The organism is Streptomyces sp. NBC_00390, from assembly GCF_036057275.1.
Classification (GTDB): domain Bacteria; phylum Actinomycetota; class Actinomycetes; order Streptomycetales; family Streptomycetaceae; genus Streptomyces.
This window is the reverse complement of sequence record NZ_CP107945.1, coordinates 7,095,575-7,153,245: the sequence shown is the minus strand read 5'-3', so window position 1 is coordinate 7,153,245 and position 57,671 is coordinate 7,095,575. Positions and strand designations below refer to the sequence as shown.

The following is a 57,671-nucleotide window of genomic DNA, read 5'->3' as shown; positions in this document are numbered from 1 at the left end:
GGGGCCGGTCTCGCCGTAGCGCTGAGCGCGTGCGGCGACGCGGACGACTCGGGCCGGTCCGTGTCGCAGCAGCAGGCGGGCGGGCCGTCGATCGGCAGTGCGGCCGGCAAGGAGCTGGCCAGGACCGCCGACATTCCCGAGGGCGGCGGGAAGGTCATCGGCGACGTGGTGGTCACGCAGCCGCGTGCGGGCGAGTTCAAGGCGTTCTCGTCCAAGTGCACGCATCAGGGCTGCGCGGTCAAGGACATCGCCGGCGGCACCATCAACTGTCCGTGCCACAACAGCCGGTTCGACATGGCGGACGGCAGCGTGAAGGCGGGTCCCGCCACCTCACCGCTGCCGCCCGCCGCGATCAAGGTCCAGGGCGACTCGATCACCCTCGCGTGACGCGAAGCCGGCCGGGTCAGGCCCGCGCGGCCCGGCGCGGCCGCTTCCAGCAGGCGAGCACCTCGTCGCTGGTGGCGATCGTGGCGACCAGGGCCAGCGTGTTGCGGATCATCGCGGGGGTGTACTCGGCCGGTACGCCCGCGATGGCGTCGGCGACGACGACCGCGGTGTAGCCGAGATTGACCGCGTCGAAGACGGCGTTGGGAATGGCCACGTTCGCCGAGACTCCGGTGACGACGAGGGTGCGGCAGCCGAGGTTGCGCAGCAGCGGGTCGACGTCCGTGCCGGCCAGCGGCGAGAGACCGTGCAGCCTGCGTACGACGAGGTCCTCGTCGGCGACCTCGATCGGCGGCGCGACGCGCACCGCCGTGGATCCGCTGTGCTGCTGGACCGGCAGACGCGCGGCGGCGCGGAAGAGCCGGGCGTTGTGGCTGGCGCCCCGCCCGTCCGGACGCCGTTCGGCGACGGCATGCATCACCTGGACGCCGGCTTCATGTGCCGTTGCCACCAGCCGGGCGACATTGCGCAGGGCACCCGAGGAGCGGGCCGCCTCGGCCAGTTCGGGCAGGGCGCTGTCCGTGCCCACGACGCCCTGCTGGCACTCGACGGTGAGCAGGACGGTGCTGGACGCCTCCAGCTGTTCCGCGAGTTGTTCGATGGATGGCAAGGTTCCCCCTGTACGGATGGGCCGCGGGTCCTGAGCCGGACGTTCTGCGGCGGGACCGGGCGCGCGAGAGTAGCCTCCGTTGCGCTGTGCCGGAAGAGGCCCCATGATTTCTGACACCCAGTCAGCTGCCATAGGGGGCTACAGATGGCCGTCACACAACGCCGGGGCCGCCGGATCATGATGTCACCCGGAGAGCTCGACGCATTTCTGACCGAGAAGCGCACCTGCCGGGTGGCCACCGTCTCCGCCGGCGGGCAGCCGCACGTCGGCGCCCTGTGGTTCGCCTGGGACGGCGACTCGCTGTGGCTCTACTCCATCACGCGCAGCCGCCGCTGGGCCCAGCTGCGCCGCGATCCGCGGATCGCGGTCGTGGTCGACGACGGCGAGGAGTACGGGGAACTGCGCGGCGCCGAACTGTCGGGGGCCGTGGTGTTCGTCGGCGAGTCCCCGCGCACCGGTGAGGCCTGCCCCGAACTGGCCGAACCGGAGCGGCTGTTCGCACGGAAGTACTTCGGCATGGACGAGATGCCGCACGACGGCCGGCACGCCTGGCTGCGGCTGACCCCGGGGTCCGTGGCTTCGTGGGACTTCCGGAAGCTGCCGGCCCCCTGAATCGCCGGCGCTCCCGCGGGCCGGAGCCGGGTGCCCCACGTGAGGCGAAGGCCCGCCCACTGGTGGACGCCGGTGCCACCGCAGCTGACCTGATGTCAGCTGTCCTCTTGCCGGCCGACTCCGCGCCGTCGTCTTGTCAGCTGACCCGGTATCAGCTGTCCCCCGCGCACGCGGCCCGCCGCAGCGCGTCGGCAGCCGCCCTGATCGACGGCCTGCGGTCGGCGTCCGTGCGCCACACGGCGTACACATGCCGGCGCATGTGCTGGCGTACGGGTACGAGCGCGACGCCGTCCGGGACGGGACCGCGACCGAGCCGTGGCGCGACGCAGACACCGAGTCCGGCGGCGATGAGCGCGAGCTGGGTGTGGTGCTCCCCCGCCAGATGCGTGATGCGCGGCTCGAAGCCCTTGGAGCGCAGGGTGAACACCAGCCAGTCGTGACAGAACTCGCCCTCGGGCCAGGAGACCCACTCGTCGTCGGCGAACTCCTCGAGGTCCACCGCCGGCCGCCCGGCCAGCGGGTGATCGAGGGGCATGGCCACATCGGGCACGTCGTCGAGCAGATGCGCCTGCGTGAGGCCGCCGGGCACCGGCAGCCGCTTGTTGCTCCAGTCGAGCACGACGGCGAGGTCGAGGTCACCCCTGAAGACCTCCCGGATGCCGCGCTCGGGCTCCAGTTCCAGGGACTGCACCCGCAGATCGGGATGAGACCGGCGCAGTTCGGAGATCGCCGACGGGAACAGGCCGCGCGCGGCGGTCGGGAAGGCCCCGATCCTGACCTCTCCGACCACCTGTCCCCGCTGGGCCTCGATGTCGGACTGCGCGAGCTCGACCTGCGACAGGATCCGCGCGGCATGGTCGGCGAGCAGCTGACCGGCGTCGGTGAGGCGTACCCCCCGGCCGTTCTTGGCCAGCAGCTGCTGGCCGACCTCCCGCTCCAGCTTCGCCAGTTGCTGCGAGACCGCCGAGGTCGTGACATGCAGTCCGTCGGCGGCCGCGCTCACCGAGCCGTGCCGCGCGAGTGCGTCGAGTGTGCGCAGGCGCTCCAGATTCAACATGTAAGCAATACTAATCGAACGGCTCAAACATTTCTCGCTTGTGCTACGAGGTTGATGCCTGGATCGTAGAGGTCATGAGCATCGCAACTCCTCCCCGGGGCGCACCCGCCCGCATCCGTACCACCCCGACCGACTCCACTCGGGCCGCTTCCTGCCCGGACGTACCCGCCCGGCACCGGCGGGGCGTCGACTGGCGTATCCGCTTCGCGGTGCTCTCGCTCGTCTGGGGCTTCAGCTTTCTGCTCATCAAGGTGGGGACCGGCGCCTTCGCCCCCTTCCAGGTGACCCTCGGCCGGCTCTTCTTCGGCACCGCGGTCCTGGCCGTCGCGATCGCGGTACGCCGGGACCGGCTGCCGCGGGGTCTGCGCACCTGGGCCCATCTGGCGGTCGCGGCATTCCTGCTCAACGCCCTGCCGTTCTCGCTGTTCGCCTACGCGGAGCTGACGATCCCCTCGACGCTCGCCGGTATCTGCAACGCCACCTCACCGCTGTGGGGCATGGCCCTGTCGCTCGTGGCGCTCTCCGAGGACCGGCCGACCAGGCGCCGGGTCGCAGGGCTCGGCATCGGGTTCCTCGGTGTGCTCACCGTGCTCGGGGCCTGGCAGGGTTTCTCCGGCCTGGACGGGCGCGGGACGTCGATGGCGCTGCTCGCCTCGCTCAGCTACCCGGTCGGCTGGATCTACGTCCGCCGCACACTGGCCGGGACCGGGTACTCGAACCTGTCGCTGACCGGCACCCAGCTGGGTCTCGCGATGGTCCAACTCGCGATCGTGACCCCGTTGTTCACCTCGTTCCCGGGCTCTTTCCCCGTCGTGCCGCTGCTCGCGGTGGTCGCGCTCGGCGCGCTGGGGACAGGACTCGCGCTGCTGATGCAGTACGGCCTGGTCGTCGAGGTCGGCCCGACGACCGCGCAGATGGTCACGTACTTCATCCCGGTCATCGCCACGGCGGCCGGGGTCGCGCTCCTCGACGAGCCGCTCAGCTGGAACACGCCGGTCGGCGCGCTGATCGTGCTGGCGGGCGCGGCACTCACGCAGAGCCGGGCAAGGGCCGCCCGGCCGGTGCGGACGGCGCCCGCCGGCGGCGGTGAGGGATCGGGCAGCGGTCAGCCGTGACTGCGCACCGGCATCGGGCCGACCGCCGAGGCCACGGCCGCGGCGAGCGGCTCGATGTCGGCCTCGGTCAGAGCGGAGACCGTCAGCCGTACGGCCGGGGGTGCGGAGATCCGGAACCGCGCCCCGGGAGCGACCGCCCACCCCGCGTGCAGCAGCCGCGCCACCGCGCCGGTCTCGTCGGGAACGGGCACCCAGACGTTCATCCCGCTGCGCCCGTGGGCCGGAACGTCCCGCCGCGCGAGGGCCTCGACGAGTGCGTCGCGCCGGTCCGCATAGGCGCGGGCGACGGCGAGCGGATCGACCGCACCCGACGCCCAGAGCTCGGCGACCGCCCGCTGGAGCAGCCTGCTGACCCAGCCGGGGCCGAGGCTCTGCCGCCCGAGCACCCGGTCGACGGTCACGGCGTCACCGGTGAGCACGGCCACACGCAGATCAGGGCCGTACGCCTTGGCGGTGGACCGTACGAACGCCCAGTGATCACTCACCCCGGCGAGCGGATGCAGCGGCTGGTCGACGATGGCGTGGCCGTGGTCGTCCTCGATGAGCAGCGTGCCCGGGAACCGGGCGAGGACGTCACGCAGGTGGCGGGCGCGCTCCCGGCCGACGACCGCGCCGGTCGGGTTCTGCGCCCGGTCCGTGACCACGATCGCGCGGGCTCCGGCCGCCAGCGCCCGCTCCACCTCACCGGGCAGCGGGCCGTCGTCGTCGAGCGCCACCGGCAGGGCTCTGAGACCGAGGGCCGGCACGAGGTCGAGCACGCTCCCCCACCCCGGATCCTCCACGGCGACCGCGTCGCCGGGCTTGAGATGCGCGGCCAGTACGCGCTCGATGGCGTCGAGGGACCCGGAGGTGGCGGCGAGCGGCCCGGGCGGTACGCCGTCGGCGTCCATGGCCTCCCGGGCCAGCCGGGCGAACGCGGGGTCGAGGGGCGACCGTCCGTACAGAACGGGCGACTCGGCGTTGTGCCGGGCCGCCGCGGCGAACGCGTCGTGCAGCGGCGGCAGCAGGGCCGTGTCCGGGTTTCCCTCGCCGAGATTCCGTACGCCCGGCGGCGCGTCGACCCTGATGGAGCCGCGCGCGGTACTGGCCGGGCGGGGGCGGATGCGACTGCCCCTGCGGCCGGCAGTCTCGATGACTCCGCGCTCGCGCAGCGTGCGGTAGGCGGCGGCGACGGTGTTCGGGTTCACGCCGAGGTCCAGTGCCAACTCCCTCATGGGTGGAAGCAGTTGGCCCGGTTCGAGGTCTCCCGAGCCGACGCCGCGCTCGACGCTCGCGGCAATCTCCGCTGCGCGGCGCCCGATAATCCGATACTCTCCTAGCACAAACTAGATTATGCACTAGTGCAATGGAGTTTGCAATGTCCTACGAGCCGACCGCCCGCACGGTCCCCACCCGCGCCAGGGAACGCGCGTCGTACGACCGGGAGCTCGTGCACGCGATACTCGACGAGGCCTACGTCTGCCATCTCGGCTTCGTACGGGACGGGGCTCCGGTCGTGCTGCCGACGCTCTTCGCCCGGGTCGGCGAGACGCTGTACGTCCACGGCTCGACGGGCTCCCGCCCCTTGCGCATGACGGGGGAGGCGGATCCGGGGCTGCCGGTCTGCCTGACGGTGACCCACGTCGACGGCCTGGTGCTCGCGCGCTCCGCGTTCCACCACTCGCTCAACTACCGCTCGGTGGTGGTCCACGGCACGGCGCACCAGGTCACCGACCCGCACGAGAAGCGGGCGGCTCTGGACGCCCTGGTCGACCACGCGATCCCCGGCCGCTCCGCCGACTCCCGCCCGGCGAACACCAAGGAACTGGCGGCAACGGCGGTCATCCGCCTGGACCTCACCGAGGTCTCGGCCAAGACCCGCACCGGCGGCCCGAACGACGACCCCTCGGACCTGTCGCTCCCGCACTGGGCGGGGGTCGTCCCGGTCGCCCCGGCCTACGGCCCGGCCGTCCCCTCGGCGGACCTCCCGGCCACGACGGCGGTACCCGCGTACGTGACGTCCCGCGCGTAACCGCCGTCCGGCCCTGCCCCCGGCCGGGCCGGGCCGCCGCGAGGGTGGCGCGGGAAGATCCGCCGGGACGGCTCGGGTTTCCTGCGGACTCGCGGCCCGCAGACCGGGGTCCCGCAGCAGGGGTCGCTGAGGCCTCCCGCAGTCCCGCACCACGCATGCGGACACGGTCGGGGACCGAGCCGCCCCGCCCGGGTACAGCGCGCCCGAAGGACGCGGGTCCGCGGCGCTACGCCGGCACGAGCGCGCGCCGTCGCAGCGCCGCGCCCCTGGCCTCTGCCACCGCGAGACCCGTAACCGCCGACAGCAACAGCAACGTCCCCGCCACCGTCGCCGCCGTCAGGCTCTCGTCCAGGACCGTCACCGCGATCAGTGCCGCGCTCACCGGCTCCAGAAGCATGATCACCGAAACGGTCGCCGCGCGGACCACGGCCGCGCCCGCGAAGTACAGGGCGTACGCCAGCGCCGTCGGCACGGCGGCCACGTACACCAGCAGCCACACCACGCGCGCCGGATCAGCCGTGTGGGGCAGCAGCCCCTCGCCGACCGCCATCGGCAGCAGCCCGACCGATCCGATCGCGAACGCCCACGCCGTCGTCGACAGCGAGTCGCCGCCACCCCCCTCGCGCCCCAGCCACCGGGTCAGCAACGTGATCGCCGAGTACCCGGCCGCCGACAGCACCGCGAGCGCGACGCCGACCGGCCGCACCGTGGCACCGTCACTGCCGAGCACCAGCACACCGAGGCCGGCGAGCGCGCCTGCGACGGCGAGGGTGCCGCCGCGCCCGAGCCGCTCACCCATGGACAGGCGCGCGCCGAGGGCGATGAGCACAGGGCCCGTGCCCAGCGTGACGACGGTGCCGACCGCGAGCCCGGTCGCCTCGACCGCAGCGAAGTACGCACTCTGGAAGACGGTGAGCCCCACTCCCGTGGCGGCGATACGCACCAGCCGGCGGCGCCGCGGCTCCGCCGCGACCGCTGTCGCGGCTCTGGCACGGGAGCGTCGCCGTACCGCAAGCACCGCGAGCAGCAGCGCCAGACCGCCCACGCAGCGCCAGAACGACAGCGCGAGCGGTCCGAGGTCGCTCACCGCGAAGACGAGGGAGGCGGCCGCGCCCGCGGTCCCCCACGCGACTCCGGCCAGGATCAGATAGACGAGACTCCGGCCGACAGGCATGGCGGCAGCAGGAGATGAAGAATGAATCGACACGTGACTTCTCCGTGTGAAGAACTGAAGGGCTGGTCGCTCGGCTCCGTCACGCGGGCAGCGACAAACCGCTCGGGGACACCCCGAGCCAGGTCTTCGTCACAGATGGGCCGCCCGCGCTAAGCGGCAGGCGGCGGAAGTACGGTCTTGTGCATGATCGGCACCCTATGCCGTGGGCTGTCGGGCCGCCAACTCGGCCCCCGGGCGCACGCCGTCGCCGACGCTCTCGTGCGCACCGCCCGCAGCCGGCGGCCCACCCGAGGCAACCGGCCCGGACGGCGCCTTCGGTGCCTGCGACTGCGCGATGAAGGCACCGGCCAGCACCAGCGCACCTCCCACGATCTGCGGTGCCGACAGGTGCTCACCCAGCAGCACCCACGCCAGCACGGTCGCCACGACCGCCTCGAGACAGGCCACCACTCCCGCGATCTGCGGTGAGAGCTTGCGCACCGAGACGACCCCGGTGACATAGGCAAGCACGGTCGCGACGAGCACGACCCAGCCGAGGAGCAGCGCCGCGGGGACCTCCGTCCCGCTCATGTCCGCACTGCCGCCCAGCAGCGCCCAGTCCATGGACCACGGCCGGGCCACGAGCGTGAGGACCGCGGCGCCGACGAGAAGTCCGTACGCGATGACCCCGAGCGGGTCGGCCGCGTCGTCGCCGCCCGTGCCGTGGTCGGCCAGGACGAAGTAGCTGACCTGGCAGCACGCGGCCCCCAGCGCCAGCAGCAACCCGAGCGCGTCGAAGCCGAGTCCCGACCAGACCTGGACGACGCAGGCGAGACCGGCGACGGCGAGTGCCACGCCGACCGCCGCGGCCCGGGTGACGGGCCGGCGCTGGACGAAACGGATCCAGCCGAGGAGCAGCGCCGGGCCGAGGTATTCGATGAGCAGCGCGACGCCGACAGGAATCCGGGAGATCGCGGCGAAGTAGCAGGCCTGGACGCCGGCCACGGCCAGCAGGCCGAACCCGGCCAGCAGCGCGGGCTTGCGCACCACCAGCGCCCGGTGGCGCCAGGCCACGGGCAGCATGATGAGAGCGGAGCCGGCCACTCGCAGCCAGACGACATGCAGCGGGTCGAGCCCCGCTTCGATCAGCGGCTTGGCCGCGACACCTGATCCACCGAACGCGAACGCCGAGCCAAGGGCGAGTCCCAGGCCGGCGCTCCTTCCCTGAGACGCACGCATTGGCACATCATGTCAGGCCGAGTCAGGACCGTCACCCGGGTGACACATGTCGAGACCTGCCCGATATCCGCTCTGCCAGCAGGTTCGTGTCGACCCCGGCCCGCCGCAGCACTTCGACCGCCCGGCACCGGGGGTCCACGGCGATGCAGGCGAGCACATCCGTGCCCCTCACACGCGCATCGCCGCGCAGCCCGGCCCGGGCGAACGCACCCTCCATGGCGGCCACCGCCGACGGCGACCAGCCCGACCCCGAATCCACCCCCGGACGGGCCGGACTCCCTGCCGCACTTCGCCCCTCCCGCAGTACCGGAACCGGACCGGAGTCCTCGACCGAGCTCTGCCAGCGCAGCCCGTAGCCGATGCTGCGCTGCACGAGGTAGCCGAGCACGCGCGCGATCCGGGAAGCGTCTCCGACGGCGGCCCGCACCTCGGGGTCCGACTCCATCAGGGAGTGGAGCAGATGGGCCGTGTCGATCTGCCGGTCGCCGTCCCTGAGCGCCCGTCTGCGCGCACCGGCGACCACCGAGGCCAACTCCTCGGTGAGTACGCCTTCGACGGCTGCACGGAGAGGGGTGGTCTGGGCAGGCACCCGCGGGACCGGACTTTGCACAGGTCCCACCTCATCAGTTCGCGGCCGCTCCGGCGTCCCCGCGGGGAATCATTTCCGCCTCCCACCGAGGTTGCGGACGCGCAGCCGGCCCGTCCACCTTACGGATGAGATCGGGACATGTTCCCCCTCCGGGGCGCGCCGCCTTGCCGTATCTCCGCGCGGCGCAATCTGACTGTTCATCAGTATTGAATGTTCCGGCACCTGCAGCTACGTTCCGCGACACCGAAACCCGACCCGAAGGGGTGGTCGCATGGCCGAAGTCAGCGCAGAGGCACGTATCGAGGCGCCCGCCGGGAAGGTCTGGGCCCAGCTGACGGACTTCGACTCGTACGGCCGGTGGAATGCGACCCACACCAGCTTCCCCCAGGGCGGTCCGGACATCCTGGCGGCGGGCTCCACGTTCGCGGAGAACATGAAACTGATGGGCTTTCCCGCCGAAGTGACATGGACCATCGAGGAGTTGGAAGCGGAACGGGTGTTCGCCATCAAGGGCAAGGGCCCGATGTCCGTCAACGTCGGCACCCGGTACGTCCTCACCCCGGACGGGGACGCCACCACAGTGCGCATCGACGGGGAGTTCACCGGCGCCGCGGTGTCGCTGATGGCCGGCAAACTCAAGGATTCGGCAACCGCGGCGCTCAACGAGTCGCTGCGCAAGCTCGGCGGCCTGGTGACCTGACCACGCACAGGAGCAGGGGCCCGCACGGGACCCCTGCTCCTGTCAGAGCCGGCTCGGCGCTCGTCCCGGACGGCTCAGTGCTCGTCGGCGAGGATCAGATACAGCTTCTTGCGTGCTTCGTTGATGACGCCCACGGCCTTCTGCCGCTGCTCGGCGCTACCGGTCTTCCAGACCTGGCCGAACGCCTCCATCAGACCGAATCCGGCCTGCCGGATCTCGTTGACCGTGTCCCAGTCGACGCCGCGCCCGGCCTCTTCCCAGGGAGCCTCCGGCCCCGACTGGGCCTCGGTGCGCCCGGCATCGGTGAGCGTGAACAGCTTCTTGCCGCCCTCACTCTCGCTGACGATCAGCCCCTCGTCCTCGAGCAGCTGAAGCGTCGGATAGACCGAGCCGGGACTGGGCTTCCAGGCCCCGCCGCTGCGCTCGCCGATCTCCTGGATCATCTCGTAGCCGTGCATCGGGCGGTCCTTGAGCAGGGCAAGGATCGAGGCACGCACATCACCGCGCCGCGCGCGCCCCCGGCCGCCGCCGCGACCGCGCCCGCCCCCGAAAGGTCCGCCGAAAGGTGGCCCCCAGGGCCCGAACGCCGCACGTCGCGCCTCGTACTCACCGTGACCTTGATGGCCGGGCCCGCAGTGCCCATGACCCCGACCGTGTTCGTGTCCATGTGAACGCATCGCTACGCTCCCTCCATCGTTGATCTGTCGCGATGCGTCAACGATATATCGGAATGTGTCGCCTGACAAGACTCGATCGGTCCAACGACCTCGAATTGGCCTTGGCCTGCGGCTTTGCCGGACCTCTACGGTCACTGCATGCGGATTCGAATCGTCGACGCCTTCACCGACCGCCCCTTCACGGGCAACCCCGCCGGAGTCCTGCTGCTGGACTCCGACGGCTTCCCGGACGACTCCTGGCTCCAGCACGTGGCGACCGAGGTGAATCTCTCGGAGACCGCGTTCTGCCACCCGCTGCCCGCCCACGGCGAGGCGGACTGGGCGCTGCGCTGGTTCACCCCGGCCACCGAGGTCGACATGTGCGGCCATGCCACGCTCGCCGCCGCCCATGTCCTGCACACCACGGGCACCGCGAGCGGCACGGTCCGCTTCGCGGCGCGCTGCGGCATCCTCACCGCCACCGCCCACCCGGACGGAACGATCACCCTCGACTTCCCCACGTCGCCGCTCACCGCCGTCGAGATCCCCGAGGGCCTTGCCGAGGCCCTCGGCGCGAAGGCGGTGTCCGTCCACGACACCGGCGTGCACATCGGCGACCTGCTGGTCGAGGTGGCCGACGAGCGGACCGTACGGGGTCTGAGGCCCGACTTCGCCGGGCTCATGGCGCTGTCCGAGCGCGGCATCATCGCCACAGCCGCGGCCGCGGACCCCTCGGCCGGTTACGACTTCGTCTCGCGCGGCTTCTTCCCCCGGGTGGGCATCGACGAGGACCCGGTCACCGGCAGTGCGCACACGGCTCTTGCGCCGTACTGGTCCGACCGGCTCGGACGCGACGAGCTGACCGGTCTGCAGGCCTCGGCCCGCTCCGGCCTGGTCCACACCGCCCTGCGCGGCGATCGCACACTGCTCACCGGCCGGGCCGTGACCGTGATCGACGGCGAGCTGCTCACGGCACCCTGACCGGTGCTGCCCACGTAAGCGTGAGGGGCGTACGGCCGCGGCCGTACGCCCCTCGTCCTGCTCATCACGCCGCTCTCATGGCGTGGGCAGCCACCCCACCTTCCCGACCAGCAGCCCGTAACCGACGAAGGCCACGATGTCGAGCAGCGCATGCGCGGCGACCAGCGGCCCGACCCGCCCCCAGCGCCGGTACAGCAGGACGAAGACGGCGCCCATCACCATGTTGCCGACGAAGCCGCCGATGCCCTGGTAAAGGTGGTACGAGCCGCGCAGCACCGAACTCGCGGCCAGTGACCCCATCGGCGACCACCCCAACTGGTCCAGCCTGCGCAGCAGATACCCGACGACGATCACCTCCTCCACGACGGAGTTCTGGATCGCCGAGAGGATCAGCACCGGGTACTTCCACCACACATCGGGCAGCGACTCCGGCACCACGGTGAGATTGGCCCCCGACGCCCGGACCACGAGATAGAACACGAGCCCCACGCTGCCGATCCCCGCGGCGACCAGCGTGCCCCGCCCGAGGTCCTGCCAGGGCCTGCTGCGGTCGAAGCCGATCGTCCGCATCCCGCCGGCCCGTTCCCGGTACAGAAGGTGCGCCACCAGCGCGACCGGAACGAGGGCCGTGGTGATCCCGAAGAGCTGCCAGGCGAGATCCAGCCAGGGCCGCCCGGGGGCGAACGAGCTGTTGAGGTTTGCCGCCTGCTCTTTCAGACCACCCGGTTTCGTCACCGAGCCGACAAAGCTGATCAGCGACGACATCGCACTCGCCCCGAGCGAGAGTGCGAGGACGAGCGCGGTCTCGGACCTCAGGATCCTTCGCGACATACCCTCCTGAGGGAGAGAACCAGCCACGCCACCTGCCTCCGCCTGCACCACTGCCTCCAGTTGAGTAATCCCGCCTCATGCTCATCTTCGCCCCGCTAGGGTCTCGAAAGCAGTTACGAAGATCGCGCACAACGAGCCGGGGGACACACGTCACGCGATGACGCTGGTCCCCTTTTTCTTGCACGTCGCACGTCGCACATCGCACAAGGAGGGGCACCACCGCATGGGACGTCAAAGCTTGCCCGACGACGGAGCGACGGACTCAGGCAGGTCCCGCCGGCCGCACGCGCGCCGGCGCTCGGTCGCCCTCGCCGCGATGCTCGTCCTCGCCGTGGCAGCGGGGACGGGGGTCGCGGCGCAGACCGGCCTGCTGTCCTTCACCGGCTCCTGCGAGGACACTGCCGTCGAGCTGGACCTGGTCGCCTCCCCGGACATCGCACCCGCCGTGCGCGAGATCGCCGACCGCGCCCGTGAGGACCGGGTCACCTCGGACGGTCAGTGCATGGACGTGCAGGTCAGCGCCCGCGAGAACCATCAGGTGGCGCAGGAACTGGCGACGGGCGGCAACGACCGCGGCTACGAGGTGTGGCTGCCCGACTCGGCGATCTGGGCGGAGCGCGCCCAGGGCACGGGCGGCGGCGTCCCGCTCACCGCCGCCGGCAATGTCGCGGCCTCCCCTGTCGCTCTCGCAACGCTTCCGTCGGCCGGAAGCAGGCTGGGCTGGCCGGCCAGGACGTACACCTGGGCACAGCTGACGGCGTCGGCCACCGCCACGGACGATTTCCGCCTCGGCGCCGCCGATCCGGCCCGCAGCGCCACGGGTCTGCTGGCCCTCACCAGTGTCGCGCGCTCGGCGAAAGCAGCCGGCTCGAAGGGGGACACGACCGTGGCGGCCACGGCCAGGCTGCTGTCCCGCCGGGTGTCGGCGACGGACGCGCGCGCCGCGCGCACGCTCGCCGGGGCCGACTCCGGCGTGTCAGCCGGCGACCCGACACGCAACCAGGCCGTCTTCCTCTCCGAGCAGGCGGCCTTCGCCTTCAACTCGGACGCCGACGTGGCGGCGCCGAAGCTCGCGCTCTTCTACCCGACGGATGTCGCGCCGCTGCTCGACTACCCGTACCACCTGGTCGACGAGTCACGCCTGAGCACCGACGAGAGCCGGGCGGCGACACGCTTCATGGCGCTGCTGGCGGAGCCGGAGTCACGCCGCACACTCGACAGGAGCGGCTTCCGGGCGGCGGACGCCACGGCCGGCCCGCGGGTCGTGGGTACGGCGGGCGGGCGGCCACCACAGCGGTACGCGGCCGCGGGCCGGTCGGAGCCGCTCTCACCGGACGTCCTGGAGGAGACGCTCGGCATGTGGACGATCACCGTGCAGAGCGCCCGGCTGACCGCGGTCGTCGACATCACGGGCTCGATGCAGACCCCGGTGCCCGGCCGTGGCGGCAGGACCCGGCTGGACGTCACCGAGGCATCCCTGCGCCGGACCATGGACCGGTTCTCCCCCGACGACGAACTCGGGCTGTGGGAGTTCGCGACCGGCCTGGACGGAGGGCAGGACTTCCGCGAGCTGGTGTCGACTCGCCCGCTGGGCCCGGCAGGCAAGGGAGGCGGAGCCCAGCGGGCGCGGCTGTCCAAGGCCTTCGACGAGCTGAAGACCGTGCCCAACGGAGCGACCGGCCTGTACGACACCACGCTCGCGCTGTACGAGAAGGCCCGGGCCGGCTATGTACCGGGCAAGCTCAACGCACTTGTCGTGATCACCGACGGCACCAACGACGACCGGTTCAGCATCTCCCGCAGCGCGCTGATCTCCGGGCTGAAGAAGCTCGGTGATCCCAAGCACCCGCTGCCGGTGATCGCCATCGCCGTCGGGACGGAGACCGATCTGCAGGAGATCGAGCAGATCGCCGAGGCGACCGGCGGCGCGGGCCACCAGGTCGCCGACCCCTCGGAGATCCAGGGTGTGATCCTCGAGGCGATCGTGGAGATCGGCCGGCGGGCCCCCGCGGATCAGGACTGAGGCCCCGGGAAGCCCACCGGCCAGGTGTGCACGGGCTCCCCTTCGTGCATGAGCTCGACATAGCGACGGGTGGTGGCCGCGAGCGCCGCGTCCCGTTCCAGTCCGGCCTCCAGCGCCCGGTGGTACGTCTCGGCCTGCCACGATGCTCCGTTCACCCGGCGCCGGCACCTCTCCTCGATCACGCCCAGATACAGATCGCGGTCGGCGGGCTCGATGTGCCATGCGTCGAGCCCGGCCGCCGCCAGTGGCAGCAGCTCGTCGCGGATCAGTTTCACGGCGGGCACCGTGGTCATACCGCCACCCCGGCCGGGCCGCGGCCAGACGAGCTCGGCGTCGATGCCGTGACGGCACGCGGTGTCGAAGTTCTCGGCGGCGGTGGTGAACGGCAGCCGTGTCCACACCGGGCGCGACTCCTCGGCGAGGGCCCGCACCAGCCCGTAGTAGAACGCGACGTTGGCCATGACGTCGGTCACCGTAGGACCGGCGGGCAGGACACGGTTCTCCACCCGCAGGTGGGCGACCCCGTCGACGACGCCGTACACCGGCCTGTTCCAGCGGTAGACCGTGCCGTTGTGCAGGACGAGCTCCTGCAGCCTCGGTGTGCCGCCGTCGTCGAGGACCCTCAGCGGATCCTCGTCGTCACAGATCGGCAGCAGGGGCGGGTAGTAGCGCAGATTCTCCTCGAAGAGGTCGAAGGCCGAGGTGATCCAGCGCTCGCCGAACCAGGTACGCGGGCGCACTCCCTGCGCCTGAAGCTCGGGCGGGCGGGTGTCGGTGGACTGCTGGAACAGCGGCGGGCGGGACTCGCGCCACACCTCCTTGCCGAACAGGAAGGGCGAGTTGGCACCGATCGCCACCTGCACCGCGGCCACCGCCTGCGCGGCGTTCCACACATCGGCGAAGCGTCCCGGTGTCACCTGGAGGTGCAGCTGGACCGAGGTGCAGGCGGCTTCGGGGGCGATGGAGGCCGACGTGCAGGTGAGGTGTTCCACGCCGGATATGTCGAGACTGAAGTCCTCGCCCCGTGCGGCGACGATCTGGTCGTTGAGCAGCATGTAACGGTCGACGTCGGAGAGGTTCGCGGTGACCAGGTCATGCTGGCGCAGCGTCGGCAGAATTCCGATCATCACAATTCCGGTGCCGGCTTCCTGTGCCTTGCGGTGCGCATACCCCAGACCGGTGCGCAGCTCTTCGGCGAGCTGATCGAGCACACGTCCGCCCAATCGGTGCGGCACGATGTTCACTTCCAGATTGAACATTCCCAGTTCGGTCTGGAAATCAGGACTCGCTATGCGCTCCAGCACCTCCGCATTCATCATGCGTGGCATGCCGTCGGCACCCGCGAGATTCAGCTCTATCTCGAGCCCCATCAGATTCTTGGGCCGATCGAACCTCTTCTCTGCCAGGAGTCGCTCCAGCCCCGCCAGGCACTGCTGCAACTTCCGCCGGTATCTCTGCCGATCGGACAGGTCGAACCCGCCTGCCACGACCTTCTCCCCCATCGAAGCGTCCCTCCTCGAGTGGGCAGCCACGCAGCATCGGCCGCTCGTGTACGGACGATAATGCCCAGACTCTCTGATCCATAACGCCCGCACGGCCGCCCCGTGGCCGATAGTCTGGGACTTGGCGGTCAGTGGGCACATTCCCGCGGCATGGCGCAGGCGTCACTTTCCGCCACCCGGCACCCGGCGTACCACCGATCAGTTTCGGCCTACCGCTCCTTCGGTGAATCCGCAGGCCGCAGCTCCGCGTTCGTTTAAATCAGCATGAATTGCGGCAGAAGAAGGACCGATAGTGACCTTGCCGGTAATACGGGCGACGGCTAGCGGAAACACTGCCTGAACACGTGTCGTATAAACTCCGTGGACGAGGCAGAGAGTTGGCGCCCGGTGGCCTTCCGGCCTTCCTCTGGCCCCGCACGCGACAGTGCCGTCCGCACCTGCCCCGCTTCACCCTGTCTCTTGAGTGAGAGGCGACCCACCATGCCGCTGCATGTTCCCCCGGCTCCCGCGCCTGCCCTGCGCAGCGTCCTCGCGGCTCTCCATTCCCCCACAGCCGTCAGCGAGGCCCGCACCCCGGCCCTGAGGTCCGTCCAGGGACCCCTGTGCCCCGAACTTCCGCTCCCGGTCCATGTGCTGGACCAGATCGTCCCGAGCGGCCACACCCCCTACACCCGCCTCGCCGGCTGGCGCTTCCTGATCCGCAGCGGCGACCGTGCCGTGGCGGCCGCGGACACGATGCTGACGGCGGACGGCTGGACCTTCTCGCACTTCTTCGAGGGTCCGTACCTGAGCTCAACGGAACGGGCCCTGCGCCAGGCAGAGTCGCTGGCCACCGACTTCCAGCCACGTCTGCTGTCCATCCCGGAGCTCTACATGCTCACGCTCTGGCTGCACGGCAACACTGACAGTGACGCATCGGCCGGCACACCGCTGCCCACGGACGTGCTGGTGCCACTGGCACCGGCTCCGCCGGGTATCGCCGCGCACCTGCCGCACCGTGTCGCGGATCTGCTCCCGGTGATGACCATGAGGCTGACTCCCGCACCGCTGCTCGGCTCTCCCGCCTGACAGCCGGCAGGCCACCCGCCTTCGCGCCCCGCAACCATCCGGTCGCGGGGCGCAGGCATGACCACCCGGACTAGCCCGGCCGGGCCATCCGGAACCACCCGAAAGGACAGCCCAGTTGAGCTGAACCGTCCGCGTGGGTGATACGTCATTAAGCAGTAAGGAACTGCTGCCGCGAAATCCCTGCGGAATTACTCCCGTGGGGCAACACTGGGATCGGACCGACAGATACGGGGGGCGGCGATGAACAGCTCATCAAGCCGCAGGACACTCGACACAACGCAGCGAAAGAACCCACCCATGTGCCAGCACCAGCCACCCTGCCCCACCTCCGACTCCGCCGACCGGGAGGCGGCCCGCCTCGTGGCGCACCACCCCGAGCAGGGTTGGAGCCTGCTGTGCAACGGTGTCCTGCTCTTCGAGGACACCGGTGAGCTGCTGCCGGACGGACAGATCATCGCGCCGCACCGGCCGCGGCAGGCCATGACCGCCGCCTAACGCGGCCGGACACGACAGGGGCCGGCCCGGAGGTTTCCCTCCGCACCGGCCCCGATGCATGTGCACCCGCTCAGGCGGGGTCTGCCTCAGTTGTCGTACTCGTCCAGCGGCGGGCAGGAGCAGACAAGGTTGCGGTCACCGAACGCCCCGTCGATCCGGCGCACCGGCGGCCAGTACTTGTCCACGGCGCTCACGCCGGCCGGGAAGACCGCCTCGTCACGGCTGTAGGCATGCTGCCACTCACCGCCGAGCGCGGCCGCCGTGTGCGGCGCGTTGCGCAGCGGGTTGTCGTCGGCGGGCCACTCGCCCGACGCCACCTTCTCGATCTCGCCGCGGATCGCGATCATCGTTTCGCAGAAGCGGTCCAGCTCGGCCAGGTCCTCGCTCTCGGTGGGCTCGATCATCAGCGTGCCGGCCACCGGGAACGACATCGTCGGCGCGTGGAAGCCGTAGTCGATCAGCCGCTTGGCGATGTCGTCGACGCTCACCCCGGTCGCCTTGGACAACGGGCGCAGGTCCACGATGCACTCGTGCGCGACCAGCCCGGCCGGGCCGGTGTACAGCACCGGGTAGTGCGGCTCGAGGCGCTTGGCGATGTAGTTGGCCGCGAGTACGGCCACCTGGGTCGCCCTCTTGAGTCCCTCGCCGCCCATGAGGCGGACGTACGCCCAGGAGATCGGCAGGATGCCCGCGGAACCCCACGGGGCGGCCGAGATCGGGCCCACCCCCGTCTCCGGGCCCGCGGTGGGCTGGAGCGGGTGGTTCGGCAGGTACGGGGCGAGGTGCGCACGCACACCGACCGGGCCGACGCCCGGCCCGCCGCCGCCGTGCGGGATGCAGAAGGTCTTGTGCAGGTTCAGGTGCGAGACGTCGCCGCCGAACTTGCCCGGCTTGGCGAGGCCCACCAGCGCGTTGAGGTTGGCGCCGTCGACGTACACCTGGCCGCCGGCCTCGTGCACCTGGGCGCAGATGTCGGCGACGTGCTCCTCGAACACACCGTGCGTGGACGGGTAGGTGATCATGAGCACCGAGAGTTCGTCGCGGAACTGCTCGATCTTGGCGCGCAGGTCCGCCACGTCGATCTCGCCGTCGTCGGCGGTCTTCACCACGACCACCTTCATCCCGGCCATCACCGCGCTGGCGGCGTTGGTGCCGTGCGCGGAGGACGGGATGAGGCAGACGGTGCGCTGGTCGTCGCCGTTGGCGCGGTGGTAGGCGCGTACGGCGAGGAGGCCGGCAAGCTCGCCCTGCGAACCGGCGTTCGGCTGGATGGACACCTTGTCGTAGCCCGTGACCTCGGAGAGACGCTCCTCCAGCTCACGGATCAGGGTGAGGTAGCCCTGTGCCTGCTCGACCGGCGCGAACGGGTGCATCTGGCCGAACTCCGGCCACGTCACCGGCTCCATCTCGGTGGTCGCGTTCAGCTTCATGGTGCAGGAGCCGAGCGGGATCATGCCGCGGTCCAGCGCGTAGTCACGATCGGCGAGGCGGCGCAGGTAGCGCAGCATCGCGGTCTCGGAGCGGTGCTGGTGGAAGACCGGGTGGGTGAGGACCTCGTCGCTGCGCAGCAGGCCGGCCGGCAGCGCGTCGGCGATCGCCGCGTCGAGCGCCTCGATGTCGCCCTGCACGCCGAAGGCGGCCCACACGGCGGTCAGCTGTGCCCGCCCGGTGGTCTCGTCACAGGCGATGGAGACGTGGTCGGCGTCCGCGAGGTGCAGGTTGACGCCGTTCTCGCGGGCGGCGGCCACGACATCGGCGGCCTTGCCCGGTACCCGGACGGTCAGCGTGTCGAAGTACGAGCCGTGCACGACCTCGACGCCGCCGGCGCGCAGTCCCTCGGCAAGGACGGCCGCGTAGCGGTGGGTGCGCAGGGCGATCGCCCTCAGGCCCTGCGGGCCGTGGTAGACGGCGTACATGCCTGCCATCACGGCGAGCAGCACCTGGGCGGTGCAGATGTTACTGGTGGCCTTCTCGCGGCGGATGTGCTGCTCGCGGGTCTGCAGGGCCAGGCGGTATGCCTTGTTGCCGTCCGCGTCCACGGAGACGCCGACGAGGCGGCCGGGGAGGCTGCGGGCGAACTTCTCGCGGACGGCCATGTAGCCGGCGTGCGGGCCGCCGAATCCCATCGGGACGCCGAAGCGCTGGGTGGTACCGACCGCGATGTCCGCACCGAGCTCACCCGGTGAGGTGAGCAGCGTCAGCGCCAGAAGGTCCGCCGCGACGGTGACGATCGCACCGATCCCGTGGGCCTGCTCGATGACCGGCCCCAGGTCCCGTACGGCACCGGAGGCGCCCGGGTACTGCAGCAGGACGCCGAAGACGCCTCGCTCGGCGATCTCGGCCGGGATGCCGTCGCTCAGGTCGGCGACGACGACCTCCACGCCGGTCGGCTCGGCGCGGGTCTCGATCACGGCGACGGTCTGCGGCAGAGTGTCCGCGTCGACCAGGAAGACGCCGTCCTTGACCTTGCCGACCCGACGGGCCAGCGACATGGCCTCGGCGGCCGCCGTCCCCTCGTCGAGGAGAGAGGCGCCGGAGGTGGGCAGACCGGTCAGATCGGCGACCACGGTCTGGAAGTTCAGCAGCGCCTCGAGACGGCCCTGGGAGATCTCCGGCTGGTACGGCGTGTAGGCGGTGTACCAGGCCGGGTTCTCCATGACGTTGCGCAGGATGACCGGCGGCGTGAAGGTGCCGTAGTACCCGAGTCCGATCATGGGAGCGAGGACCTGATTGCGGTCGGCGAGCGCCTGCAACTCGGCGAGCACCTCGGCCTCGGTACGGGCATCGGGGAGATCGAGCGCCTCCGCGCTCTTGATCACATCCGGGACCGCGGCGGCGGTCAGCTCGTCGAGCGACCCGTAACCGACCTGCGCCAGCATCTTCGCCTGGGCCTCGGCATCAGGGCCGATGTGGCGCTGTTCGAAGGGGGTGCCCCGCTCCAGCTGGGAAAGCGGAATCCGGTTGGCGGTCATATGGGAGGCCTCCTGGTCTTGAACGACCTGCGAGGGGCATCGCGGCACGGATGCCCGGACGGCCTCCCCCTCTGTCATCTCAACCTGAGAGTTTCACCGGACGCCCACGGGCCGTCCGGCTTTCACCGTCGGTGAGAGCGGATGCCGTCCGACACTCGCCCTGCTTTCCAGAGTGACCTCTCCCGTGCGGTACAGGGGCCTGAGAGATTCCGGGGAGGATTTGCTCCTTCGGCGCCGCCGGCACTTTCACCGGAGGACTCTCCCGCACAGGGTCAGCAGCCGCTAGCCAGCCTACCAGCGCGCCTCCTCGCCGATCGCTCAAGTGGCCGACACCCGAGATGTAGCCTTTCGTAGTCCTTACAGATCAATTGCGACCTGTTGGAGGGACCGTGCAGACCGACATCGATCCGCGCAGCCTGATCGGCCGCAAGGCGTTCGACCGCAACGGCACCAAGATCGGGACCGTCGACGAGGTGTATCTGGACGATGCCACAGGCGTACCCGAATGGGCGGCCGTGCGCACGGGCCTGTTCGGGCGCGATGCCTTCGTCCCGCTGGAGCCCAGCGAGGTCGTCGACAACACCCTCCGTGTCCCCTACGAGCGCGCACTGATCAAGGACGCACCCGACTTCGGCGTCGGCAGACACCTCTCGCCCGAGCAGGAACTTCAGCTCTACCACCACTACGGGCTCGACATCTCCTCTCCGCCCGAGACGCCCGCCCCCTCGTCGGGGGACCCGTCCTTCGGGCGGGTCTCCGGCCAGGAGGACTGAGCCGGCGCGGGCGACGCCACCAGCGGCAGCGGGTCCGACGGCTCCAGATCGGGGTCGTCGATCCGGAACGTGCGCACGCGTCCGGGCGCCGAGCCGGGCTCCTCGAAACGCACCGTGACCCGGCCTACGCCGCTGCCCTGGACCCAGCCCGCCCCGTACAGGGCGTGCCGCACATCATGTCCGGCCGCCCAGCGGCGCTCGGCGGGCAGCTCGGGCGCGCTCGCGCCGTGGTCCTGCCCCAGGCCCTCCGGCCGCCCGCCCTGCCCCCCAGCGGCCGCCTCGGACTCCTCCGGTGCGGCTCCCCCGTCGCCGTGGTCCTCGGCGGCGGCCTGGGCGAACAGGTCCTCCTGCGTGTAGTCCGTGAGCCCGGTGACGCCCACCCCGAGCAGTCGTACGCCTCCGGTGGTGTCCACGGCCTCCAGCAGCCGTCCTGCGGCCTCCCGCACCACTGCCGGATCGTCCGTCGGCCCGCGCAGCGTCTCCGAGCGCGTCAGCGTCGAGAAGTCGAACCGCCGCACCTTCAGCACGATGGTCCGTCCCGAGTGTCCGGACGCCCGCAGCCGGCGCACACAACGCTCCGCCAGCCGCTCGACCTCCATGCGCACCCGCACCCGGTCGTGCAGATCCACGTCGAAGGTGTCCTCCACCGAAACCGACTTCGCGTCACGCTCGGCCACCACCGGCCGGTCGTCATGGCCGAGTGCCATCCGGAACAGCGAGGTCCCGTGCGCCCTCCCCAGCAGCCGTACGAGCTCGTCCTCGCCTGCCTCCGCGAGCTCCGCCACGGTCGTCATGCCGGCACGCCGCAGATGCTCCCCCGTCGCCGGCCCCACGCCCGGCAGCGTCCGCACGGACATCGGCCCCAGCAGCTCACGCTCGGTGCCCGGCTCGATGAGCACCAGACCGTCGGGCTTGGCCTGCTCCGAGGCGATCTTGGCGATCATCTTGGACCCGGCGAGACCTACGGAACCGGTGAGCCCGGTCACCGCCCTGATGTCCGACCGCAACCGCTCACCGGTCGCCCGCGCCGACGCGGAGTCGTCCGCCGTTCCCCCCGCCTCGAGGTCGACGAACGCCTCGTCCAGGCTCAGCGGCTCCACCAGGGGCGAGAGCGTGCCCAGCAGCTCCATCACCTGCTCGCTCACCGCGCGGTACAGGGAGAAACGCGGCACCAGATACGCCGCGTTCGGTGCCAGCCGTCTGGCCTGCGCCATCGGCATCGCCGAGTGCACACCGAAGCGTCTGGCCTCGTACGAAGCGGTGGCGACGACGCCGCGGGGCCCGAGCCCGCCGACGACGACCGGCTTCCCGCGCAACGAAGGCTTCGCCGCCTGTTCGGCAGCGGCGAAGAAGGCATCCATGTCCAGATGCAGAATCGTCGGCGCGGTTCTCACACCACCGATGCTGCCTCACGCCACTGACACGGCGCCGGTGACAACGCCCGCACTCCGCGTTCGGACGGGCGTGGTGCGTTCAGACGGCGCGGTCGCGCCGCCGCCTGGCCAGTTCGTCCATGGGGTTGTTCCCGACGAGGGTCTCCCCGGTGTCGACACGCTCCCCGTGCAGTTGCGACAGCGCGGCCTCGACATCGCGCCAGACGACACCCACGGCGATCCCGAAGATCCCCTGGCCGCCCTGGAGCAGATCCACGACCTCGTCGGGCGACGAGCACTCGTAGACCGTCGCACCGTCGCTCATCAGCGTCATTCGTTCGAGATCGCGGAACCCGCGGTCCTGCAGGTGCTGCACCGCGGTACGGATGCTCTGCAGGGCGACGCCGGTGTCCAGAAAACGTTTGACGATCTTGAGGACGACCACATCGCGAAAGCTGTAGAGCCGCTGCGTGCCCGATCCGTACGCCGACCGGACGCTCGGCTCCACCAGGCCCGTACGCGCCCAGTAGTCGAGCTGACGATAGGTGATGCCGGCCGCCGCGCACGCGGTGGGCCCTCGGTAGCCGATGGTGTCGGCGGAGGGTTCGGCCGCGCTGCTGTGAAGCGGCACCGGCCCGCCTTCTACCGGACTGCGTCCGGTGCCGCCCCCAGCCGTACTGTCGCCGCTGCTTCTCACGCCGACCTCCGTCCTTGACCTGCCTCCTCGACGGTAGGCAGTCACCAGGGGTGCGTCAACGATCGCCACACTCGGCACGCCGAGTGATAATCACCCTGAGAGTGGTTTCTCGTGCCCCGATCCGGGGAAAGGCTACTCGAATGCGCCGAGGCGGGGCGGCCACACCATCACTGGCTGCTGGAGCCGAAATCCTCGGGCGAGATCTGGTCGAGGAACTCGCGGAACTTCTCCACCTCGTCCTCCTGCTCGTCCGGGATCGCGATACCGGCGTCGTCGAGCACCCCGTCGCTGCCGTAGATCGGCGTACCGGTGCGCAGCGCCAGCGCTATGGCGTCCGACGGCCGGGCGCTCACCTCGACCCCACTGGCGAAGACCAGCTCCGCGTAGAACACGCCCTCACGCAGATCCGTGATGCGGACCTCGGTGAGCTCCTGCCCGACGGCCTCCAGCACGTCCTTGAACAGGTCGTGCGTCAGCGGCCTGGCGGGGGCCATGCCCTGCTGCGCGAAAGCAATGGCGGTCGCCTCCCCTGGACCGATCCAAATAGGGAGGTACCTGTCGCCTCCCACTTCACGCAGGAGCACGATCGGTTGGTTCGAGGGCATTTCGACCCGGACACCCACAACGTCGAGCTCGTTCACACAGCAACCCTAGGACGTGCCCGACCGGTTTGGGTAGTCGGGCTCCCCCATGATCAGTGCAGCCGGACCCCGAGAGCGGTCTGCACCAGGGCGGCGTGGAGCCGTACGGACAGCGCCGCAAGCTCCCTGGTCGTCGCCTCGGCATGCGCTCTGGTCTGCGGATTCCGATGCCGCCGAAGGGGTGCCACCACCTGCTCGACCAGGCCGGCGTCGCGTTCGGCGGAGGCCTTCATCGCTCTCAGATGTCGAGGTTCGAGACCGAATCTGCCCAGATCCGCGACCAACCGGGCGACGGTGATCGCCTCGGAGTCGTATCCGCCGTCCTCGTCGGGCGTGAGCAGGCCGTACGACTCCCACTCGGCGAGATCCTCTTCGCCGGACTCGGCGGCGGCCAGCAGCTCCGCACGGCCGATCCGGGCGGCAGTGGGGCGCTCGCCCTCCGCAGGGTCCCAGGTTCCGTCGAACAGCTCCCGCTGCGGGCCCTGCGCGGGCAGCTGAAGGGGCTCACCGCGCTCCAGGGCGTCCAACTGCTCCCGGATCACCTTGAGGGGAAGATAGTGGTCGCGCTGCATCCGCAGCACCAGCGCGAGCCGCTCGACGTCCCTTGCGGTGAACTTGCGGTACCCGGACGGCGTCCGGCGCGGTTCGACGAGCCCCTCGGTCTCCAGGAAACGGATCTTGGAGATCGTGACCTCGGGAAACTCGTCACGCAGCTGGGCGAGCACCGTGCCGATGCTCATCAGCGTGTCGCCCCCGGTGGCGGTGCCGTGGCCGGCACCGCCCGTCGGTGTTCGCAGCATGGACCTTCCTTGGGGTCCCCCCGGACGGAGTCCGGGGGAGGGTCACACGCCCCGCTGGCTCGCGTAGAAGACCAGCCGGTACTTGCCGATCTGAACCTCGTCACCGTTCGCCAGGACCACCGAGTCGATCCGCTCACGGTTGACGTATGTGCCGTTCAGGCTGCCGACATCGGCGACGCTGAAGAGGCCTTCCGGGCTCCGGCGGAATTCCACGTGCCGCCGGGAGACCGTCACGTCGTCGAGGAAGATGTCGCTCTGCGGGTGACGGCCGGCCGTGGTCAGGTCGCCGTCCAGCAGGAAGCGGCTGCCCGAGTTCGGACCGCGGCGCACCACGAGGAGCGCCGAGCCGAGCGGCAGGGCATCGACCGCGGCCTGGGCCTCCGGGGAGAGCGAAGGAACCGCGGTCTGGCCCGTCACCTCCGAGTCGTAGGCCTCGATACCGGAGATGGAGATGGTCGAGGTCGTCTCCGAGGGGCGCTCCGCCGCCGCTCCGCGAAGCGGCGCACCGCAGTTGGAGCAGAACCGGCCGGCCTCGGTGTTCCGGTGTCCGCACCTCGTACAAACCGGCAAGCCCGCCATGGACGGATCCTCCTGCCCCGACTGTCCCGCGTGAGGATTGGTGGCATACGGATCGGAGGAAAACCCTCCACCCGTACTTGAGGTTGATGGTTCTCCGAAACCTATGCGGCCGGAACCTGCAGGGTCAACAGACGACGCGCCCTGTCCGCCCGAATTGTCACCGCCCGGACCAGTGACCTCGTCCCGGAACAGCGGGCGGTCGGCGCCCTGATCCTCACTCTGGCCATGGCGCGGCGCGCGATGTCTCGCGTTGCCGCCGTCCTCGCGCGCGCTCTTGCCGAACCACTTCGAAAACAACTTCACGGGCGTTTCCCCTTGACCGAAATAGACCCGCCCGTGGGGCAGGACGACCTCTCGACGACCACACCTGCCGACCCGGACACCTTCACAACGTCCGTATCCGTCAGACAGTTTCCACCACGCACCACATGTGTGGCGCGTCGCCCCCCTGCATGCTTATGCCCTGGTCCGGCAGCCTTCATGATCCCCCGTCTCACTGCGACGACGACCGAGCGTAGTCAGGCCGCTCCGCCGGTCGCAAGGCATCGACAACGATCTTGTCCGAACGGGTCACCGTGGCGGTGGCCTGCTCCTTCTCCAATGTCTGCACCACACCGCCCGGAATGTTCAGGGCGGGTTCCAGGTCCTGCGGCTTGCCGATGACCTTGAAGCGGTACGGGGCGGTGACCGGCTTCCGGTCCACCTGGATGTCGCCCGCCGTCCCGGAGAGGTAGGTGTCGGCCACCACCCTCACGTCGTTGACCTGTATCGCCTCGGCACCGGCGGCGCGCAGCTCCTGGATCGCGTCGAGCAGCTTGTCCGGCTCCACGATGCCGGTCGGGTCGTCGATGGTCAGCGTGATGCCCGGGCCCTCGGCCGCGACCGTGCCGGCCAGGATCCCGAGCTGCTGTTCCTTCTGGAGCGTCTGCTTCCGGGCCTCTTCCGCCTGGTCCGAGCTGTTCTCCAACTCGGTGCGCTGGTCCTCGAGACGCTGCTTCTCGTCCTCGAGCCTCTGGGTGCGGTTGTCGAGTTCGTCGAGGATGCGCACCAGGTCCTCCTGACGCGCACCGCGCAGGGCGCTGTCCTCGCTGTTCGACCGGACCTGAATGGCAAGTCCGAGACCGAGCACGAACAGCAGCAGGGCGACGACGAGTTGGGCCCGGGACGCCCGTGGCGGCCACAGCGACGCCAGCAGCCGCTGGCGTCCGGTCTGCGGCTCGGCGGAGGCGGCCGGCGGGGCGGGAGCCGACGGTTCGGTGTCCGGCTGCGGGGCCGGCGGAAGGTCCGCCGGGGTTGTCGGTGGGGTGGCCGTTGGGGCGGGCTGCGACTCCGGCCGCTGCGGCGGCTCCGCCCCCTGCTCCTCGTCCTTCGGGTTCTCTTCGTTGCTCATCCGCATCACGCCCTGAACACGTGCCGGCGGATGGCGGCGGCGTTGGAGAAGATCCGGATTCCGAGCACCACGACCACACCGGTGGACAGCTGGGCGCCGACTCCCAGCTTGTCGCCGAGGAACACGATCAGCGCGGCGACCACCACGTTCGACAGGAAGGAGACCACGAAGACCTTGTCGACGAAGATGCCGTCGAGCATGGCCCGCAGACCGCCGAACACGGCGTCGAGCGCCGCGACGACCGCGATCGGGAGATAGGGCTCGACCACCGCCGGCACTTCGGGCCGGACCAACAGTCCGACCACGACTCCCACGACGAGGCCCAGTACGGCGATCACGATGTGCCCTTCCCTGTGTCTGCCGTCTCCGGCCTGCCGCTCCGGGCGGCGTCGGCGGTCTTCGGCTCTGCTGTACGTACGATCAAGCTCGGGGCAGCGGGCAGGCGCACCGTTTCCTCGTCCGAAATGCTGGACCGGATCCCGAAGTTCTCCCGCAGCGCGTCGAGATAGTGCCCGTCGGCACTGTCCTGGAACGCGGTGCTCAGCTTCTTCCCGTCCCCCACCGCCAGCACCGTGTACGGCGGTACCAGCGGCCTGTTGTCGACCAGTATGGCGTCGCCCGCGGCGCGGATCGCCGACAGGGCCGTCAACCGCTGGCCGTTGATCGCGACGGCATCGGCGCCCGACTCCCACAGGCCGTTGACGACCCGCTGCAGATCGCGGTCCCGTACCCGTCCCGTGTCGGAGAAGCCGCTGCTCTCACGCGGTCCCCCACCGCCCTCGTCGGACTCCTCGGCGTCGTCGACGACGAGTTTGACTCCCGGCCCCGCGACCTCGGTCGCTCCGGCCAGCAGCGCGACGAGATCGCTCTGGTCCCCACCCTGCGTCTTGAGGGCTTTGCGCTGCTGCTCCTCCACCTCACGCCGCAACGCCTCGACGTTGCTCTCCAGCTCGTCCACGGCCTCGGTCTGCGCATCGACGCGGTCGATGAGCTCCTCACGTTCCTTGGCGAGCTCGGGAGCCGATATCCGCGCCTGCGCGGCACCGACGGTGACGATGACTGCCGCGATGACCAGACCGGCGGCAAGCCCCAGCTTGGCCCTGAGGGTACGGGGCAGTCCCCCGCCCTCGGCCTGCCTGCGCGCCGTCGCCTCCGCGTATCCGTCGTCGAGGCTGTGCTCCATGACGTTCGTCAGCAGCGACATGGAGGCATCGGGACGCGCGGGCGGGGAACCGGTGCTCCGAACGGGGGGCTGCTGCGACATGCCGCACATCGTCGCACGTCGTGGCCGCTACCGCCGAATGGCCCCACCGGTGTGCCGGAGGCCGTCCTCGGACGACCGCCGGCACACCGGCTCACACCTCAGTGACCTGCGCTGTCGACGACCGCGGCCCACTCGTCCAGCAGGGCCTGCGCCGATGTGTCGTCCGGCCCTTCTGCCCACAGATGGGTGACTGCCTCGGCGGGGTCCGGGAGCACCATGACCCAGCGCCCGTCGGCCTCCACCACGCGGACTCCGTCGGTCGTGTCGACGTGCCGGTCACCGGCCGCCTCGACGACGCGCCTCATCACCAGCCCCTTCACGGCCCACGGGGTCGGCAGATCACGCTTCAGCACATGCGCCCTCGGGATCCGGGCATCGATCTGGCTGAGCGTGAGCTGCGTCCGGGCCACCAGACCCACCAGCCGCACGAACGCGGCCGATCCGTCGAACACACTGCTGAACTCCGGGATGATGAAGCCGCCCCGGCCGTCGCCGCCGAAGATGGTGGTCTCCTCCCGGCCGACCCGGGTGAGGTCATCGGGCGATGTGGTCGTCCACTCCACCTGCGTGCCGTGATACGCCGCCACCTGCTCGGCGATCCTCGTGGTCGTCACCGGCAGGGCGACCCGACCGCTGCGCCGCTCGGCGGCCACCAGGTCCAGCAGCACCAGCAGCGCCCGGTCGTCCTCGACGATCCGGCCCCGCTCGTCGACGAGCGAGAACCGTTCACCGACGGGGTCGAAACGCACGCCGAACGCTGCCCGTGCGGAGGCGACGATCTCGCCCAGGCGTACCAGTCCCGACCTTCGGGTCTCGGCCGTCTCCGTGGGCCGGGCCTCGTCGAGACCCGGGTTGATCGTCAGGGCATCCACACCGAGGCGTCCGAGCAGGCTCGGCAGTACGAGCCCGGCGCTGCCGTTCGACGCGTCGATGACGACCTTCAGGCCGGACTCAGCGATCCCCGACGTGTCGACATTGCGCAGCAGGGACCCGGTGTACGAGTCGAAGACGCTGGACGGGAAGTGCAGATCCCCGATCTCACCGGGGAACGCCCGGCGGTACTCCTGGCGGGCGAACACCCGGTCCAGCTTCCGCTGGCCGCCCTGGGAGAGATCGGCGCCGCGTTCGTCGAAGAACATGATGTCGACGGAGTCGGGCACACCCGGCGACGTACGGATCATGATTCCGCCCGCGCTGCCGCGCGCGGTCTGCTGCCGTGCCACGGGCAGCGGCACGTTCTCCAGGTCGCGTACGTCGATGGCACTGGCCTGGAGCGCGGAGATGACCGCCCGTTTCAGGGCTCGCGCACCCCGCGAGTGGTCGCGCGCGGTGGTGACCGTCGCACCCTTCTTGAGGGTGGTGGCGTACGCGCCTGCCAGCCGCACCGCGAGCTCGGGCGTGATCTCCACGTTCAGGATCCCGGAGACACCGCGGGTACCGAACAGATGCGCCTGCCCCCTCGACTCCCAGATCACCGACGTGTTGACGAACGCACCGGCCTCGATGGTCTTGAACGGATAGACCCGTACGTTGCCCTGGACAATCGATTCTTCGCCCACCAGGCATTCGTCACCGATCACCGCACCGTCCTCGATGCGCGCGGCGCGCATGATGTCGGTGTTCTTACCGATGACACAGCCGCGGAGATTGCAGTGCTGGCCGATGTAGACGTTGTCGTGGATCACGGCGCGGTGCAGGAATGCCCCGCTCTTGACGACGACGTTGGAGCCGATGACGGTGTGCTCGCGGAGCTCCACGCCGGCTTCGATCTTGGCGTAGTCGCCGATGTACAGCGGGCCCCGCAGAACAGCCTCGGGGTGCACTTCGGCGCCCTCGGCGACCCAGACACCCGGCGAGATCTCGAACCCGTCGAGCTCCACCTGCACTTTGCCCTCGAGGACGTCGGCCTGAGCCTTCACATAGCTCTCATGGGTGCCCACATCTTCCCAGTAGCCCTCGGCAATGTAGCCGTAGATCGGCTTGCCTTCCTTCATGAGCTGGGGGAAGACATCCCCGGACCAGTCGACCGACACATCGGCTTCGACATAATCGAAGACTTCGGGCTCCATGACATAGATGCCCGTGTTGACGGTGTCCGAGAAGACCTGGCCCCAGGTCGGCTTCTCGAGGAAGCGCTCGACCTTTCCTTCTTCGTCGACGATCGTGATACCGAATTCCAGCGGATTCGGTACACGCGTCAGACAGACAGTGACCAGTGCCCCTTTCTCCTTGTGGAAGGCGATGAGGTCGGTGAGGTCGAAGTCGGTGAGGGCATCCCCGGAAATGACGAGGAACGCGTCGTCCTTCAGCGCTTCCTCGGCATTCTTCACACTTCCCGCGGTGCCGAGTGGCTTCTCCTCATTGGCATAGGTGAGCTCCATCCCGAGCTCTTCGCCGTCACCGAAGTAGTTCTTGACGAGCGAGGCGAGAAACTGCACGGTAACGACGGTCTCATTGAGCCCGTGCCGCTTGAGCAGCCGCAGCACATGCTCCATGATCGGCCGATTGGCCACCGGCAGGAGCGGCTTGGGCATGCTCGACGTCATGGGGCGAAGCCGGGTTCCTTCGCCACCGGCCATCACGACGGCCTTCATGTCGGAAGCGTCCTCCTTGAAGAGACGACGGTCTAGCCGACTTCACCCGCCCAAAATGAGGCCCTTTGGCGTCATGCGCGGCCGGCGACACTGCACGGCACCGCGCCGACGAGGTCAATCGGCCACTGCGTCCGCCTTGACGAGTCGGCGGACCTGGACCACATAGAGGATCCCTGCCCACCAATAGAGAGTTGTACCCCATCCGGCGAACGCCCATCCGAAAATCGCGGCGAGTGACGCAAGCCACCCCACTCCGTCACTCAGGAGCAGCAAGGGGAAGGCGTACATGAGGTTGAAGGTGGCCGCCTTGCCGAGGAAGTTCACCTGTGGCGGCGGATAGCCGTGCCGGCGAAGGATGCCCACCATCACCAGCAGCATCAGTTCTCGTGCCAAAAGGGCGAGCGTCAGCCAGAGCGGCAGAATCTCGCGCCACGTCAGTCCGACCAGGGTGGACAGGATGTACAAACGGTCGGCGGCCGGGTCGAGGATCCGGCCCAGGCTGCTGATCTGGTTCCAGCGCCGGGCGAGCTTGCCGTCGAGATAGTCGCTGACGCCGCTCAGCATGAGTACCAGCAGTGCCCAGCCGTCGCTCTTGGGCCCGCCGAACTCGGGGCGGAGAATCAGCCACAGGAAGAGCGGCACGCCGAGAAGACGCGCCATGCTGAGGATGTTGGGGATGGTGAGTACCCGGTCCGTCTGAACGCGGGTCTCCTGGACCTCCACCCGGGGGCCTCCTGTGTGGAACGTACCAACGATGCCCCATGACCTTACCGTCAGCCATCGGGGTCTCCTGCACAGGGGTATCAGGACTGCCCCTGAACGCAGAAAAGCCCCGCACCGTAACCCGGTGCGGGGCTTTTCACAAAGATTGTTCGGCGGCGTCCTACTCTCCCACAGGGTCCCCCCTGCAGTACCATCGGCGCTGAAAGGCTTAGCTTCCGGGTTCGGAATGTAACCGGGCGTTTCCCTAACGCTATGACCACCGAAACTCTATGAAGATGTCGAACTCCAGCCGACCGACACCCGCAAAACGGGGGTCTGGCGAGTTCGTTACTTCAGAACTGACACAGTGGACGCGAGCAACTGAGGACAAGCCCTCGGCCTATTAGTACCGGTCAACTCCACCCATTACTGGGCTTCCATATCCGGCCTATCAACCCAGTCGTCTACTGGGAGCCTTACCCTCTCAAGGAGGTGGGAGTCCTCATCTCGAAGCAGGCTTCCCGCTTAGATGCTTTCAGCGGTTATCCTTTCCGAACGTAGCCAACCAGCCATGCCCTTGGCAGGACAACTGGCACACCAGAGGTTCGTCCGTCCCGGTCCTCTCGTACTAGGGACAGCCCTTCTCAAGACTCCTACGCGCACAGCGGATAGGGACCGAACTGTCTCACGACGTTCTAAACCCAGCTCGCGTACCGCTTTAATGGGCGAACAGCCCAACCCTTGGGACCGACTCCAGCCCCAGGATGCGACGAGCCGACATCGAGGTGCCAAACCATCCCGTCGATATGGACTCTTGGGGAAGATCAGCCTGTTATCCCCGGGGTACCTTTTATCCGTTGAGCGACGGCGCTTCCACAAGCCACCGCCGGATCACTAGTCCCGACTTTCGTCCCTGCTCGACCCGTCGGTCTCACAGTCAAGCTCCCTTGTGCACTTACACTCAACACCTGATTGCCAACCAGGCTGAGGGAACCTTTGGGCGCCTCCGTTACCCTTTGGGAGGCAACCGCCCCAGTTAAACTACCCATCAGACACTGTCCCTGATCCGGATCACGGACCCAGGTTAGACATCCAGCACGACCAGAGTGGTATTTCAACGGCGACTCCACCTGAACTGGCGTCCAGGCTTCAAAGTCTCCCACCTATCCTACACAAGCCGAACCGAACACCAATATCAAACTGTAGTAAAGGTCCCGGGGTCTTTCCGTCCTGCTGCGCGAAACGAGCATCTTTACTCGTAGTGCAATTTCACCGGGCCTATGGTTGAGACAGTCGAGAAGTCGTTACGCCATTCGTGCAGGTCGGAACTTACCCGACAAGGAATTTCGCTACCTTAGGATGGTTATAGTTACCACCGCCGTTTACTGGCGCTTAAGTTCTCAGCTTCGCCCTGTCGAAACAGAGCTAACCGGTCCCCTTAACGTTCCAGCACCGGGCAGGCGTCAGTCCGTATACATCGCCTTACGGCTTCGCACGGACCTGTGTTTTTAGTAAACAGTCGCTTCTCGCTGGTCTCTGCGGCCACCCCCAGCTCAGAGTGCAAGACTCATCACCGGTGATGGCCCCCCTTCTCCCGAAGTTACGGGGGCATTTTGCCGAGTTCCTTAACCATAGTTCACCCGAACGCCTCGGTATTCTCTACCTGACCACCTGAGTCGGTTTAGGGTACGGGCCGCCATGAAACTCGCTAGAGGCTTTTCTCGACAGCATAGGATCATCCACTTCACCACAATCGGCTCGGCATCAGGTCTCACCCTGCATGAGAGACGGATTTGCCTATCTCTCGGGCTACACCCTTACCCCGGGACAACCACCGCCCGGGCTGGACTACCTTCCTGCGTCACCCCATCGCTTACCTACTACAGATCTGGGCCGGCGGCTCCACCACTCCCCCTCACTCCGAAGAGATCAGGGGCGGCTTCACGGCCTTAGCATCGTCTGATTCGATATTGGGCGTTTCAAAGCGGGTACCGGAATATCAACCGGTTGTCCATCGACTACGCCTGTCGGCCTCGCCTTAGGTCCCGACTTACCCTGGGCAGATCAGCTTGACCCAGGAACCCTTAGTCAATCGGCGCACACGTTTCTCACGTGTGTATCGCTACTCATGCCTGCATTCTCACTCGTGAACCGTCCACAACTCGCTTCCGCGGCTGCTTCACCCGGCACACGACGCTCCCCTACCCATCACAGTCCCCGTTGGGGGTACATACTGCAATGACACGACTTCGGCGGTACGCTTGAGCCCCGCTACATTGTCGGCGCGGAATCACTTGACCAGTGAGCTATTACGCACTCTTTCAAGGGTGGCTGCTTCTAAGCCAACCTCCTGGTTGTCTCTGCGACTCCACATCCTTTCCCACTTAGCGTACGCTTAGGGGCCTTAGTCGATGCTCTGGGCTGTTTCCCTCTCGACCATGGAGCTTATCCCCCACAGTCTCACTGCCGCGCTCTCACTTACCGGCATTCGGAGTTTGGCTAAGGTCAGTAACCCGGTAGGGCCCATCGCCTATCCAGTGCTCTACCTCCGGCAAGAAACACACGACGCTGCACCTAAATGCATTTCGGGGAGAACCAGCTATCACGGAGTTTGATTGGCCTTTCACCCCTAACCACAGGTCATCCCCCAGGTTTTCAACCCTGGTGGGTTCGGTCCTCCACGAAGTCTTACCTCCGCTTCAACCTGCCCATGGCTAGATCACTCCGCTTCGGGTCTTGAGCGCGCTACTGAATCGCCCTGTTCGGACTCGCTTTCGCTACGGCTTCCCCACACGGGTTAACCTCGCAACACACCGCAAACTCGCAGGCTCATTCTTCAAAAGGCACGCAGTCACGACATACAAGCAAGCTTGCATGCGACGCTCCCACGGCTTGTAGGCACACGGTTTCAGGTACTATTTCACTCCGCTCCCGCGGTACTTTTCACCATTCCCTCACGGTACTATCCGCTATCGGTCACCAGGGAATATTTAGGCTTAGCGGGTGGTCCCGCCAGATTCACACGGGATTTCTCGGGCCCCGTGCTACTTGGGTGTCTCTCAAACGAGCCGCATGAATTTCAGCTACGGGGGTCTTACCCTCTACGCCGGACCTTTCGCATGTCCTTCGCCTATCCATACGGTTTCTGACTCGTCTCACGGCCGGCAGACCGTAAAAGAGAGATCCCACAACCCCCACGACGCAACCCCTGCCGGGTCTCACACGTCGTAGGTTTGGCCTCATCCGGTTTCGCTCGCCACTACTCCCGGAATCACGGTTGTTTTCTCTTCCTGAGGGTACTGAGATGTTTCACTTCCCCTCGTTCCCTCCACACTGCCTATGTGTTCAGCAGCGGGTGACAGCCCATGACGACTGCCGGGTTTCCCCATTCGGAAACCCCCGGATCAAAGCCTGGTTGACGGCTCCCCGGGGACTATCGTGGCCTCCCACGTCCTTCATCGGTTCCTGGTGCCAAGGCATCCACCGTGCGCCCTTAAAAACTTGGCCACAGATGCTCGCGTCCACTGTGCAGTTCTCAAGCAACGACCAGCCACCCGCCACCCCGCCCACAAAGGACGAGTTCACCGGGGCCGGCATCGCGAAGATAGGGACCGCAGTCCGTACCCTCAGATACCCAACAGCGCGCCAGGCGCCCTCGCCGCTCCCCTGCCGTTCCACGCTCCGAAGAGCAGTACTAGGAAGAAAAGACGGTCAAGTGCGCCGAATAATCAACGTTCCACCCATGAGCAACCAGCATCGGACGTTCGCCGATGTCCTGGCCTCTGACCGACCCGAGGGCCGGTAAGAAGTGCTCCTTAGAAAGGAGGTGATCCAGCCGCACCTTCCGGTACGGCTACCTTGTTACGACTTCGTCCCAATCGCCAGTCCCACCTTCGACAGCTCCCTCCCACAAGGGGTTGGGCCACCGGCTTCGGGTGTTACCGACTTTCGTGACGTGACGGGCGGTGTGTACAAGGCCCGGGAACGTATTCACCGCAGCAATGCTGATCTGCGATTACTAGCAACTCCGACTTCATGGGGTCGAGTTGCAGACCCCAATCCGAACTGAGACCGGCTTTTTGAGATTCGCTCCGCCTCGCGGCATCGCAGCTCATTGTACCGGCCATTGTAGCACGTGTGCAGCCCAAGACATAAGGGGCATGATGACTTGACGTCGTCCCCACCTTCCTCCGAGTTGACCCCGGCGGTCTCCTGTGAGTCCCCATCACCCCGAAGGGCATGCTGGCAACACAGAACAAGGGTTGCGCTCGTTGCGGGACTTAACCCAACATCTCACGACACGAGCTGACGACAGCCATGCACCACCTGTATACCGACCACAAGGGGGGCACTATCTCTAATGCTTTCCGGTATATGTCAAGCCTTGGTAAGGTTCTTCGCGTTGCGTCGAATTAAGCCACATGCTCCGCTGCTTGTGCGGGCCCCCGTCAATTCCTTTGAGTTTTAGCCTTGCGGCCGTACTCCCCAGGCGGGGAACTTAATGCGTTAGCTGCGGCACCGACGACGTGGAATGTCGCCAACACCTAGTTCCCAACGTTTACGGCGTGGACTACCAGGGTATCTAATCCTGTTCGCTCCCCACGCTTTCGCTCCTCAGCGTCAGTAATGGCCCAGAGATCCGCCTTCGCCACCGGTGTTCCTCCTGATATCTGCGCATTTCACCGCTACACCAGGAATTCCGATCTCCCCTACCACACTCTAGCCTGCCCGTATCGAATGCAGACCCGGGGTTAAGCCCCGGGCTTTCACATCCGACGTGACAAGCCGCCTACGAGCTCTTTACGCCCAATAATTCCGGACAACGCTTGCGCCCTACGTATTACCGCGGCTGCTGGCACGTAGTTAGCCGGCGCTTCTTCTGCAGGTACCGTCACTTTCGCTTCTTCCCTGCTGAAAGAGGTTTACAACCCGAAGGCCGTCATCCCTCACGCGGCGTCGCTGCATCAGGCTTTCGCCCATTGTGCAATATTCCCCACTGCTGCCTCCCGTAGGAGTCTGGGCCGTGTCTCAGTCCCAGTGTGGCCGGTCGCCCTCTCAGGCCGGCTACCCGTCGTCGCCTTGGTGGGCCATCACCCCACCAACAAGCTGATAGGCCGCGGGCTCATCCTTCACCGCCGGAGCTTTCAACCGCAGACCATGCGGCCCGCAGTGTTATCCGGTATTAGACCCCGTTTCCAGGGCTTGTCCCAGAGTGAAGGGCAGATTGCCCACGTGTTACTCACCCGTTCGCCACTAATCCACCCCGAAGGGCTTCATCGTTCGACTTGCATGTGTTAAGCACGCCGCCAGCGTTCGTCCTGAGCCAGGATCAAACTCTCCATGAATGTTTACCCGTAATCGGGTCGACACCACGAGAGCGGTGCGACAGGGAGGAATAGTCCCCGTCGCACACAGCGTCCTCGCTGTGTTTCTACAAAGGAACCCTGCCATCCGAAGATGGACGGGGTATCAACATATCTGGCGTTGATTTTTGGCACGCTGTTGAGTTCTCAAGGAACGGACGCTTCCTTTGGGCTCTTTTCAAGGAGTCCTCCGGGCGCTTCCCTTCGGTGTTTCCAAACTCTATCAGGCTTTTTCGGCCCCTCTGACCACCACCCTGCAGACATGCAGTGGTGTAGACCAGTTAGGATCCGGGCTTGACAGGTGCTGCCGCCGACCTTCGACTCAGTGTCGCGTTGGGGTCAGGCAGGAGTACGACGGTACAGCTCACCGGGAGTCGTGGCAAATCGTTTCCGGTGCACCCCTAGGTCCGCCAACTGGTATCTGTCAGGCGGAACTAGGACTTCATATGACATACCCTGCTGAACAGTGCGCCGACTGCGACTAGCAGTGACGGCGCAGTTCCAAACTCCGCCCCTGGAGGGTCCATGACCACCACAGTGACGTCCCCTCTCTCCGGACGCACCATCGGGCTTGCCGCAGTGCCCGACCCCGTGTTCTCCGGTGCGATGGTCGGTCCCGGCACTGCCATTGATCCCGTTCGTGAGGCTTCGGAGGCCGTCTCCCCCGTCGACGGCATCGTCGTGTCCCTGCACCCGCACGCCTTCGTGGTCGTCGACGGGGAGGGACATGGGGTGCTGACACACCTCGGTATCGACACTGTGCAGCTCAACGGTCAGGGCTTCGAGCTGCTCGTCAACAAGGGCGACACCGTCTCGCGTGGGCAGGCCGTCGTGCGCTGGAACCCGGCGGCCGTCGAAGAGGCGGGCAAGTCCGCCATCTGCCCGGTCGTAGCCCTCGAGGCCACGACGGACCTGCTCGGCGAGGTCCGTGAGGACGGCGACGTGAAGTCCGGTGACGTGCTCTTCACCTGGCAGTGACGCCGACGCTGCTATGACGGCGCGCCCTATATCCACCGCGGCGGCCGGGGGGTCGTCGCCCAATCCAAGACGGGTGACATGGAGACAACGCTGAGAGGCGTCGGCGTGAGCCACGGGGTGGCGATCGGCGAAGTACGGCACATGGGGACGGCGGTACTCGAGCCGCCGGCCAAGCAGATCCCCGCGCAGGATGCGGGGCGCGAACAGGGGCGTGCCCGCCAGGCCGTGGGGGCTGTGTCCGCCGACCTGATTGCTCGGGGCAATCTGGCAGGCGGCGAGGCCCAGGCCGTGCTGGAGGCGCAGGCCATGATGGCGCAGGACCCGGAGCTGATGGCCGATGTGGACCGCCGTATTGCCGTGGGCAGTACCGCGGAGCGTGCCGTGTACGACGCGTTCGCCGCGTACCGGGCGCTGCTGGCGGGGGCCGGTGAGTACCTCGCGGGGCGGGTCGCGGACCTGGATGACGTACGCAACCGGATCGTGGCGCGGCTGCTCGGTGTGCCGATGCCTGGAGTGCCGGACAGCGACGAGCCGTATGTACTGATCGCGCGGGACCTCGCGCCGGCCGACACCGCGCTGCTGGACCCGACGCTTGTGCTCGGGTTCGTCACCGAGGAGGGCGGGCCGACCAGCCACAGCGCGATTCTGGCGCGGGCGCTCGGCGTGCCCGCCGTGGTGGCGTTGCCTGGTGCAGGGGAGATCGGCGAAGGCACGATGATCGCGGTCGACGGCAGCACGGGAGAGATCTTCGTGGAGCCGAGCGAGGAGAAGAAGGCGCAGCTCGCTGCGGCGGCGGCCGAGCGGAAGGCCGCTCTGGCGGCTTCCAGCGGGCCGGGCGCCACATCCGACGGGCACAAGGTGCCGCTGCTCGCGAATGTCGGTGGTCCCGCCGATGTCCCGGCGGCGGTCGAGGCTGGTGCCGAGGGGGTGGGGCTGTTCCGTACCGAGTTCCTGTTCCTGGACGACAGCAAGCAGGCTCCGTCCGAGGAGAAGCAGGTCGAGGCCTACCGCCAGGTGCTCGAGGCGTTCCCCGAGGGCCGGGTCGTGGTGCGGGTGCTGGACGCCGGTGCCGACAAGCCGCTGGACTTCCTGACGCCTGCCGATGAGCCGAACCCTGCGCTGGGCGTGCGGGGGCTGCGCAGTCTGCTCGACCACCCGGAGGTCCTGCGGACGCAGCTGACCGCGCTGTCGAAGGCGGCTCACGGTCTGCCCGTGTATCTCGAGGTGATGGCGCCGATGGTCGCCGACCGGACGGACGCCAAGGCGTTCGCGGACGCGTGCCGCGAGGCGGGGCTGCAGGCGAAGTTCGGTGCCATGGTGGAGATTCCGTCCGCCGCGCTGCGGGCGCGCTCGATCCTGCAGGAGGTCGAGTTCCTGTCGCTGGGGACCAATGACCTCGCGCAGTACACCTTCGCCGCCGACCGTCAGGTGGGTGCCGTGTCGCGGTTGCAGGACCCGTGGCAGCCCGCGCTGCTCGACCTGGTGGCGCTGTCGGCCGAGGCCGCGAAGGCCGAGGGCAAGAGCTGCGGTGTGTGTGGCGAGGCTGCCTCCGATCCGCTGCTCGCGTGTGTGCTCACCGGTCTGGGCGTGACATCTCTGTCGATGGGCGCGGCGTCCCTTCCTTATGTACGGGCGACGCTGGCGAAGTACACCCTCGCGCAGTGCGAACGTGCGGCCGCCGCGGCGCGTGCCGCGGACAGCGCCGAAGAGGCGCGGCTGGCCGCACAGGCGGTGCTGTCCGGCGAGTGACCGGGGCGCGGTACGCAGGGTGATCGCAGGGGCTTCCCGCCGTCGGCGGCGGGAAGCCCCTTCTTGCGCAGCGATCAGTGATGACTCTCGGGGTCGTCGGTGATGAGGGGGAACCCGGCGCAGTATTCGACGCCGGGCTCCGGGGAGACGGGGCCGCCGGTGGCCGCGTCCGTGCAGTAGGCGCTGAACACCTCGCCGGCGGTCAGGGGCGTGAGGCGGCCCTGGGTCAGGCGCCAGCCGTGGAGACGGTCGGCGCTGTCCGGGGCGCTGGTCCGCAGCACCAGCCCGCCCGGGCTTTCGAGCGCGATGCCCGCGGCCAGCACGGTGACGAACTCCGCGCCTTCGGAGGCCTCGAGCTGGGCCGGTGAGCCCGCGGCCGCGTGCGTGTGCAGAACCGCGAGGAGTTGTTCGTCGGGGCCGGCGATGCTGCACACGAGGTGGTGGTCGCCGGGTCCGGCGAGTTCGAGGAGCCGCATCAGGGCGTGGGAGGCCCGGTCGAATGCGGACCGGCCGATGTCCTGGCCGCAGTCCGCGCACGCGCCGAGGTCGGCGAGGAGCATCGTCGCGTACTCCCATGTCGCCTGTCGTACGGCCGTGTTGATCAGCTCGGGCAGCAGGCTGCCGAGCGGCTGACCGGTGTACGGCACGGTCGCGCCGCGCCCCGCGATCTCGGCGGTGAAGCGGCTGCGGCTCTCGGCCGTGTCGGCGTCGAGGCCGGCTTCGGCGCAGAATTCCGCGAACTCGTCGGGGTCGAAGAGTGCGGCGGATGTGTGCAGTTGCTGGGAGGCCAGTGATTTCAGCAGGTGCTCGGTCTGCCGGAGATAGGTGGGGTGGTCGTCGAAGGTGAAGCTGTCGTAGTGGCGCATCGCCGTGAAGTCCTGTTCGTCCGCGAGGATGCCGACGGTGCTGGGGACTTCCCGGCGCAGAGTGCGCCGCATCGATGTCCGGGTGACGGTCCGCTTGTTCTGCCTGGTGTGCGCCATTGCTGGTTCCCCCTGTGTGCTGTTGATCAGTCGTGACTCACCGTAGTCGAGGGCACTGACACTGCGGGGCTGGGCAGCCGGTCGCGCACGAGCCGGCTCTGGGCGAGGCAGGTGGCGGCGAGGCCGGCGCCGAACAGGGCCCAGCCTGCCGGGCCGACGGCGATCACCGCGCTCATGACCAGGGGGCCGGCGCTGCGCTGGGCGGATACGGCGAGGGCATGGGCGCCCAGGTAGGCGCCTTGCGCCTCGTCGGGTGCCAGGGCGATGGACAGTTCCCAGGACGCGACGGAGTGCAGCATCTCGGCAACGGTGAGGGCGACGGCGGCGAAGGTGAGTGCGACGCTCGCCGTCCATGCTCCGCCGACGGCGGACAGGCTCAGGGCGAGGGCGCCCGCGGCGAAGGCGAGGGCCAGCGGCACGAGGAGCCTGCGGGCGGCCTGGCTGGTGGCGCCGTAGCGGGCGAGCGGGATCTGAAGGGCCACCACCAGCAGGTTGTTGAGGACGAGCAGCAGTGGGGCGAGTCCGTCCGGGGCGTCGGTGGAGTGCACGATCCACAGAGGCAGGCCGACCTTGAAGACGGCGTCGTCCAGGAAGAGCACGGTCTCACTCGCGGTGAAGAGGAGATAGGTGCGGTCGCGCCAGGGGCTCTTGGGCCTGGTGGCGGGGGCTTGCTCGGCGGAGCCGGTGACGAGTCGGGACGGGGCGGGTGCCTCGCCGCAGCGGGTGATCAGCAGTGCGGCGGAGGCGGAGGCCAGCGCGTTGCCGACGACGAGTGCCTGATAAGCGAGCGTGGTGCCTACGCCGAGAGCCGCTGCCGCGGCGAGTCCTCCGATCGCGAAACCGACGTTCGAGACGGTGCGGTTCACGGCTTGGTAGCGAACCCGGTCGGGGCCGGCGATGCGGGCGGCGTAGAGCTTGGTGAGGACGTTCGTCGCGCGGTCACCGAAGCTGCCGGCCGCGGCGAACGCCAGCAGCAGCGTGTAGTGGTCGGTCGTGAGAAGGGCGAGGCCTGCTGCTGCGCGCAGCAGTTGCATGCCGGACATCAGGCGTGTGAGCGGCAGCCGGTCGGCGATGCGTCCGGCGACGGGGGCACCGGCGACCCCGATTCCTGCGGAGACGGCGAGCAGGATGCCGACCTCGGTGACGGTCAGACCGGTGACGTAGGTGAAGTAGAGCGCTCCGGTGGTGGCCCAGAGGCCGGTGCCGGTCTTGTCGACGAGGGTGGTCCAGAGCATCCGGCGGCCGTCGGCTCCGCCGGGGATGCGTTTGCCGAGTGCGGCCCGGCGCTGCTGCAGACTCACTGACTTCCCCCACTTGACGTCAAGTATGTATTGGTACATAATTTAGTACGTGGCAACACAATATGCGATCAGCGGTACGACCGCCAGGACGATTGCCGCCTCTGTCGAACGGGGCGTGGCCGAGGGCTCTCTGGGACCGGGGGGCGCGCTGCCCCCTGTGCGCGCACTCGCCGACGGTCTGGGGGTCAGTCCCGGCACCGTCGCCACCGCGTACAGGGAGCTGCGTCAGCGTGGGATCGTGGTGACGCGCGGGCGCGGTGGGACGGTCGTGGCGCACGCCCCGGCCGTCGGTTCACGCCGGCCGCCGCGGGTGCCCGCAGGGGTGCGGGATCTGGCGGGTGGACATCCGGATCCGGCGTTCCTGCCCGTACTGACGCCGCCGGACCGGGTCGCACCGGTCCACGGTTCACACCGCGGAAGCCCCCGGCTGCCCGCCCTGGAGACGCTGGCCCGGGAGTGGTTCACGCGGGACGGTGTGCCGGACGGGCAGGTGACCTTCGCTCACGGGGCGCTCGACTGCATCGCACGGCTGCTGTCCACCGAACTGAAGCCGGGTGACGCGGTCGCCGTCGAGGATCCCGGGTTCCACCATCTGCTGGATCTGGTTCCGGCACTGGGCCTGCGCATGGTTCCGGTGGCCGTGGACGACGAGGGCATGCGGCCCGACGAACTGGGGCAGGCCCTGCGCGCCGGGGCGCGTGCGGTGCTCTGCAGTCCGCGGGGACAGAGTCCGCGCGGGGGCTGGTTCTCGGCACGGCGGCGCGAGGAGCTGCTGGAGGTGCTCGGCGCGTACCCCGAGGTGCTGGTGGTCGAGGACGATCACAACGCGGACATCGCCGGCGTGCCGCTCCACTCGCTCACCACCGCCGGGCTGCCGCGCTGGGCCCAGGTGCGCACGGCGTCGAAGCACCTCGGCATCGATCTGCGCTGGGCAGCGCTGGCGTGCGACGCGACGACACTGGCGCGGCACGACGGGCGGCTGCTGCTGACGTCCGGGTGGGTCAGTCACGTACTGCAGGAGACTGCGGCCCGGCTGCTGGCCGATCCGGGGACGCGGGACCTCGTGGCTGCGGGCCAAGCGGCCTACACGGCACGGCGGACAGCCCTGATCGAAGCGCTCGGCCGGCACGGCATCGCGGCTCACGGCGAGAGCGGGCTGAATGTGTGGGTGCCGGTCCGGGACGAGTCGGCGGTGGTGAACGGACTGCGCACGCGCGGCTGGTGGGTCGCGGCCGGGACGCGGTTCCGGATCGAGAGCCTTCCGGCGGTACGGATCACCAGCGCTGCCCTCGAGGAGGCGGATGCACTCCTGCTGGCCTCGGACTTCGCCGCTGTGCTGGGCGAGTCCGAGGCCACGTACGGGGGTTGACCGGCGTCCGGGGTGGCTACTCTCCGCTGCGGGAGCGCGCCAGCTCCTCGTAGAACCGCAGCAGTTCGAGGTTGTCCACGGACCCGGGATTGACGGCCTTGGCCAGCGCCGTCCCCTGGAGCAGCCGCTTGACCGGGACCTCGATGCGCTTGCCGGTGAGGGTGTGCGGGACCCCTGGGACCTCGATGATGTCGTCCGGGACATGGCGGGGCGACAGGTTCTCGCGAATGGTCTGCGTGATGCGCCTGCGCAGGCCGTCGTCGAGTGTCGCACCGTCGGCGAGGTGCACGAAGAGCGGCATCCAGTAGCCGCCGTCCGGCTCCTCGAGACCGATGACGAGCGATTCACGGATCTCGGGGAGCCGCTCCACGGCCTCGTAGATGTCGGCCGAACCCATCCGTACGCCCTGGCGGTTGAGGGTGGAGTCGGAGCGGCCGTGGATGACGACCGATCCGTGGTCGGTGATCGTGATCCAGTCGCCGTGCCGCCAGACACCGGGGAACATCTCGAAATAGCTGTCGCGGTAGCGGCTGCCGTCGGGGTCGTTCCAGAACCGGACGGGCATGGACGGCATGGGGTTGGTGACGACCAGTTCGCCCACCTCGCCGATGAGCGGTTTGCCGTGCGGGTCCCAGGACTGCAGGTCGGTGCCGAGGCAGGCGGCCTGAAGCTCGCCGATGTGCACGGGGAGCGTGGGTACGGCGCCGGCGAAGCAGCTGCACACGTCGGTGCCACCGCTGACGGACGCGATCCACAGGTCCTCGGCGACCTCGTCGTGCAGCCAGCGGAAGCCGTCGGGCGGCAGCGGCGAGCCGGTGGTGGCGACACACTTGACACGGGAGAGGTCGAAGTCGCGCGCCGGGTGGACCTCCGCCTTGGCGCAGGCCATGACGTATGCGGCGGAGGTGCCGAACAGGGTGGCCCCGGTGCGTTCGGCGATACGCCACTGGGCCCCTGTGTCGGGGTAGCCCGGACTGCCGTCGTACAGGACCACGGTGGTGCCCGTCAGCAGACCGGAGACGAGGAAGTTCCACATCATCCAGCCCGTGGAGGTGTACCAGAAGAACCGGTCCTCGGGGCCGAGGTCGCAGTGCAGGCCGAGCTGTTTGAAGTGCTCCAGCAGGATGCCGCCCTGCGACTGGACGATGGCCTTGGGCAGGCCCGTGGTGCCGGAGGAGTAGAGGACCCACAGCGGATGGTCGAACGGCACCTGCTCGAAGACGGGCTCCCCGTCGCTGGATGCCGCAGTCCCTGCGGTCACGGCGGACCACTCGAGGGCGCCCTCGGGAGCCTCGGTGCCCAGCAGCGGGATGTGGATCACGGCGCGCAGGGTGGGCAGCTCGCGGCGCAGTTCGGCGACCGTGTCGGTGCGGTCGTGCTCCTTGCCTCCGTAGCGGTAGCCGTCGACGGTGAACAGCACGACCGGCTCGACCTGCTGGAAGCGGTCGAGGACGCTGCGGGCGCCGAAGTCGGGGGCGCAGGAGGTCCACACGGCTCCGACGGCGGCGGTGGCCAGCAGCGCGGTGACGGCCTGCGGGACATTGGGGAGGTAGCCGCTGACGCGGTCGCCGGGGCGCAAGCCGAGCGCGCGCAGTTCGGCGGCGAGTGCGCCGACCTGGCGGCGGAGCTCCGACCAGGTGATGGTGGTGGGTTCATGTGTCTCGTCCACATGCACAAGGGCGGCGTCATGGGCGCGGGCCGGGTCCTCTGCCGTGCGCAGCGCATGCTCGGCGTAGTTGAGGGTGGCACCGGGGAACCAGCGGGCGCCGGGCATGGCGGGATCGGCCAGCACGCGTTCGTACGGCGTCGAGAAGCGGATGTCGAACCAGTCGGCGACGGCCCGCCAGAACGTCTCCAGTTCATCGACGGACCAGCGGTGCAGCGCGGCGTAGCCGCCCTCGGCCGGTGCCCCGTGGCGCTCGGCGGCCCACGCCTGGAACCGGGTGATCCGGGCGGCCGCGATGCGCTCGGGGTCGGGCTGCCACAGAGGGGCAGGGTTCGCTGCTGCGGTCATGGGGCGGCTCCCGGGCTGGCTCGACGCGGTGTGTGCGTGGGCACGCGCACGAGCGGGGTGTGCGCGTGACGCGGCTGACAGGGACGATGCCATGTGATCGTCTTTCACACCAGGGCTCATCACCCATGGTCGGGTCGGCGAACATGTGGCGCCACCACGGGTGAACGGGAGTTGAACAGAGCCCCCGGGGGTTGGACCGAATGGCAGGGTGAGCTGCATGGACGGTCGTGATCTGGTGCACTCGCTGAGGTTCTTCGGCACGGTGAGGGGGCTGCGGGCGGCACGCTCCGCGTGGCGGCGGTACAGGACGGATGCCGTGGGGCTGCCGGCCCGGGGTCCGGAGCGGGCGAGGGTGCCCGGCCCGGTGACCGAGGCCGAGCCGCTGCCGGGTGGCGGGATCGTCCGCTTCGCCCGCTCCGAACTGCGGATCATGGTCGCGGCGGGCGGGGCGGTGTTCTGGGGCTGGGACGGGGCGCGGCCCGAACCGTCGTACGCGCTGGCCGGCGATGCGCCCGAACCCGACACGCGGGCCGGGCTGGAGCCGGACAAGGACGGCGGCTGGCGCGTGGTGTCGGAGCGGGTGAGGGTCGAGGTGTCCCGGCACGGCGCGATCGAGGTCCGTACCCCGGGCGGCGTGGTGCTGCGCCGGGATCTGCCACCCCGCTGGTGGGAGCCGGCCCAGGGCGGCCCGGCTCGCTGGGTGCAGCGCAGCGAGGTCCCGGCGGATGCGCGGTTCTTCGGTCTGGGCGGCCGGGCAGCGGGGCCCCGGCTGCCGGACGGGACCTACCGGCTGTGGAACACCGACCCCAAGGGGAGCTTCGCACCCGGCGACGATCCGCTCTACATCACGATGCCGGTGCAGATGGTGGTGTCCGACGCGGGGACGCATCTGGCCTTCCACGACAACTCCTGGGACGGCCGCGTCACCCTGCGCGAGGGCGAGGAGGGCGCGGGTTCCGGTCACGACCGGCCGGGCACGAGCGAGGTCCGGATGGACGGCGGGCCGCTGCGCTGCTGGGTGGTGGCCGGTACGCCGGCCCGCGTCCTCGGCGGGTGGGCGCAGCTGACGGGAGCCCCGGCACTGCCGCCGTCCTGGGCCCTGGGCCCGCAGCACGCCCGCTGGGGGTTCGGCAGCGAGCGGGCGGTACGGCAGATCGTGGCCGGGTACCGGGACCAGGGCCTGCCGCTGTCCGCGGTCCATCTGGACATCGACCACTACGACGCCCATCAGGTGTTCACGGTCGACCAGCAGCACTTCCCCGATCTGCCCGGACTGGCGAAGGATCTGCGCGAGGACGGGGTACGGCTGGTGTCCATCGTCGATCCGGCCGTGAAGGCGGAGCCGGGCAACGCGGTGTACGACAGCGGGTCGGCGGCCGGTGCGTTCGTGCGGGACGCGAGCGGCCGTGAGGTGCACGGGGTCGTCTGGCCGGGCGACTGCGTCTACCCGGACTTCACCGATCCGCTGGTACGTCAGTGGTGGGGCGATCTGTACGAGGAGCGGCTCGCGCAGGGCTTCTCGGGCGTGTGGCACGACATGAACGAGCCTGTGGCGTTCACACCGTTCGGCGACATGACGCTGCCGCGCTCCGCCCGGCATGCGCTCGAGGGGCGCGGCGGCGATCACCGGGAGGCCCACAACGTGTACGGCCTCGCCATGGCGCAGGCCGGGTACGAGGCGCTGCGCCGGCTGCGGCCGGACGAGCGTCCCTTCCTGTTCTCCCGTTCGGGCTGGGCCGGCATGCAGAGATACGGCGGGACCTGGTCGGGGGACGTGTCGTCGTCCTGGCCCGGGCTGCGGGCCTCGCTGGGGCTGGTGCTGGGGCTGGGGCTGTGCGGAGTGCCGTACTCGGGTCCCGATGTGGGCGGCTTCGACGGCAGCCCGTCGCCGGAGCTGTATCTGCGCTGGTTCCAGCTCGGCGCGTATCTGCCGCTGTTCCGTACGCACTCCGCGATCGACGCGGGCCGCAGGGAGCCTTGGGAGTTCGGGCCCGAGGTGCTGGCGCACGCGCGGACGGCGCTGCTCGAACGCGAGCGGCTGTGGCCCTACTTCGTCACGCTGGCGCACCTGGCCCGCACGACGGGTGCGCCGTACGTGCGCCCGGTGTGGTGGGGCGCTCCGGAGGACCGGGTGCTGCGGGACTGCGAGGACGAGTTTCTGCTGGGCGACGCATTGCTCGTGGCACCGGTGCTGGACCGGGGGACGGACCGGCGTGCGGTGCGGCTGCCGCGCGGCCGCTGGTACGACACCGCGACCGGCGTGGCGTACGACGGACCCGGCCAGGTCCTGGTGGACGCGCCGCTCTCACGTATCCCGGTGCTGGCCCGCGCGGGAGCGGTGCTTCCGGTGCAGGGCGGCGACGGGGTCGAACTCGAGGTGTGGGCGCCGGCGGCCGGGCGCAGGGGTGGGGGGCTGGTCGTCCGGGACGTGGGCGACGGCTGGGCGAAGGCGAAGATCGAGCGCTATGCGTCGCGGCTGGAGGGCGGCCAGGTGGTGGTGGAACGGATCACGAACGCGGGCCGGGTGAAGACGGAGGTACCGGCGCGGGTACGAGGGCCGGCCTGAGCCCGGCGGCGGCATCCGCTGCGGTACCGGGAGCCGGCCGCGAGGCCCATCCCGGCGCACACGCTTGATCCATCAGTCGTTCGTACCCGTGGCGGGGCCGGCTGGACCGTGGTGGGCCCCGCACTCGGAGCGCTCGCCGCGGGCCGGTCGGGGAGCGTGCGCGCCTCAGCGCCTGGAGGCGTTCGGTGTGTTCGGAAGCGGGGTGCGGGCCGGGCCCGCGAGGGTGACCGCTGGTCGGCGAGGCCGGTCAGGACGCAGGGTGTTCGACGCACTTCGCCTCGCAGGAGCCCGGACTCGCCGAACCGCGCAGGAGGTCCGTCCGGCCGGGAGGTCACGGACCGGCCGGTCGCAGCGTTCGCGGGCACGGTGCCTGCCCTACGTCGAGCAGCGGACGCCCAGTGCCCCGGCGGCTGCGCACACCGATGGCCGCCGCGGCCGCCGCGCCGATCAGGCCCGCGTCGAGGGCCAGGCCGGAGGCGGTGATCCGCAGACCGCGGGTGAAGTCGAGGGTGGCGTAGTGACCCAGATACCGCCGCAGCGGCGCGAGCAGGACCTCGCCGGCCTGGGCCACTCCCCCGCCTATCACCACCAGGTCCAGTTCGACGAGCGATGCCGTGGCGGCGATGCCCGCCGCGAGTGCCTGGGCGGCCCGCTCGTAGGCCCTCCGGGCTCGTGTGTCGCCCGCGCGGGCCGCGACCGCGACAGCGGCGGCCGACGGAGGCACCCCCTGCGGCGGTGACCAGCCCGCTTCCAGGGCTTGGCGAGCGATCGCGGGGCCGCCGGCCAGCACTTCGACACAGCCGCGCGCGCCGCAGGGGCACAGCGCTCCGTCCAGATCGACGCTGATGTGTCCGATGTGGCCGGCATTACCCGTCGGGCCCGGGTGCAGTGTGCCGCCGAGGATCAGGCCACCGCCCACGCCTGTCGACACCACCATGCACAGCGCGTTGTCGACGCCCCTGGCCGCCCCGAGCCAGTGTTCGGCCGAGGCCATCGCCACCGCGTCGCCTATCAGTGCGGGCACGATCACGGCAGGCAGCCGGGGATGCGATCGCACCTCGTCCACCAGGGGAAACGCCCGCCAGGCCGGGATGTTGACAGGGCTGACCGTACCGGCGGCGGCGTCGACCGGTCCGGCGCTGGCGATCCCCAGACAGGTCATCTCCTCCCAGCGCGGGTCCCGGGCGAGTTCGTCCAGGACCGCGGCGACGGCCCCCATCATGGCGGCCGCGGAACCGCCCGCCGGAGTGGGCTGCCTGGTCCGTAAGAGGATGCGGCCCGAATCGTCGATCAGGGCGCCTGCGATCTTGGTGCCGCCGATGTCGAGTGCTCCGTACACGGGTGGCTCGAGCCCTTCTGTGGTGGACCGGTCGACCGTCGTCCGCTCGCCCGGTTCAGCCGTCGTAGCGGCCCTCGAACCATCTGCGGGCGGCCGTGGTGTGCAGGGGGAAGGCCAGCTCGGCCGGGGTGCGCAGCACGTGCCAGCCGCTCGTCTCGTCGGTCGGTGCGGACGGCGGCAGCTCGGCGGCGGGGCGTTCCGGCAGCAGTCCGAACAGCAGGAGATGGCCTCCCGGGGAGCTGAGTGCATCGGCGAGCCGGACGTCCTGCGCGGACGCCTCGATGCCGGTCTCCTCCCTCAGTTCGCGTACGACCGCCCCCTGCCAGTCCTCGCTGTGGTCGATGAATCCGCCGGGCAGGGCGATACCGCCGCGTGCGGGTTCGATGGTTCGGGTGATCACGACGAGTCCGGTGCCCTGCTCGTCACGCGCGGGCAGCAGCGCGACGGCGACGGGCAGGGGGTTGCGGTAGGCGATCTCGCCGCAGGACGGGCAGGTGCGGGGCCAGTCGGTGACGGAGCCGTACGGCGCTCCGCAATGGCCGCAGTGGGAGTCCTTGGACACGCGCGGACTGTATCCGATCACTCTTTCCCGCCGGGCCGTGAACTGATAAACGGTGGGCGCATGACCGGACTTGGAACCGCTTTCCGTGCTCTGCCCACCCTCGTCGCCGGACTGCTCGCTCTCACCGCTGCCGCTCCCGTCGCACAGGCCGCACCCGAACCCGAGGCCCCACCGGAGTTCGTGGCGCTGCGCAGCGTGGCTCCGACGGTCACCGAGGAGATGCGCTACACGACGGTGCACAACTTCGTCGGCGACCGGATCGACGGCTACCGGCAGCCGCTGTGCATCCTCACGCGCCCGGCCGCCGACGCACTGCGCCGGGCTCAGGCCCGGCTGCTCCGGCAGGGCTACTCCCTGAAGGTGTACGACTGCTACCGCCCGCAGCGGGCGGTCGACCACTTCGTGCGGTGGGCGAAGGATCTCCAGGACGAGACCATGAAGCAGGAGTTCTATCCCCATGTCGACAAGTCACGGCTGTTCGCCGACGGCTACATCGCCGAGAAGTCCGGGCACAGCCGTGGCAGCACGGTGGATCTGACCCTGGTGAAGCTGCCCGCGCTGCCGACCAGGCCCTACCTGCCCGGCGAGCCGCTCGTGCCGTGCTTCGCGCCGCGCTCGGAGCGGTTCCCCGACAACTCCGTCGACATGGGCACCGGCTACGACTGCTTCGACACCCTGTCGCACACGGACGACCCCCGGATCACCGCGAAGCAGCGCGCCAACCGGCAGATGCTGAAGAGCACGCTGGTGGCGGAGGGCTTCGTGAACCTTCCCGAGGAGTGGTGGCACTTCACGTACAAGCCCGAGCCCTTCCCCGGCACCTTCTTCGACTTCCCGGTCGCACGGAGGTCGGTCGCGGGTCACCGCGCGGGCTGACGCGGAGGCGCCGAGCCATTACGGTGCCCGCATGGCAGAGCAGACTTTTGACTCGTACGAGGAATTCTGGCCGTACTACGTCGCGATGCACTCACGCGCGGCCACCCGCTGGGTCCATCTGACGGGCACCCTCACCGGGCTCGCGATCAGCGTGTACGGGCTGGCGCGCGGCCGTAAGCGATACGCGGCCGCGCTGCCGCTGATCGGCTACGGCACGGCCTGGCCGGCGCACTTCTTCATCGAGAAGAACAATCCGGCCACCTTCGGGCATCCCGCCTGGTCGCTGCGCGGCGATGCGCAGATGATCCGGATGATGCTGGCCGGCCGGGATGCGGAGCTGGCCGAGATCGCCGCCAAGTGGCTCGCCGAGAACCGCTGACCCGTGGCACACTTCTGACGTTTCGTCAGATCGTGCTCCCGGGGAGGGGTCTTGACGCGCACACCCGTGGTTGCCGGATGGTTCACCCACGACACCGGTGAGGAGGACTTCCGGCTGCTGGGCACCCGCTGCACGGCCTGCTCGTCGGTCTTCTTCCCGCGCGAGGACGCGTTCTGCCGCAATCCCGCCTGCCAGAGCGGCGAGCTGGCTCAGGTGCCGCTGTCCAAGCGGGGCCGGGTGTGGTCGTACACCGACGGCCGCTACCGCCCTCCCGCGCCGTACGTGTCCGATCCGGACGTGCCGTGGGAGCCGTACACGCTGGTCGCGGTCGAGCTCGAGGCCGAGCGGATGGTCGTGCTCGGCCAGGCCGTACCCGGCGTCACCGTCGCCGATCTGACGGTGGGGATGGAGGTCGAGGTCGTGCCCGGCGTGCTGGACGAGGACGCCGGCACGGTCCGCACGACCTGGCACTGGCGTCCGGTGGGAGGGACTCGGTGAGCGGGGACATCGCGGTCCTCGGGGCCGGAATGCACCCCTGGGGCAAGTGGGGCCACAGCTTCGTCCGGTACGGGACGGTCGCCGCGCGGGCCGCACTCGCCGACGCGGGTGTCGACTGGCGGCAGGTGCAGTCGGTGGTAGGCGCCGACACGGTGCGCGGCGGCTATCCGGGCTACGTGGCGGGGGCGACGTTCGCCCAGGCACTCGGCTGGCAGGGGGCCAGAGTCGCCAGCGTGTACGCGGCCTGCGCATCGGGCGCCCAGGCGATCGCGGCCGCGCGCGCCCAGATCCTGGCCGGGCTGGCCGATGTGGTGCTGGTGGTGGGCGCGGATGCGGCGCCCAAGGGCTTCTTCGCCCCGGCCGGGGGCGAGCGGCCGGACGATCCCGACTGGCTGCGCTTCCGGGTGCTGGGAGCGACCAACCCTGCCTACTTCGCGCTGTACGCCCGCCGCCGCATGGCACTGCACGGGGACACACCCGGGGACTTCGCGCTGGTCAAGGTGAAAAATGCGGCGGCCGGCGCGCTCAACCCCAACGCCCGCTACCGCAAGGCTGTCTCGGCCGAGGAGGTGGCCGCGTCCGCGGTGGTCGCCGATCCGCTGCGGCTGCTGGACATCTGCGCGACCTCCGACGGGGCCGCCGCACTGGTGCTGTCCGGCATGGACTTCGCCCGCCGGCACGGGGCCGCCGACCCCGTACGTATCCGGGCCGTGTCCACCGTCACGCCGACGTATCCGCGCGATGTGCTCGACCTGCCGGACATCGCCACGGACTCGGCGGCGGGCGTCGCTCCCTCGCCGCGGTCCTACCGTGCCTCGATCGCCGCGGCGGCGTACGAGGAGGCCGGAATCGGTCCCGAGGATCTCTCACTGGCCGAGGTGTACGACCTGTCCACGGCCTTGGAGCTGCAGTGGTACGAGGACATCGGGCTGTGCAAGGCGGGTGAGGGCGCGGCGCTCGTACGCGACGGCGCCACCGCTCTCGGCGGCCGCGTCCCGGTGAACGCAAGTGGCGGTCTGGCCTCGTTCGGCGAGGCGGTGCCCGCCCAGGCCATCGCGCAGGTGTGCGAGCTGACCTGGCAGCTGCGCGGCACGGCTGGAGAGCGCCAGGTGCCCGGTGCCCGGGTCGGGATCACGGCGAACCAGGGCCTGTTCGGTCATGGCTCCGCGGTCGTGGCGGTGCGCTGAACCGGCCGGCTCAGCTCCTGGAACTCCGTGTGAGCGCCTTCGAGGAGGCGTGAGGGCACCCTGACGTTCCACTCTGTCATGTCCAGAACCGGTGCTGAACTGCACATGCTGTCGGCAGGCTTGACGGTCCATCAGGGCAGGTGAACACTGCCTCTTCGTCGGCATGCCGCGCCTGGGCACGCTCACCACGCTCGTCACGGATGCCGGGACATGAGCAACGGAGACCTCTTCTCAACGAGGTCAACGGCTCTGCGCCCGGCCGCTGGTGGGCGGATCGCCGGCAGGTCTCGTCTTCAGCGCAGCCTTCTGACAAAGGGACGTCATGACGGACACCTCGCACACTTACGTCGCGGCAATCGACCAGGGCACCACCTCCAGCCGCTGCATCATCTTCGACCAGGACGGCGTGATCGTCGCCGTCGACCAGCGTGAGCACCGGCAGATCTTCCCCAAGCCCGGCTGGGTGGAACACGACGCCACGGAGATCTGGTCGAAGGTGCAGGCAGTGGTGGCCGGAGCCCTCGCCAAGGCGGGTCTGCGGGCCGAGCAGCTGAGTGCGCTCGGCATCACCAACCAGCGGGAGACGACTGTCCTGTGGGACCGGGCGACCGGGAAGCCGGTGCACAACGCGATCGTCTGGCAGGACACCCGCACCGCCGGCCTGTGCCGGGAGCTGGGGGGCACGGACGGACAGGACCGCTTCCGCGACGCCACCGGACTGCCGCTCGCGAGCTACTTCTCCGGCCCCAAGGCCGCCTGGCTGCTGGACAACGTCCAGGGGCTGCGCGGCCGCGCCGAGCGCGGCGAGATAGCCTTCGGCACGATCGACTCCTGGCTGATCTGGAATCTGACCGGCGGCACGGACGGCGGCGTCCATGTCACCGATGTCACCAACGCCTCGCGCACGATGCTGATGAACCTGCAGACCCTGCAGTGGGATCCGGACATTCTCGCCGCGATGAACATTCCGCCGGCCGTACTGCCCGAGATCCGGTCGTCGGCCGAGACGTACGGGACGGCCGTCGGCCCGGTGGCGGGCGTCCCGGTGGCCTCGGCCCTCGGCGACCAGCAGGCCGCTATCTTCGGTCAGGCCTGCTACGACACCGGCACGGCCAAGAACACCTATGGCACGGGCAGTTTCCTGTTGCTCAACACGGGCAGCAGGCCGGTTCCGTCGAAGAGCGGGCTGATCACCACCGTGGGCTACAAGATCGGCGACGAGGCTCCGGTCTACTGCCTGGAGGGCTCCATCGCGATCACCGGTGCGCTGGTGCAGTGGTTCCGGGACCAGCTCGGCATCATCCGCTCGGCGGACGAGATCGAGACGCTGGCGGCGAGCGTGGAGGACAACGGCGGTGCGTACATCGTGCCTGCCTTCTCCGGGCTGTACGCGCCCTACTGGCGCTCCGACGCGCGTGGCGTGATCACGGGCCTGACGCGGTACGTCACCAAGGCGCATCTGGCGCGTGCGGTGCTGGAGGCGACCAGCTGGCAGACGCGTGAGGTCGTCGACGCGATGTACCAGGACTCCGGGGTGCAGATCACCACGCTCAAGGTGGACGGCGGCATGACCGTGAATCAGTTGCTGATGCAGCATCAGGCGGATGTCCTGGGAGTGCCGGTGATCCGGCCCATGGTTTCGGAGACGACCTGCCTGGGCGCGGCGTACGCGGCCGGGCTCGCCATCGGCGTCTGGTCGGACCTGGACGAGCTCAAGACCCACTGGCGGCGCGATGTGGAGTGGTCGCCGCGCATGGAGGCGCAGTTGCGCGAGCGCGAGTACGACAACTGGCGCAAGGCGGTGGAGAAGAGCTTCGGATGGGAGGAGGAGTCCGGCCTGGGCTGAGCCCGCGCCGGACACGGGGCGGTGCGGCATGCGCCGAAGGCCCGGTCACGGACCACGGCCCGTACCCCAGTCGGTGGGGGTACGGGCCGTGTTGCGCCGGTGTGACAGCGCCAGGGCCGTCTTCCGGAGGAAGGACCCTAACTGTTCGCCCCGGTGGTGGCGCGCTATGCGTGCAGCCGGTCGGCGCGGGTCAGCGCATGCTCGACCACCCCCACCAGCACGTTCTTGACGGAACCCCGGTCACGCGCGTCGCACATCATCAGCGGCACCTCAGGATCGAGATCGAGGGCCGCGCGCACGGAATCGATCGGGAAGCGGTCGGCTCCCTCGAAGCAGTTGACGGCGATCGTGAACGGGATGCCCCGGCGCTCGAAGTAGTCGACGGCGGCGAAGCAGTCCTGAAGCCGGCGGGTGTCGGCGAGGACGACCGCGCCGAGCGCGCCCTGTGCCAGCTCGTCCCACAGGAACCAGAACCGGTCCTGGCCCGGGGTGCCGAAGAGATAGAGCACCAGGTCCTCGCGCAGCGTGATGCGCCCGAAGTCCATCGCGACGGTCGTGGTCGTCTTGCTCTCGACGCCATCGGTGTCGTCGAAAGGCCGGCTCGCTTCGGTCAGCGTCTCCTCCGTGCGCAGCGGTCTGATCTCGCTGACCGCACCCACGAGGGTGGTTTTGCCGACTCCGAAGCCGCCCGCCACCAGGATTTTCAGCGTCACCGGCTCCACCGGGGGCGCCGGGTGGCGGCTAGAGCGCCCGAAGGCCATTGATCACCTCACGGAGAATGCTCACGTCCGGCAGCTCGGCCGGCGGAACAGGGCGGGTTACATGCACGAGAGCGTCCTCGACGAGATCGCCGACCAGGACACGGACGACGCCGACGGGCAGATCGAGACCTGCCGCGAGTTCGGCGATCGACTGAGGGGTGCCGCCGCAGCGCTCGACGATCTCGACATGCTCCGGGGAGAGCATCTGGTCACGGCGGGGGTCGCCGACTGCGGTGTGCGGTATGACCAGGGCGATCAGATCGAGTGGGTGGCGGCTTGAACTGCTGGTACGGCCGCGGGTCATGGCGTAGGGGCGGACCACCGGACCGGCGTCCGCGTCGATCCAGTGATGTGTCCTGCGTCCTTGGCGGACTGATTCACTCATGCCCGCCACTCACCCTCCGGCGGCCGGACCGGTCCGCGGTGCCGTGACAAGGTGAACACCCACGCGCTTGACCATGAGCGTCATCTCGTACGCGACCTGGCCCACATCCGAGTCGGCGTCGGCGAGGACGGCGAGACAGCTGCCGTCGCCGGCGGCGGTCACGAACAGGAACGCCTCGTCGAGCTCGACCACCGTCTGCCGGACCTGGCCGGCGTCGAAGTGACGGCCGACTCCCTTGGCGAGGCTGTGGAAACCGGACGCGACGGCGGCGAGATGCTCGCTGTCCTCGCGGCTGAGGTCCCTCGAGGTGCCGGTGGCAAGGCCGTCGCTGGAGAGCACCAGGGCCCTGCTGATGCTGGCGACCCGGTCGACCAGCTCGTCGAGGAGCCAGTTGAGCTCGCCGGAGCCCTTGGTGGTGGTGTGGGCGCTCATGCTGCCCTGTGCTGCGGCGTACGGTGCGGTCATCGACCGTCCCCCTCCGATGTCGTTCCTGGTGCGTGCCGGCCGGGGCCGGTGGCCTGGTCCGTGCGCTGCTGCGGTTCCCGGGCCACGACGTGCTGCGGTCGCGGGCCTGGGGTCTGTTCGATCCGGGTCTCGTCGGCGCCGGTTTCCTCCTCGTTCCGGCGACGGCCGCGCTGCCAGCCGCGCTGCATGGCGGCCATACGGTTGCGTACCTCGTCCGCGTCCCGCTCGAAGACGTCCGGACCCGGCGCGGCAGGCGGCATCTGCCCGGCTCCCGACCCGGCCGACTCCCTGAGCTGGGGGGCGAGACTGGCCTGGCGGACACGGCGGGGCAGCCCCTCCGGGGCCGCCGGGGCCTGAGCGGCGGGCCCCGGCGCGGGCTCTTCGGTGGACGCGTTGCGCCGGACGCGGCGAGGCAGTCCGTCGATCGTCAACGGGGGGGCGGCGGGCTCCGGCGCGGGCGGCGAGGGCCGCGCATCCTGTACGGGGACCGGGGAGAGGCGCTCCGGGCCGGGGACGGACCGCGGCCTGCCGCTGCTGCGACGGTCACCCGAGATCGGCGTGGGCGCTGCGGAGCGCGAGGGGCCGGGGGCGGGATGCGTGCGCCCGCCGGCACCGCGCTCGTCCACCCGGCGGCCATGGTCCGCGACCAGGGTCGGGGGCGTGCGGCGCGGCAGCGGCACCGGGCCGCCGTAGTGCTCCTGCGACGGTTCCCGGGCGAGCTGGTGCTGCTCGCCCGCCGTGTCGTCGTGCCGTCCGCGGGACCGGGCGCGGAAGATGCCACCGCGCTCGCTCTCCGTGTCGTCCAGGCCGGTGAGAGGGGCATCCGCGCCGAGAAGTGCCGAACGGTCGTCGAGGCCCAGCGTGCCGACCGGTGCCTCCAGTTCGACGGGGCCGTCCAGCAGCGCCGAGGCGTTCAGGCCGGCCGGGGCCTTGGAGATTGCGGCGCGCTTCCCCTCACCCCGCCGGCCGGCCGGGCTGTCGCTCTTGCGGTCCAGACGGAAACCGGTGCCCTGGGTCTCGGGAGCCTCGGTGAGCAGCGCCGCGGGGATGAAGACGACCGCGGTGGTGCCGCCGTACGGGGACTGCTGCAGCGACACCCGGACGTTCTGGCGCTGGGCGAGACGGCTGACGACGAACAGACCGAGCCGGTCGGTGTCGGAGAGCTCGAACTCCGGTGTCTCGGCGAGCCGCAGATTGGCGTCGAGGAGGGCGTCGGCGGCCATGCCCAGGCCGCGGTCGTGGATCTCGAGGGTGAAGCCGTTGGCGACCCGCTCGCCGTGCACCTGCACACCGGTGTGCGGGGGCGAGAACACCGTGGCGTTCTCGAGGAGTTCGGCGATGAGGTGGGTGAGGTCGGCGACGGCGGGGCCGCCGACGCCGATGCGCGGCAGGCGGCGTACCTCGATGCGCTCATAGGCCTCGACCTCGGCGACCGCGGCCCGTACGACGTCCATGAGCTGGATCGGCTTGCGCCACTGCCGGGACGGGGCCGCGCCGGAGAGAATCACCAGGCCCTCGGCGTGCCGCCGCATACGGGTGGTGAGGTGGTCCAGCCGGAACAGGTCGGCGAGTTCCTCGGTGTCCTCGGTGCGTCGCTCCATCGTGTCGAGGAGCGTGAGCTGGCGGTGCAGCAGCACCTGGTTTCGGCGCGCGAGGTTGACGAACACCTCGGAGACGCCGCGCCGCATGTCCGCCTGGCGGACCGCTGCCTCGACCGCCGCCCGCTGGAGGGTGTTGAGGGCCTGGCCGACCTGGCCTATCTCGTCCTTGTCGAACTGCAGGCGCGGCGCCTCGGTCTCGACGTCCACCTGCTCGCCGGCGGCCAGGCGGCGCATCACGCTGGGCAGCCGCACGCCGGAGACGTCGTGGGCTTCGTTGCGCAGCCGGGACAGGGCCCGGACCAGGTCGCGGCCGATCCGTACGGAGACGATCACGGAGACGAGCAGCGCGAGGAAGCCGAGGACCCCTGCCACACCGGCACGTACGAGCACGCTGTACGCGGCGGGCTCGACGCGGTCCGCGTAGCGTTCGCCCGCCTCATCGGCGGTGCCGGCGAGCTCGACGAGCACCGGGGTCGCGGCTTCGGTCCAGCGCTGCAGGTCGGAGGTGCCGAGTCCGTCGGCGGGGCCGTCGGCGAGGATGCGTTCCTCGGTGTCGCGCAGCGGTGCGGTCTCGGGGC

At 69.5% G+C, this 57,671-nt stretch carries 48 protein-coding genes, 3 rRNA genes and 2 riboswitches (2 of these 53 running past the window's edge); of the genes, 19 read left to right on the top strand and 32 right to left on the bottom strand.

The features are described from left to right. A protein-coding gene (locus OHS70_RS31715; protein WP_328403092.1) for a Rieske (2Fe-2S) protein crosses the window boundary here: on the top strand, window positions 1–387 show its 3' portion. Its footprint begins 63 nt before the window's first position; 387 of the gene's 450 nt are visible here — the last part of the coding sequence; its start codon lies beyond the left edge, outside the window; the stop codon is at window positions 385–387. 16 nt (window positions 388–403) lie between these two features. On the opposite strand, the gene OHS70_RS31710 is transcribed toward OHS70_RS31715, so the two are convergent. Further along, window positions 404–1,054, bottom strand: coding sequence for a cysteine hydrolase (locus OHS70_RS31710; RefSeq protein ID WP_328403090.1), 651 nt, complete (start codon window positions 1,052–1,054; stop codon window positions 404–406). 144 nt (window positions 1,055–1,198) lie between these two features. On the opposite strand from OHS70_RS31710, the gene OHS70_RS31705 reads away from it, so the two are divergent. After that, window positions 1,199–1,666, top strand: a complete 468-nt coding sequence (locus tag OHS70_RS31705) for a pyridoxamine 5'-phosphate oxidase family protein (protein ID WP_328403088.1) — start codon at window positions 1,199–1,201, stop codon at window positions 1,664–1,666. A 151-nt stretch (window positions 1,667–1,817) separates the two neighbouring features. Here OHS70_RS31705 and OHS70_RS31700 read toward each other — a convergent pair whose 3' ends face one another. Next, complete coding sequence (locus OHS70_RS31700) at window positions 1,818–2,723, bottom strand: LysR family transcriptional regulator (protein ID WP_328403086.1); 906 nt, start codon at window positions 2,721–2,723, stop codon at window positions 1,818–1,820. A gap of 74 nt (window positions 2,724–2,797) precedes the next feature. Between OHS70_RS31700 and OHS70_RS31695 the strand changes: the two genes are divergently transcribed. Then, window positions 2,798–3,838 (top strand): DMT family transporter, encoded by a 1,041-nt coding sequence (locus tag OHS70_RS31695; RefSeq protein WP_443062684.1) that lies wholly within the window; start codon window positions 2,798–2,800, stop codon window positions 3,836–3,838. On the opposite strand, the gene OHS70_RS31690 is transcribed toward OHS70_RS31695, so the two are convergent. After that, window positions 3,829–5,160, bottom strand: coding sequence for an aminotransferase class I/II-fold pyridoxal phosphate-dependent enzyme (locus OHS70_RS31690; RefSeq protein ID WP_328403082.1), 1,332 nt, complete (start codon window positions 5,158–5,160; stop codon window positions 3,829–3,831). The genes OHS70_RS31695 and OHS70_RS31690 overlap by 10 nt on opposite strands. Window positions 5,161–5,195: 35 nt before the next feature. On the opposite strand from OHS70_RS31690, the gene OHS70_RS31685 reads away from it, so the two are divergent. Beyond that, window positions 5,196–5,849: a pyridoxamine 5'-phosphate oxidase family protein gene (locus OHS70_RS31685; RefSeq protein WP_328403080.1), complete on the top strand. Its 654-nt coding sequence runs from the start codon at window positions 5,196–5,198 to the stop codon at window positions 5,847–5,849. A gap of 226 nt (window positions 5,850–6,075) precedes the next feature. Here OHS70_RS31685 and OHS70_RS31680 read toward each other — a convergent pair whose 3' ends face one another. From OHS70_RS31680 to OHS70_RS31670, 3 genes are all read right to left on the bottom strand, one after another. Next, entirely contained in the window at window positions 6,076–7,023 is a 948-nt protein-coding gene (locus tag OHS70_RS31680) for a DMT family transporter (protein ID WP_328403078.1), read from the bottom strand. Window positions 7,024–7,218: 195 nt separating this feature from the next. Then, the gene (locus tag OHS70_RS31675) at window positions 7,219–8,241 is read right to left on the bottom strand and encodes an EamA family transporter (protein ID WP_328403076.1); all 1,023 of its coding nucleotides are present in this window, start codon (window positions 8,239–8,241) and stop codon (window positions 7,219–7,221) included. Window positions 8,242–8,272: 31 nt separating this feature from the next. Then, window positions 8,273–8,851 (bottom strand): Clp protease N-terminal domain-containing protein, encoded by a 579-nt coding sequence (locus OHS70_RS31670; protein ID WP_443062683.1) that lies wholly within the window; start codon window positions 8,849–8,851, stop codon window positions 8,273–8,275. 250 nt (window positions 8,852–9,101) lie between these two features. Between OHS70_RS31670 and OHS70_RS31665 the strand changes: the two genes are divergently transcribed. Then, window positions 9,102–9,530, top strand: a complete 429-nt coding sequence (locus tag OHS70_RS31665; protein WP_328403072.1) for a type II toxin-antitoxin system Rv0910 family toxin — start codon at window positions 9,102–9,104, stop codon at window positions 9,528–9,530. 74 nt (window positions 9,531–9,604) lie between these two features. Here the strand turns inward: OHS70_RS31665 and OHS70_RS31660 are convergent, their stop codons facing one another. After that, entirely contained in the window at window positions 9,605–10,207 is a 603-nt protein-coding gene (locus OHS70_RS31660; RefSeq protein ID WP_328403070.1) for a PadR family transcriptional regulator, read from the bottom strand. A 138-nt stretch (window positions 10,208–10,345) separates the two neighbouring features. Here OHS70_RS31660 and OHS70_RS31655 point away from each other — a divergent pair, with 138 nt between their 5' ends. After that, the gene (locus OHS70_RS31655) at window positions 10,346–11,167 is read left to right on the top strand and encodes a PhzF family phenazine biosynthesis protein (RefSeq protein ID WP_328403068.1); all 822 of its coding nucleotides are present in this window, start codon (window positions 10,346–10,348) and stop codon (window positions 11,165–11,167) included. A 75-nt stretch (window positions 11,168–11,242) separates the two neighbouring features. Here the strand turns inward: OHS70_RS31655 and OHS70_RS31650 are convergent, their stop codons facing one another. Continuing rightward, the gene (locus tag OHS70_RS31650) at window positions 11,243–11,998 is read right to left on the bottom strand and encodes a CPBP family intramembrane glutamic endopeptidase (RefSeq protein WP_328403066.1); all 756 of its coding nucleotides are present in this window, start codon (window positions 11,996–11,998) and stop codon (window positions 11,243–11,245) included. Window positions 11,999–12,221: 223 nt separating this feature from the next. On the opposite strand from OHS70_RS31650, the gene OHS70_RS31645 reads away from it, so the two are divergent. Further along, on the top strand, window positions 12,222–14,021 hold the full coding sequence (locus tag OHS70_RS31645; RefSeq protein WP_328403064.1) for a substrate-binding domain-containing protein: 1,800 nt from the start codon (window positions 12,222–12,224) through the stop codon (window positions 14,019–14,021). On the opposite strand, the gene OHS70_RS31640 is transcribed toward OHS70_RS31645, so the two are convergent. After that, entirely contained in the window at window positions 14,012–15,523 is a 1,512-nt protein-coding gene (locus OHS70_RS31640) for a glutamate-cysteine ligase family protein (RefSeq protein WP_328403062.1), read from the bottom strand. The two genes, OHS70_RS31645 and OHS70_RS31640, sit on opposite strands and share 10 nt — an antisense overlap. 480 nt (window positions 15,524–16,003) lie before the next feature. On the opposite strand from OHS70_RS31640, the gene OHS70_RS31635 reads away from it, so the two are divergent. Next, window positions 16,004–16,591 carry a hypothetical protein gene (locus OHS70_RS31635; RefSeq protein WP_328403060.1) on the top strand — a complete coding sequence of 196 codons (588 nt, stop codon included), beginning with the start codon at window positions 16,004–16,006 and terminating at the stop codon, window positions 16,589–16,591. A 297-nt stretch (window positions 16,592–16,888) separates the two neighbouring features. Next, window positions 16,889–17,086 (top strand): DUF5999 family protein, encoded by a 198-nt coding sequence (locus OHS70_RS31630; RefSeq protein WP_328403058.1) that lies wholly within the window; start codon window positions 16,889–16,891, stop codon window positions 17,084–17,086. 86 nt (window positions 17,087–17,172) lie between these two features. On the opposite strand, the gene gcvP is transcribed toward OHS70_RS31630, so the two are convergent. Continuing rightward, complete coding sequence (gene gcvP / locus OHS70_RS31625) at window positions 17,173–20,058, bottom strand: aminomethyl-transferring glycine dehydrogenase (RefSeq protein WP_328403056.1); 2,886 nt, start codon at window positions 20,056–20,058, stop codon at window positions 17,173–17,175. A gap of 61 nt (window positions 20,059–20,119) precedes the next feature. Continuing rightward, a riboswitch (glycine riboswitch) is annotated at window positions 20,120–20,235 on the bottom strand. Continuing rightward, window positions 20,236–20,333: riboswitch (glycine riboswitch) on the bottom strand. 114 nt (window positions 20,334–20,447) lie between these two features. On the opposite strand from gcvP, the gene OHS70_RS31620 reads away from it, so the two are divergent. Next, on the top strand, window positions 20,448–20,831 hold the full coding sequence (locus OHS70_RS31620) for a PRC-barrel domain-containing protein (protein WP_328403054.1): 384 nt from the start codon (window positions 20,448–20,450) through the stop codon (window positions 20,829–20,831). On the opposite strand, the gene OHS70_RS31615 is transcribed toward OHS70_RS31620, so the two are convergent. The 13 genes from OHS70_RS31615 to OHS70_RS31555 all read right to left on the bottom strand — a co-directional run bounded on the left by OHS70_RS31615 (window position 20,741) and on the right by OHS70_RS31555 (window position 36,216). Beyond that, on the bottom strand, window positions 20,741–22,225 hold the full coding sequence (locus OHS70_RS31615) for a DNA polymerase IV (protein WP_328403052.1): 1,485 nt from the start codon (window positions 22,223–22,225) through the stop codon (window positions 20,741–20,743). The genes OHS70_RS31620 and OHS70_RS31615 overlap by 91 nt on opposite strands. A gap of 79 nt (window positions 22,226–22,304) precedes the next feature. Further along, entirely contained in the window at window positions 22,305–22,835 is a 531-nt protein-coding gene (locus tag OHS70_RS31610) for a MerR family transcriptional regulator (protein ID WP_443062682.1), read from the bottom strand. Between the two features lie 233 nt (window positions 22,836–23,068). Beyond that, a complete protein-coding gene (locus OHS70_RS31605; RefSeq protein ID WP_026281837.1) occupies window positions 23,069–23,542 on the bottom strand; it encodes a bifunctional nuclease family protein in 474 nt (157 codons plus the stop codon). Between the two features lie 53 nt (window positions 23,543–23,595). Continuing rightward, a complete protein-coding gene (ftsR, locus tag OHS70_RS31600) occupies window positions 23,596–24,342 on the bottom strand; it encodes a transcriptional regulator FtsR (RefSeq protein ID WP_328403044.1) in 747 nt (248 codons plus the stop codon). A gap of 42 nt (window positions 24,343–24,384) precedes the next feature. Beyond that, window positions 24,385–25,332, bottom strand: a complete 948-nt coding sequence (locus OHS70_RS31595) for an FHA domain-containing protein (RefSeq protein ID WP_328406054.1) — start codon at window positions 25,330–25,332, stop codon at window positions 24,385–24,387. A gap of 82 nt (window positions 25,333–25,414) precedes the next feature. After that, window positions 25,415–26,311 carry a DUF881 domain-containing protein gene (locus OHS70_RS31590; RefSeq protein ID WP_328403042.1) on the bottom strand — a complete coding sequence of 299 codons (897 nt, stop codon included), beginning with the start codon at window positions 26,309–26,311 and terminating at the stop codon, window positions 25,415–25,417. Between the two features lie 5 nt (window positions 26,312–26,316). Continuing rightward, complete coding sequence (locus tag OHS70_RS31585) at window positions 26,317–26,649, bottom strand: small basic family protein (protein ID WP_003970459.1); 333 nt, start codon at window positions 26,647–26,649, stop codon at window positions 26,317–26,319. Further along, window positions 26,646–27,575, bottom strand: a complete 930-nt coding sequence (locus OHS70_RS31580; RefSeq protein WP_328403040.1) for a DUF881 domain-containing protein — start codon at window positions 27,573–27,575, stop codon at window positions 26,646–26,648. Before OHS70_RS31580 ends, OHS70_RS31585 begins: the two co-directional genes overlap by 4 nt. 98 nt (window positions 27,576–27,673) lie before the next feature. Next, a complete protein-coding gene (locus OHS70_RS31575) occupies window positions 27,674–30,169 on the bottom strand; it encodes a mannose-1-phosphate guanyltransferase (RefSeq protein WP_328403038.1) in 2,496 nt (831 codons plus the stop codon). A 114-nt stretch (window positions 30,170–30,283) separates the two neighbouring features. Continuing rightward, window positions 30,284–30,892 (bottom strand): CDP-alcohol phosphatidyltransferase family protein, encoded by a 609-nt coding sequence (locus OHS70_RS31570; RefSeq protein ID WP_328403036.1) that lies wholly within the window; start codon window positions 30,890–30,892, stop codon window positions 30,284–30,286. Window positions 30,893–31,039: 147 nt separating this feature from the next. Continuing rightward, a 5S ribosomal RNA gene (gene rrf / locus OHS70_RS31565) occupies window positions 31,040–31,156 on the bottom strand. Window positions 31,157–31,254: 98 nt separating this feature from the next. Next, window positions 31,255–34,378, bottom strand: a 23S ribosomal RNA gene (locus OHS70_RS31560). Between the two features lie 312 nt (window positions 34,379–34,690). Continuing rightward, a 16S ribosomal RNA gene (locus tag OHS70_RS31555) occupies window positions 34,691–36,216 on the bottom strand. The 16S, 23S and 5S rRNA genes sit together here, the layout of an rRNA operon. Before the next feature lie 543 nt (window positions 36,217–36,759). Here OHS70_RS31555 and OHS70_RS31550 point away from each other — a divergent pair. Together OHS70_RS31550 and ptsP are read left to right on the top strand one after the other, a co-directional pair. Further along, entirely contained in the window at window positions 36,760–37,212 is a 453-nt protein-coding gene (locus tag OHS70_RS31550) for a PTS sugar transporter subunit IIA (RefSeq protein ID WP_328403034.1), read from the top strand. A gap of 78 nt (window positions 37,213–37,290) precedes the next feature. Further along, window positions 37,291–38,961, top strand: a complete 1,671-nt coding sequence (gene ptsP / locus OHS70_RS31545) for a phosphoenolpyruvate--protein phosphotransferase (RefSeq protein ID WP_328403032.1) — start codon at window positions 37,291–37,293, stop codon at window positions 38,959–38,961. Window positions 38,962–39,035: 74 nt separating this feature from the next. On the opposite strand, the gene OHS70_RS31540 is transcribed toward ptsP, so the two are convergent. Beyond that, the gene (locus OHS70_RS31540; RefSeq protein ID WP_328403030.1) at window positions 39,036–39,944 is read right to left on the bottom strand and encodes a hypothetical protein; all 909 of its coding nucleotides are present in this window, start codon (window positions 39,942–39,944) and stop codon (window positions 39,036–39,038) included. Window positions 39,945–39,970: 26 nt separating this feature from the next. Continuing rightward, window positions 39,971–41,245, bottom strand: coding sequence for an MFS transporter (locus OHS70_RS31535; RefSeq protein WP_328403028.1), 1,275 nt, complete (start codon window positions 41,243–41,245; stop codon window positions 39,971–39,973). A 49-nt stretch (window positions 41,246–41,294) separates the two neighbouring features. Here OHS70_RS31535 and OHS70_RS31530 point away from each other — a divergent pair, with 49 nt between their 5' ends. Beyond that, the gene (locus OHS70_RS31530) at window positions 41,295–42,614 is read left to right on the top strand and encodes an aminotransferase class I/II-fold pyridoxal phosphate-dependent enzyme (RefSeq protein ID WP_328403026.1); all 1,320 of its coding nucleotides are present in this window, start codon (window positions 41,295–41,297) and stop codon (window positions 42,612–42,614) included. A 16-nt stretch (window positions 42,615–42,630) separates the two neighbouring features. On the opposite strand, the gene OHS70_RS31525 is transcribed toward OHS70_RS31530, so the two are convergent. Further along, on the bottom strand, window positions 42,631–44,628 hold the full coding sequence (locus OHS70_RS31525) for an acetoacetate--CoA ligase (protein WP_328403024.1): 1,998 nt from the start codon (window positions 44,626–44,628) through the stop codon (window positions 42,631–42,633). 217 nt (window positions 44,629–44,845) lie between these two features. Between OHS70_RS31525 and OHS70_RS31520 the strand changes: the two genes are divergently transcribed. Beyond that, entirely contained in the window at window positions 44,846–47,194 is a 2,349-nt protein-coding gene (locus OHS70_RS31520; RefSeq protein WP_328403023.1) for a glycoside hydrolase family 31 protein, read from the top strand. A 331-nt stretch (window positions 47,195–47,525) separates the two neighbouring features. Here OHS70_RS31520 and OHS70_RS31515 read toward each other — a convergent pair whose 3' ends face one another. Both OHS70_RS31515 and OHS70_RS31510 read right to left on the bottom strand, forming a co-directional pair. Beyond that, window positions 47,526–48,533 carry an ROK family protein gene (locus OHS70_RS31515; protein WP_328403021.1) on the bottom strand — a complete coding sequence of 336 codons (1,008 nt, stop codon included), beginning with the start codon at window positions 48,531–48,533 and terminating at the stop codon, window positions 47,526–47,528. A gap of 55 nt (window positions 48,534–48,588) precedes the next feature. Further along, complete coding sequence (locus OHS70_RS31510) at window positions 48,589–49,095, bottom strand: NUDIX domain-containing protein (RefSeq protein ID WP_328403019.1); 507 nt, start codon at window positions 49,093–49,095, stop codon at window positions 48,589–48,591. A 60-nt stretch (window positions 49,096–49,155) separates the two neighbouring features. Between OHS70_RS31510 and OHS70_RS31505 the strand changes: the two genes are divergently transcribed. The 5 genes from OHS70_RS31505 to glpK all read left to right on the top strand — a co-directional run bounded on the left by OHS70_RS31505 (window position 49,156) and on the right by glpK (window position 53,881). Beyond that, window positions 49,156–49,971, top strand: a complete 816-nt coding sequence (locus OHS70_RS31505) for a M15 family metallopeptidase (protein ID WP_328403017.1) — start codon at window positions 49,156–49,158, stop codon at window positions 49,969–49,971. A 31-nt stretch (window positions 49,972–50,002) separates the two neighbouring features. Continuing rightward, window positions 50,003–50,350 (top strand): DUF962 domain-containing protein, encoded by a 348-nt coding sequence (locus OHS70_RS31500; protein WP_328403015.1) that lies wholly within the window; start codon window positions 50,003–50,005, stop codon window positions 50,348–50,350. Between the two features lie 66 nt (window positions 50,351–50,416). Next, window positions 50,417–50,848, top strand: coding sequence for a Zn-ribbon domain-containing OB-fold protein (locus OHS70_RS31495; RefSeq protein WP_328406052.1), 432 nt, complete (start codon window positions 50,417–50,419; stop codon window positions 50,846–50,848). Next, window positions 50,845–52,035: a lipid-transfer protein gene (locus tag OHS70_RS31490; RefSeq protein ID WP_328403013.1), complete on the top strand. Its 1,191-nt coding sequence runs from the start codon at window positions 50,845–50,847 to the stop codon at window positions 52,033–52,035. The genes OHS70_RS31495 and OHS70_RS31490 overlap by 4 nt, the downstream gene beginning before the upstream one ends. A 322-nt stretch (window positions 52,036–52,357) precedes the next feature. Beyond that, entirely contained in the window at window positions 52,358–53,881 is a 1,524-nt protein-coding gene (gene glpK / locus OHS70_RS31485; protein ID WP_328403011.1) for a glycerol kinase GlpK, read from the top strand. A 164-nt stretch (window positions 53,882–54,045) separates the two neighbouring features. Here glpK and OHS70_RS31480 read toward each other — a convergent pair whose 3' ends face one another. The 4 genes in view from OHS70_RS31480 to OHS70_RS31465 are tightly spaced (at most 9 nt apart) and all read right to left on the bottom strand, a layout consistent with a single transcriptional unit that may run on beyond the window. Then, window positions 54,046–54,642 carry a GTP-binding protein gene (locus tag OHS70_RS31480; protein WP_328403009.1) on the bottom strand — a complete coding sequence of 199 codons (597 nt, stop codon included), beginning with the start codon at window positions 54,640–54,642 and terminating at the stop codon, window positions 54,046–54,048. Next, on the bottom strand, window positions 54,623–55,027 hold the full coding sequence (locus OHS70_RS31475) for a DUF742 domain-containing protein (protein WP_328403007.1): 405 nt from the start codon (window positions 55,025–55,027) through the stop codon (window positions 54,623–54,625). The genes OHS70_RS31480 and OHS70_RS31475 overlap by 20 nt, the downstream gene beginning before the upstream one ends. Before the next feature lie 9 nt (window positions 55,028–55,036). Beyond that, complete coding sequence (locus OHS70_RS31470) at window positions 55,037–55,492, bottom strand: roadblock/LC7 domain-containing protein (RefSeq protein WP_328403005.1); 456 nt, start codon at window positions 55,490–55,492, stop codon at window positions 55,037–55,039. Next, window positions 55,489–57,671, bottom strand: the 3' portion of a protein-coding gene (locus tag OHS70_RS31465) for a sensor histidine kinase (protein WP_328406050.1). It continues 736 nt past the right edge of the window; only the last 2,183 of its 2,919 coding nucleotides appear in the window; the start codon falls outside the window, past its right edge; the stop codon is at window positions 55,489–55,491. The genes OHS70_RS31470 and OHS70_RS31465 overlap by 4 nt, the downstream gene beginning before the upstream one ends.

Bases quoted from the DNA above. Each gene is read 5' to 3' on its own strand.
- OHS70_RS31705 (WP_328403088.1), top strand. From the start codon at position 1,199: ATGGCCGTCACACAACGCCGGGGCCGCCGGATCATGATGTCACCCGGA.
- OHS70_RS31700 (WP_328403086.1), bottom strand. From the start codon at position 2,723: ATGTTGAATCTGGAGCGCCTGCGCACACTCGACGCACTCGCGCGGCAC.
- OHS70_RS31695 (WP_443062684.1), top strand. From the start codon at position 2,798: ATGAGCATCGCAACTCCTCCCCGGGGCGCACCCGCCCGCATCCGTACC.
- OHS70_RS31685 (WP_328403080.1), top strand. From the start codon at position 5,196: ATGTCCTACGAGCCGACCGCCCGCACGGTCCCCACCCGCGCCAGGGAA.
- OHS70_RS31680 (WP_328403078.1), bottom strand. From the start codon at position 7,023: ATGCCTGTCGGCCGGAGTCTCGTCTATCTGATCCTGGCCGGAGTCGCG.
- OHS70_RS31675 (WP_328403076.1), bottom strand. From the start codon at position 8,241: ATGCGTGCGTCTCAGGGAAGGAGCGCCGGCCTGGGACTCGCCCTTGGC.
- OHS70_RS31665 (WP_328403072.1), top strand. From the start codon at position 9,102: ATGGCCGAAGTCAGCGCAGAGGCACGTATCGAGGCGCCCGCCGGGAAG.
- OHS70_RS31660 (WP_328403070.1), bottom strand. From the start codon at position 10,207: ATGCGTTCACATGGACACGAACACGGTCGGGGTCATGGGCACTGCGGG.
- OHS70_RS31655 (WP_328403068.1), top strand. From the start codon at position 10,346: ATGCGGATTCGAATCGTCGACGCCTTCACCGACCGCCCCTTCACGGGC.
- OHS70_RS31650 (WP_328403066.1), bottom strand. From the start codon at position 11,998: ATGTCGCGAAGGATCCTGAGGTCCGAGACCGCGCTCGTCCTCGCACTC.
- OHS70_RS31645 (WP_328403064.1), top strand. From the start codon at position 12,222: ATGGGACGTCAAAGCTTGCCCGACGACGGAGCGACGGACTCAGGCAGG.
- OHS70_RS31640 (WP_328403062.1), bottom strand. From the start codon at position 15,523: ATGGGGGAGAAGGTCGTGGCAGGCGGGTTCGACCTGTCCGATCGGCAG.
- OHS70_RS31635 (WP_328403060.1), top strand. From the start codon at position 16,004: ATGCCGCTGCATGTTCCCCCGGCTCCCGCGCCTGCCCTGCGCAGCGTC.
- OHS70_RS31630 (WP_328403058.1), top strand. From the start codon at position 16,889: ATGTGCCAGCACCAGCCACCCTGCCCCACCTCCGACTCCGCCGACCGG.
- gcvP (WP_328403056.1), bottom strand. From the start codon at position 20,058: ATGACCGCCAACCGGATTCCGCTTTCCCAGCTGGAGCGGGGCACCCCC.
- ftsR (WP_328403044.1), bottom strand. From the start codon at position 24,342: ATGCTGCGAACACCGACGGGCGGTGCCGGCCACGGCACCGCCACCGGG.
- OHS70_RS31590 (WP_328403042.1), bottom strand. From the start codon at position 26,311: ATGAGCAACGAAGAGAACCCGAAGGACGAGGAGCAGGGGGCGGAGCCG.
- OHS70_RS31580 (WP_328403040.1), bottom strand. From the start codon at position 27,575: ATGTCGCAGCAGCCCCCCGTTCGGAGCACCGGTTCCCCGCCCGCGCGT.
- OHS70_RS31575 (WP_328403038.1), bottom strand. From the start codon at position 30,169: ATGAAGGCCGTCGTGATGGCCGGTGGCGAAGGAACCCGGCTTCGCCCC.
- OHS70_RS31550 (WP_328403034.1), top strand. From the start codon at position 36,760: ATGACCACCACAGTGACGTCCCCTCTCTCCGGACGCACCATCGGGCTT.
- ptsP (WP_328403032.1), top strand. From the start codon at position 37,291: ATGGAGACAACGCTGAGAGGCGTCGGCGTGAGCCACGGGGTGGCGATC.
- OHS70_RS31540 (WP_328403030.1), bottom strand. From the start codon at position 39,944: ATGGCGCACACCAGGCAGAACAAGCGGACCGTCACCCGGACATCGATG.
- OHS70_RS31525 (WP_328403024.1), bottom strand. From the start codon at position 44,628: ATGACCGCAGCAGCGAACCCTGCCCCTCTGTGGCAGCCCGACCCCGAG.
- OHS70_RS31520 (WP_328403023.1), top strand. From the start codon at position 44,846: ATGGACGGTCGTGATCTGGTGCACTCGCTGAGGTTCTTCGGCACGGTG.
- OHS70_RS31505 (WP_328403017.1), top strand. From the start codon at position 49,156: ATGACCGGACTTGGAACCGCTTTCCGTGCTCTGCCCACCCTCGTCGCC.
- OHS70_RS31500 (WP_328403015.1), top strand. From the start codon at position 50,003: ATGGCAGAGCAGACTTTTGACTCGTACGAGGAATTCTGGCCGTACTAC.
- glpK (WP_328403011.1), top strand. From the start codon at position 52,358: ATGACGGACACCTCGCACACTTACGTCGCGGCAATCGACCAGGGCACC.
- OHS70_RS31480 (WP_328403009.1), bottom strand. From the start codon at position 54,642: ATGGCCTTCGGGCGCTCTAGCCGCCACCCGGCGCCCCCGGTGGAGCCG.
- OHS70_RS31475 (WP_328403007.1), bottom strand. From the start codon at position 55,027: ATGAGTGAATCAGTCCGCCAAGGACGCAGGACACATCACTGGATCGAC.
- OHS70_RS31470 (WP_328403005.1), bottom strand. From the start codon at position 55,492: ATGACCGCACCGTACGCCGCAGCACAGGGCAGCATGAGCGCCCACACC.